The following is a 56,281-nucleotide window of genomic DNA, read 5'->3' as shown; positions in this document are numbered from 1 at the left end:
CTTTAATGGGATTATCTTTAGGAGTGGGAATGTTAGTAGATAACTCAATAGTTGTTTTAGATAATATCTTTAGACATTTAACTGAGCTAGGACAAGATAGAATGGAAGCATCGGAAAATGGAGCTACAGAAGTTATTATTCCAATAATAGCTTCAACAGCAACAACAATCGCTGTGTTTATTCCTATAGTTATAAGAGAGGGAAGAGCGAAAGAGATTTATAAAGATATGGCATATTCAATAACATTTTCTTTATTAGCATCGTTGATAATAGCTATAACTTTTGTACCAATGGTATCAAGTAGAATTTTAAAATCTAAAAATACAGTACATGAAGAAGGAAGAGTTTTAAAGTATATAAAAAAATATTATTCAAAGATATTATCAAATTCTTTAAAACATAAAGCGATAGTTATTATAAGTATGGTAGCTTTGTTTATAGGAGTTGTAGGATATGGAGCTAGAAATATTGGCGGAGAGTTTATGCCAACAACTGATGATGGAATATATAGTATTATAGCTGAACTTCCAAGTGGGATGGAGATTGAAAAAGCTAATAGAGTAGCAAAAGAGCTGGAATCTATTGTAGAAAAGGATTCTCAAACAAAAAAATTTATATCTTCAGTAGGGAAAGAAGCAGTCTCAATAATTGTAGATATAGGACCTAAAAGTGATAGAGATAAAAAAGTGCAACAAATAATGGGAGAGACAAGAAAAAAGATATCACATATTCCAGATGTAAAATTAAATTTAGTTCCTAGAATGGCTTTTGGAAGAGGAACAGGAAGAGATATAACTTTAATTTTAAAATCTGATGATCTAAATCAATTAGGTTATGTTTCAAAAGTAATTTCAGAAAAAATGGCAGCAAATCCAGGATTTACAGATATAAATAACTCTATGGTTAATGGAAATCCAGAAGTGAGAATACTTTTAGATAGAAAAAAAATGGAGTATTATGGAGTTAAAGTTAATGATTTAACACTTTCAGTAAGTTATCAAATCTTAGGTGGAGCTCCAATAAAGATAAAAACAGCAAATGAAGAAGTAGATGTAAGTTTAAGACTTGCTGAAGAGTTTAGAAATTCACCTGAAAAAATAAAGGAGATGAGAATAAAATCTCAAAATGGTGGAGTTGTAAAATTAAAAGATATAGCTACTTTTGAAATTGGTGAAGGAGCATATGGAATTGATAAAGAGGATAAAATTACAATGGTAACTATTGACGCGAATACTTCTAATGGTTTAGATTTAGTAACAGGTCAAAAGTATATAAAAGAGATTTTAGATGAGGTAGGACTACCAAAAACAATAACATATTCTTTTGGTGGAAGTGGAAGAAATATGGCAGAAGTAAATGAACAACTAAAGTTTGCATTTATGGTTGCAATGTTTTTAGTTTACTTTATATTAGCTGCTCAATTTGAATCATATATACTTCCAATAATAGTAATGGGAACTGTTCCGTTGTCAATAATAGGTGTCTATAGCGGATTATTAGTAACGGGACAAAAAACAAATACGATGGTTTTTGTTGGAATCATTATGCTAGCAGGAATAGTTGTAAATAACGCAATAGTTTTAATAGATTATATAAAGATTCTTTTAGAAAGAGAGTTACCTTTAGATCAGGCTATACTAGAAGCAGGAAAAACAAGATTAAGACCAATTTTTATGACAACAATGACAACAGTGTTTGGAATGGTTCCTTTATCTTTAGGAATAGGGCAAGGTAGTGAAATGTATAAGGGAATGGCCATAGCAGTTATATTTGGATTAATTTTCTCAACATTATTAACACTAATTTTAATTCCTGTACTCTTTTATGTTTATGAAGTAGGAAAAAAGAAAATTTCAAAGTATATCTAGTATATAGTTTCATAAAAATTGATTAGAGGGGTATGTTATGAAAAATAAATTTAGATATTTACTTTTAGGAATGTTTTCTATTTTTAGCTTTTTAATATCTAGTGCAGCAACAATTGAAAAGGATTTGACTTATAATAAGTATACTTTAAAAGATACTTATAAATATGGTAAAATTACAAGAGAATTTCAATGGGATAAAATATCTAGATATTTAGATCGATTAGATAGTTTTCAAGGAGAAAATATTAGATTTGGAACGTTAAAAAATTACAAAAATATAAATGGGTTACCACCAGTAGCAAGACAAATAGCTATGGAAAAATATAGTGATGGATCAAGACCTTCAGTAAAAGATAAATTTGGGAATAGAAGAAGTCAAGGAATACCACTATATATAGAGGGACAAATGGATAGACCAGAAAGATATGCTCCAGATGGTTCTTTAATCTCTATTTCATCAAGAGATTTAGAAAATTATAAAGTTAAAGTTGAGGATATAGATGGAGAATGGATAGTTCCAGCTAGATATGTAAAAGAGATACAAGCAAATAACTTTCCAAGAGTAGTAGTTGTAGATAGGAAAAATCAGAACATAGCAACTTTAGAAAAAGTTGGAGAGGTTTGGAAAGTAAGAAGTATGAATCCAGCATCTACTGGATTGGACAGACCACCATATCAATTACCAACACCTTTAGGTGTATTTGTAGTTCAAGGGAAAAAGTATAAAATGGAATATTTAAAAGATGGTAGTCATACAGAGATTGACGGTTATGCACCATATGCAAGTAGATTTTCAGGAGGAGGATATATTCATGGAGTTCCAGTTAATTTACCAAGAACGGAGATGATTGAATACAGTCCAACTTTAGGAACAACTCCAAGATCTCATATGTGTGTTAGAAATGCGACTTCTCATGCTAAGTATGTTTATGAATGGGCAGAGACAAATAAAGGATTAGTTATAGTAATTGAATAAAGGACATAAATAGAGTCAAGAATGTGAAATTCTTGACTTTTTTTATGTAAAATGATAGAATAAAATGGGTTTTATTAGGAAAAAAAGTATTAAGTGGAGGTTTTTGTGTTAGGGAAAAAGTATTTAATGTTAGCTCTTATTTTAGGTTCAATATCAACAACATCATTTGGTTTTACATTAAAGAATCCTACAAAAACAGAGTTAAAATCATCAAAAGTAGTGTTAGAAGATAATGAAAAAAGATTATATGAAGAGATTGGATTAAATGGAAAATTAAATTATGATGTTTTCAAAACAGCTTTAAACGGGTATAACAAAATTGATGGAAGAAAAAAAGAGTTATTAACAATAATAGACTATTCAAAGCCATCAACAGAAAAGAGATTTTTTGTAATTGATATGGATAAGAAAGAACTACTTGTATATTCACATGTATCTCATGGTAAAAACAGTGGTGGAAACATAGCAACTTCATTTTCAAATAAAGTTAGTTCAAATAAAAGTTCTTTAGGATTTTTTTTAACTGAGAATACATACATGGGTGGAAATGGATATTCGTTAGTTCTAAATGGTTTAGAAAAAGGTATAAATGATAAGGCAAAAGATAGATATATAGTAATTCATGGAGCAGATTATGCAAATCCTAAAGTTGCTAAATCTCAAGGAAGATTAGGAAGAAGTTTAGGGTGTCCAGCATTACCAAGAGATATTTCTAAAAAAGCTATAGATATGATAAAAAATGGATCAGTTTTATTTGTATATGGTAATGATACAAATTATTTAGAGAGAAGTAACTATGTATAATATAATAATAAAAGCAGCTAAAATGATTTAGTTGCTTTTATTATTATAAAGGTTTTGATGCTTAATATGAATATCCATTTGTGGAAATGGAATAACAATATTAACTGAATCAAGTGAAGGTTTGATATTTTTTAAGATATCAAAGTATGTATCCCAATAAACCTCATTTTTAGTCCAAACTTTTAATGCTATATCAATTGAACTATTATTGTATTTTTCTATATTTATAAAAGGAGCAGGATTTTTTAAAATATTTTTATTATTTTTTATCAAATCATTTAAAACTTGAAAAACTTGATCAATATTTGTTTCATAAGCTACAGAAATTACAATTTTCATTCTTCGATTTGGTGTCTTTGAATAATTAATAACTTGATTATTTATAACGTTTCCATTTGGAATAGTTACGATATCACCACTAAAAGTAGTAATTGTAGTAGAAAAAACATCAATAGATGAAATAAGACCATAGTTACCAATAACTTCTACTTCATCATCAACAGAGTAGGTTTTAAAAATTAAAATTATTAACCCTCCAACAAAGTTGGAAAGATTATCTTTTAAGGCTAATCCTACACCTATTCCGATACTACCTAGAAAAGCTATTAGGGATGTATGTTGAAATCCCATTATAAGTAATGAAATAATAAGGAGTATAACTATTGAACCAGTATCAATAATTGAAGATAAAAAAGTTCTAAAAGATGAATCAATAGCTTTAAAAGCATGAGTTTGATAATATTTAGATAAAAAACTCTTGAAAATTTTCCGTCCAATTATAAAAAATAATAAAGCAATAGCAAATCTAAAAAGAAATATGATAAGACTATTGGTTAAATTTACTAAAAACTCTTCGTTTGTAAAAGTGTACATAACTTGTGCTAAAAATCCTTTGTAATGTTCTTCCATAAAATCACCTCTATAGTATTTAATTCTTAAAAAAAAATAAATTTCCTTTTAAAATAAAAAGAGTTGCTAAGAAATAAAAAATATGCTAAAATAACAAAAGTGTAAAAAAATAGGAGGGAACAATGTTAAGAAAAAGGCTAAAAAAGAAAAGAAAAATTACATCATTTTCATTTTTTTCATTTTTTAATTCTTTGTTCTTTTCTTTTAATTATTATATATTTATAAATAGGAATGGTAACTATATTATATAGTTGCTATTCCTATTTTTTTTAGAAAAAATAGGAGAGTGAAAATGAAAAAAAATAATTTAACAAAAAAAATATTTTATGCTTTAGTTTTAGGTGTTACTATGGGAGTTGCATTTCTTTTTTTAAGAGAAAATTTAATTGCTCAAGGAAAAGAAAGTGTTTGGAATACGATAAACTCAATTTTGTTCCAAGATATAACAAAAACAGAGGGAGCTAAATCTTTTGGAATTTTCTATATAATAGGGCAATTATTTATAAATGCGTTACAATTAGTTATTATACCAATGGTATTTACATCAATAATTATTGCTGTAACAAGCATTCAAGATTCAAAAAGTTTAAAAAGAATATCTTATAAAACTTTCTTGGGATTTGGATTAAGTTCTGTGTTAGCTCTTCTATATGCATCGATAGTAGGAATGATAGCTTATAAGGCTAATTTATTTTCAGTAGCAATAAATAAAGTTTCTGGAGCTGGAGGAGCAACATCATCAAATCCATTATTAATAATAATAAAAGCTATTCCACAAAATATAATAGCGGGATTATCAAATAATGGAAATGTTTTAGTGGCAGTATTTTTAGGAATTTCTGTAGGATTAGTTTTAAATACTATGAATGATGAAAATTCAGTTGTAAAAAAAGGAATATTAGAGTTGAATAAAATATCACAGATATTCTTAACATTTATAATAAATAAATTTGCTCCAATAGCCATATTTTCATTATTAATGAGAACATTTGCAATTTATGGAATAGGATATTTACAAATTGCTAGCATATATTTTGTTTTAACAGCTATAACTTTAATTGTATTCCTTATATTAGGTTATTCATTTATCATATGGATTTCAACAGGATTAAATCCAATTCATTTTATGAAAAAAATATCTAATGTTGCAATGTTCGCTTTTTCAACATCATCATCAGCGGCATCATTACCATTGAATACTAAAACAACAATTGAAAAATTGGGAGTGGATGAAACAACGACGTCATTTGTATTACCAATGGGAATGACTGTAAATATGAATGGAACTGCAATAATGCAAGTTTTAGCCACTCTTTTTATCGCAGGAGTAGCAGGTTATGAAATTACAGTATTTAATTTAGCAACAATATCATTATTAGCGTTGTTAGCATCAATTGGAACACCGGCAGCACCAGGTAGTGGAGCTATAATTCTATTTACTATTTTAACAGGAATGGGATATAGTAATGAAATTGCGGTATCAGCTTATGCAATAATTTTAGGAATAAATAGACCATTAGAGATGTTATTAACATCACTTAATGTTGTAGGAGATAGTGCTGTAGCGGTATATGTTTCAAAAAGTGAAGGAAAATTAGATCATGATATATACCATTCTTTAGAAAATAAAGAAGAAAAAATTAAAATCTAAAAAATAAAAAAGTAGATACAAGAAAAGTATCTACTTTTTTTACAAAAAATAGAAAAGGAGTTATTTGCATAACTCCAAAAACAATGAACAATGTGAATTCAAGACAAAACTGAATTAAAATTCAACACTTGAATTATAATTCAAATTTTATAAAAAAGCAAGAATTATTTAATAATAAATTCAAATAATTTTTTAGCGGCCTTTTCAGGCCCTTCCTTTTCTAGTCCATGAATACCTAAACATGTTCTAATCTGTCCTACTAAAATTTTATCTTCAAACATTTTTTCAAAATATTTATTAATTAATATATCGGTTTCATTTTTTCTTTGTAGAGGACCAAATGGATTAGCAAAATATGATGTTACTTTTCCAATTTCATTGGTAGTTCCTTTAGCATTTCGTGCACCTTGAATAAATATAGGTTTAGCAATAGAAGAGGAATTAAAGAATTCTAAAACTTCTCCATCTTCGTAATTATTAGCATATAAAAACATATCAACTTTATATTTTTTTATAATATCAGAATGAGTGGATATTGGAATAACAATCCGAGAGTTTATTTTATCAGGATTCATAAAAATACTTCGATCAATTTCTTTGTAAGGATATCCAATATCTAAATCGTCAAGTCGTATAAAAGCTCCAATCTCTGTTCCAGAAGCAGTTAAAGTATTTTCATCAAGTTTTAAGACTCCCATATCGTCAAATATAATCTTCATTTCTTTGATATAAGATTCACTTAATTTTCTAAAGGCTTCTAAACTTTCAGATTTTCCAGCCCCACTATCTCCCATAATAATAACATTTTTTTCTAATCCATTTTTAAATGTTAAATTAACCATAGCACCGTGTACTGGAAGATACCCAGCATCAATCATTTTTAAATTATGAAGTGTTAAAATCATTTTTTTCATATACCCAAAATAATCAATACCTTCATTAAAATTCACATATCCAATCATAATATCATTTTGTAAATCTTTAAAAAATTCAGTTCTCATCTCTGTATGGAAGTCTTTAACACCGTACATATATATAATATCGGGTTTTTTATTAAGATATTCCTCTTTTTTAGCTAATTCAAAAAGATTACAAAGAGTAACGCCTTGAGCCATAAAATTCATATCAAAATATACAAAAGCTAATAATTCACCAACTTTAGCGGGAAAGCAAATCCAATTATCTAAATTTAAAGTTAAATTTTCAATAGGATTTTCTCTATTTTCACAAAAAATACCTTTTCGTGTATTTTTTCTAGGATAAGTTATAAAAGGTGGTTGTAATACTATTGATTCAGTGAAGGGAATTCTTTCTAAAAAAGAATATTCTTTAGGACATTTCCAAGGAGCGTTATTTAAGATAAGTCCCGCATTAACTCCTGCATTTAGTTGTCTATAAACTCTGTGATTTTCACCTAAAATATTTTGTTCAACTAATCTGTAAGTTTTTAAAATTAAATTTGTAAAACTATTCATAGAGTCAATAAAATTAATATTTTGTAATCCTAAGCTTGTATTTTTATTACGAATAATAGCATATCTTTCAAATTTTCTCCAATAAGAATATAGACCTTCAATAAATTCAAAAAGAATTGTTTCATTTAATAGAAGATTAGCATAAACTGGGTTTAATTTAGAAACCTCAGATTTATCTAAAACGATAAGAAGTTTAAAAAATTTAACTAGAGTTTCACTTATGTCATCTTCGCAACTTTTTTTTAAAAATTGATAAATGGATGTATTTTTAGTGTTAATTAAATATATATATTTAGAAAGAACCTTTTTAAATGCTAAACTTGATAAAAGATTTTCAGAAGTATCACAATATTTTGTTGAAAAATTTAAAATCGCACTATTTCTACCTATAAAAATTTCTTGATTCATAAAATCCTCCTAAGATATATTGGTTAGTTAAATTTTATGAAAAAAAACTCAATAAGTCAAGAAAAAATAAAAAAATATTTTTAAAAATAAATAAAATAAAAATAATTTAACAAAAATGAAATATATTAAAAAACTATACTTTTTTATAAATATAATATATAATAATAACAAATCCTATATATGTTTCAAATATGGTGAAACGTCTCTACAAGTTACCGTAAATAACTTACTATGGGCTTATTTTAAAGTTGAAAACTTTCAATTTTTATTTAAGTTCATATAAATTATGGATTAAATCAATATTGGAGGTTTTTATTTTTATGAAAAATATTTTTAAGTTTTTATTAATTGTTTTTATTGTGTTTACATGGCAAAAAACTGAGAGTTTTGCTAATATAAAAGTTGGATTAGTATTATCAACAGGAGGATTAGGAGATAAATCTTTTAATGATTCAGCATATAGAGGGTTAGAAATGGCTAAAAAAGATTTAGGAATAGATTTTAAGTATGTTGAGCCAAAATCATCTTTAGAGGATGAAGAGTTTTTAAGAGAATATGCAGATGCAGAGTATGATTTTATAATAGGAGTAGGATTTCCTATGAAAGATGCTGTAGAAAATGTAGCGAGAGATTATCCTGAGATAAAATTTGCAATGATTGATAATACAACAAATGAAAAAAATATTAAAAATTTATTATTTAAAGAGAATGAAGGTTCTTTTTTAATGGGAGCTTTAGCAGCCATGATGAGTAAGAATCATGTAATTGGTTTTGTGGGAGGCATAGATATGCCTTTAATTAATAAATTTAAAAATGGTTATGAACAAGGTGCAAAGTATATAAATCCAAATATAAAAATTTTGAGTGCATATATTGGTGGAACAACAGCTTTTAATGATCCTTTAAAGGCAAATGAGATGGCAACTCTTCAGATAAAGCAAGGAGCAGATGTATTATACCATGCTGCTGGTGGAAGTGGTTTAGGTGTTTTAGAAGCAGCTAAAGATAATAACATATATGCTATAGGAGTTGACTCAGATCAAGATGATTTTATAAAAGGAACAGTGTTAACATCTATGATGAAAAATGTAGATATAGCAGTTTATAATACAGTTAAATCTATCTTGAATAACGAGTTTCAAGGAGGAGATTCTTATTACGGATTATCTGAAAATGGTGTAGGAACAACAGATTTTAGAAATACAAAAGAGATAATAGGTGACGAGAATTTAAAAAAATTAGAAGTTATAATAGAAAAAATAAAATTAAATGAAATAATAATAAAATAAAAAGTCGCAATTGCGACTTTTTTTATTGTATATTATTTATAACATTAACAGTAAACTCTTGACACCAAAGAGCTGTCTTAGGATTAAATTCTTCATTGTGTATCTCTGTATTTGATAAAACTCTTATAGCTAAAAAAGGAATATCATAAGCTTTCGCAATTTGGGCTACTGCAACTGACTCCATCTCTTCAGTTTGAGTTTTAAATGTTGTATTTAAATATTTAATTCTTTCAATTTCTCTGTTCCATTGATCAGCGGAACCGATAACACCTAAAGAGATTTTTCCATTAGAATAACTAGTTTTTTGAGCAATTTCAATTAAATTTGAGTTGCTTGAAAAATTTTTATATGTAACAAGATTATTATTAGAATCTCTAAGTCTTTGAACTACATCAAAAAATATCCCATCTCTTATATTTTCTGGAACGCCCTCTTCTTTTCGTTCAGTTCGAATAGCTCCAATGTTTATAATATCAGTTCCTAGGACTATATCTCCAGTATGTAAAGAAAAATCATGTCCACCAGAAGTTCCTTGATTAATTATAATTGTTGGTTTATATTTTTCAATACCAATAGTTGTAGCAGCTGCAGCATTAACTAAGCCAACTTCTGTTCTAGAAACAATAACTTCATGTTTTCCAAGGTTTCCTTTCCAAAATGTCCAAGAACCTATATGCTGTTTAGTTGGATTTTTTAGAGTTTTTATTAAATAATCAACCTCCATATCCATAGCACCTTGAATTAAAATAGTTTCTTTTGAAAAAGTGATTGAAGATAGTAGTAAAAAAGTTGTGATAAATTTTTTCATAGTTTTGTGTTGCCTCCTAAATAAAGTATACCCAAAACTCTACATAAATAGTTATTAACTTTTATATTAATAAGCCATAGTAATCAATTTAAGGTTGATTGTAGAGACTCCTCACCGTATTTGAGGTATATATGAGCTAAATAAATAATATCAAGAAATTCTTTTTTGTGCAAGATATTGTTAAAAAAATAACAAAAAAATTATAGTTAAAATAAAAATAAAAATATTTTTTCAAAAAAAGTTGACAATTATAAAAAAATAGTTTATTATTTGTCTTAATAAAAAAACAAAAGGAGGAAAAAAATGAACACTAAATTTAAAGTAAACTTTTTATTAGTACTGATAATAATAATAAGCTCTATGGTTTGGTGTTAGATGAGATTTTTCTTCTAAGTATTCAAGCCTTATTTTAGTATAAATTTAAGGCTTGAGCGATAAAAAAGTATTTTAAGGCTTGAGTCTATGTAGATTTCAAGCCTTTTTTATTATTTATAAAAATTTGGGAGGAGTTAATATGATTGAGACAGGAAGAATTTGGTTTAATGGAGAATTAAAAGAGCATGATGATGCAAAAGTACATGTATTATCACATGTACTACATTATGGGTCTGGATGCTTTGAAGGAATAAGATTATATAAATTAAAAAATGGGAAATCAGCAGTATTTAGATTAAAAGAACATATAGACAGATTATATGATTCTTGTAAAATTTATAAAATGGAAGTTCCTTATACTAAAGATGAATTTATAAAAGGTATTTTAGATACAATAAAGACAAATAAATTAGAAGCTGGGTATATTAGACCGCTAATTTTTAGAGGTTATAATCAGCTTGGAGTAAATCCAACATGTAATCCAGTAGAAGCTATAATAGCAGCTTGGAAGTGGGGGGCTTATTTAGGCGAGGAAGGACTGAAAAATGGAATAAAGGTATGTGTATCTTCATGGAGAAGACCTGCACCAAATACTTTACCAGCTTTAGCTAAAGCTTCTGGAAATTATTTAAGTTCTCAATTGATAAAAATGGAAGCATTGGACATGGGATTTGAAGAGGGATTAGCATTAGATTATCTTGGAAATATAAGTGAAGGAAGTGGAGAAAATATTTTTCTTGTAAAAAATGGAGAACTTCTAACACCACCAATGGCATCTTCATCTTTAGCAGGAATAACAAGAGATGTAGTAGTTAAAATAGCTAAAGATTTAGGATTAGTAGTAAAATATGAAACTTTACCTCGTGAATTTTTATATTTAGCTGATGAAATATTTCTAACAGGAACAGCAGCGGAGATAACACCAGTTAGTTCTGTAGATAATATAAAAGTTGGATGTGGAAGTAGAGGTGAGATGACAAAGAAAATTCAAGAGGAGTTTTTTAAAATAGTTGAGGGTGAAAATGAAAAGTATCGAGAGTGGTTAACTATAGTTGAGTAAAAAGGAGGATGAAATTATGAAAAGTTATTTTATTGGTGTAGTTATTTTAATTGTTGCATATTTAACATATGGAAAATATTTAGAAAAGAATTTTGGTATAGATAATAGAGAAACACCAGCTTTATTAAAAGCTGATGGAGTAGATTTTGTAGAAATGAATTGGATTAAAAGTTTTCTAGTTCAATTTTTAAATATAGCAGGTTTAGGGCCGATTACTGGAGCCGTAGCAGGAGCTATGTGGGGCAGCTCAGCTTTTTTATGGATTGTATTTGGAACTATTTTTGCAGGAGCAGTTCATGATTATTATACGGGAATGATTTCTATGAGAAATAATGGTGAAAATATGCAGGAGTTAATTGGAAAATATTTGGGAAATAGAGCAAAGCTTTTTACTAAATATTTTTTAATTATATTATTAATTATAGTTGGAGTTGCTTTTATTACAGGTCCAGCAGAGATTTTACAATCATTTACAGGAATTAACAAAGAGATTTGGTTAACTTTGATTGTAGGGTATTATATAGTAGCTACACTTCTACCTATTGATAAAATTATAGGAAGAGTATATCCTTTGTTTGGAGGAGCTTTAGTTTTAATGATGTTTTTATTAATTGGAGCAATGCTAATAAAAGGAGTAAAAATACCAGAAGTAACTTTAGAAAATATGCATCCTAAAAAATTACCAATATTTCCTTATATGTTTGTTGTTATTTCATGTGGAGCAATCTCTGGATTTCATTCGACACAATCTGTCTTAGTAGCAAGATGTTTAAAAAATGAGAAAGATGGAAGAAAATCATTTATGGCAGCTATGTATTTAGAGGGCTTTGTAGCTTTGACATGGGCAGCTATATCTTTAGGATTTTTTAATGGAGTAGAAGGGTTAGCAGGAAGTGGAGGGGGAATGGTAGCTGTTAGCAAAATGATCACTGGACTTTTAGGAAAATATGGACTGGTGTTTACACTGTTTGGACTAATTGCTTTACCAATCACAACAGGAGATACAGCTTTTCGAAGTGCAAGAGTTACAATTGCTGAAGTTTTAAATTATAATCAAAGCTCATTGAAAAATAGATTAATAGTAGCTATTCCATTATTTTTATTAGCTGGTTTTTTATCACAATTTGGATTTAATACTCTTTGGAGATATGTTGCATCTACAAATCAATTGCTAGCAACACTAGGTTTATGGACATGCACATATTATTTTATAGAGAAAAAAAGAAATTATTGGGTGGCAGGAATACCAGCAGCTTTTATGAGCGCAATGATTACTTGTTATTTTTTAGTTGCACCAGAAGGATTAAAGTTAGATAATATGTACTTGGTATATAGTATAGGAATTTTAAATTTTATTTTGGCATTAATAGTTATTAGTTTAAAAAACGCTAAAGTAAACAAAGAATTAGATAAAATAATTATATAAAATAAAGCAGGAGATAATTTAAAAACTATCTCCTGCTTTATTTTTAAGAAATTGCTATTTTTATTTTTTTTGCGAGATTATAAACTTTATGCTTTGGTATACTACAAATAGCTATCCTAATACCACCTGGAATAATTATTGCAAAAATATTTTCATTTTTTAATTTTAATTCAATTTCTTTTTCTAAACCTTTTGAAAAGGGTATTGTTATGAAAAATCCACTTTTATAAGGTAAGATATTAAGATTAACAGCTGCAGCCTCACCTAAAAAGATTTCAGAACGTTCTTTAATCATATTTTTCATATAGCCTTGTTCTAATAAAAGTTGTCTGTATTTCTTTCTGTTTAAGACAATATTACTAAATAGAGTCATTCCTCCTTTTGAGATATTAGACCAAACACTTCTACAAGTATAAAGACTTGCATCTGTAAAATTATCTATAGTGTCTTTTGATGAAGAGATTGCTATTTGTGCTCCGACTCTTAGACCATAACAACAAAACGATTTTGACATACTAAATGTAATCATCATAAGAAGATTACTAGGAAGATTTTGATAAAACACACTTAAATCATTTTTTTTATTGTTAAAATCCATGTAGGCAATATCATTAATTAAAATAATATTGCAAAGAGTACATGCTTCTTTTAAAATATTCATAAGAGATTTTATTTCATAAGATGATAAAGTATATCCTGTGGGATTATGACAGGGATTATTAAGAACAACAACCAAATTCTTCTGAATTTTAGCTAATTCTATAACTGAATTTTTAAAATTAATTAAATCAAATTTCCCTTTTTTATTAAAAAGAGAGTAAGTTTGATATCCGCCACCAACTTCTTTACTCATAAGCTTATAAGAGCTCCACATATAGTTAGGAAGAAGAACCACTTCACCAGGATTTATATAATTTTTAAAAGTATTATATATAGCACCGCTACCACCAGGTGTTGCAATAACTTCACAAAAATTATTTTTAAGAATATTAATATGATTTTTACCAAAAATATATTGCTTAACAGCATCGATAAATAATTCTTCACCGTTTATACTTGAAGAATAATTGAAAAGATCTTTGTCTGATAAATTTTTATATTCGTTATTAACAATATCTAAAGTGTGCATCTCTTCATTATCATTATAAAAGATTCCTAAAGTTGCATTAATTACATTTTCTTTACCGTATATTTTAGATGCTAAATCAGCATTTTTAGCAATTTGAAAACCATTATCGAAAATTTTTTTACTTTTAGAATGTTCAGCCAACATAATAATCACCTCTTAAATTTCTTTTAATGTAATTTTAAATTAAAAAAATATATAAGTCAAGATAAATTAGAAAAATATTTTAAATAAAAATATAAATAAAAAAATATTTTCAAAAATAAACAAAAAATAAAGAGAAAGCGAACTCTCTCTTTATTTTTTAAAACTCTTCTAGTCTTCTTTCATACATATACTGTGTGAAAGTTAAATCATAAACTTGTAACATCTCTAGATAGTCTTCAAATAATCTTCTAACAAGTAATGGAATTTCATCAATAGGAATAATCAAGTTAGGTATTTCAAATGCAAGAGATTGAATAGATTCAGTTAAAATTCCACCCATATAAACTTGCATACAGTCTGTTAAAACATCATTTATTCTCTTTTTTAAACCAATAAATCCTAGAGGAGCAACTGGAATACCAGCACATGAACTAGGACATCCTGAGATTCTTATGTTCTTAGCTTCCTTAAATATAATTTTTCTATATTGTGGATAAAGATTAGCTAAATTATCTAATTCAACAGCAATTGAATCAGCTATAGAAACAGAATCTTGAACTCCAATCATGCAAACTGTAGATCCAACACAAGCTCTAATTTGGCCTCTTATTGAAAAAGATTCACTTACAATTTCAGGAATTTCATTATTTAAAAACTCATAAATATATGGTAAAGCTGACTTATGTACCATAGGAATAACTAGATTTTGGTTAATAGTAGCTCTAACAATAGGAGAATTTATGTTATCTAAAAGATTAGCTAATTTTTGAGCATGCTCTTTTGATAAATCTCCATTTTTTACATAAAGAACTAAAGAAACAATATCTTTAAATTTAGTTTCTTTTACACAGAAGTCAATCCATTGGTTATAGTTTTCATCAGTATTATTTATTTCAAATTTAGTTAAATTAGGAATAAAGTTAGCGTAATCAATAGGTTTAATAATACCATTTTCAACAGTTTCTTTATTAAAATATTCTAAGAAAAGTTTTCTAAATCCATCTATTCCAATTTTTTCAACTAAAAATCTAAGTCTAGCCTGCATTCTATTAACTCTATCACCACGATCATAAAAAAGCTCAATCATAGCTTTAACTGCTTTTAATAAATCTTCTTCAGGTAAGAATTCAAGTAAAATGTGTCCAATTTTACTTCCTCTTCCCATTCCACCACCAGCAAAAACCTTAAAGCCTTTTTTACCATTGATTTCTTTAGCTACAAATCCCATATCTTGTACAGCCATTACAAATTCATCATCTGAGCTATTAGAAAATCCAATTTTTAATTTTCTTCCAAAATCAAAGGCTTTATCAATAAAAAAAACTTCATTTTCAATCATTTTAGCATAAGGAATAACATCAAAATTACTTTTTTTGTCAACACCTGTATATGTAGAGACTAAAATACTTCTGAAAGTATTTCCACCACCACCTCTGAAATACATCTCTTTATTATTACAAAGCTCAATAGTAGATTTAACTTTATCAAAATCAACTTCATGTAGTTGATAATTTTGTCTTGTTGAAAGATGCAAAAAAGGGATGTTTTGTTTAAACATAATATCTACTAAATCTTTAAAGTTTTGTGTAGAAAGTTCTCCACCAACAGCTTTAAGTCTTAACATCATTTTTTTACCTTTTTGTTCGTAAATTCCAAATTTAGAACCTTTTTTCTTTAAATCAGGTGACTTAATGATATTATTAGTATAATCGATAATACCGTTTTCAAGTTCTAAATATTGATTTTCAATTTCGTTCAGTTTTTTTGTGATTCTTTCCATTTCTATCTCCTTTATTCGAACATATCCGATTTTAGTATTTTACAACTTTTTGAATATTAATTCAACTATTTTATAAAAATAGCTTTTAAGAAAAAAGCATTATAAAAATTACATATTATATTTTTTATGTTATAATGGATCATATCATATTAAAAACGGGAGGAAAAAATGAAAAAAGTATTATTTATGATTTTCTGTTTATCACAATTAGCTTTTGCATATAAGGCTAAATCAGAGGATTTGTCAAAGTATTCAATAGAGAACTATAATCCTCAAATTCAAAAAGCTATTAAAGATTCAGGAATAAAATATGATAAATTAGGGGAGATTTATGAAGCACCAAATCTAGGGTATTATAATTTTACAACAATCGAAAATAATGGAAAAGTAGTTGCATATGCAGGATTAACACATGTAAAATCTTATAATAAACATGAGGCATTAATAACAATTATTTCACCAGAAGGGAAACTTTTAGATTTTTATTTACCAGATGCAAATGAGAAACATCAAAATGTACATGATAAAGAGTGGATAAATAAATATAAAGGAAAAAATGCAGAGGAATTACCAATCGATTCTTTGGCAGGATCAACATTTCATGCAAATAGTGTAAATGGAGAGCTTAGAAATACTCTAAAAGCTTTTGAATCTAAAAAAGATACATTTAAAAAATAAAAAAAGCCCAAAAAGGGCTTTTTATTTTGAAAAATTTTCTCCTAATTTCCAACACTTGCCAACTTTTTCTCCTAATTTATAATAGGATTTAGTAGGCATTTCAAAAAGAATAGGTTTCAAAATATCATAATTAATATTTCCTTCAGAATCAAGAACTTCAGATTTAATATGAGTATGTCTGATTTTTAAAATATATTGATTATGTTCCTTTGTTTCATAATTATCAGTAACTTCACACTCCATAACAACAGGGGAAATATTTATCATAGGAACATTTCTTATTCCTATGGTGTAATCAAAAACATTTGATTTATCGACTTTTCTGCCGCTAACAATTCCAACGAAATCAGCAGCTTCAAGCATATCTTCTGTTACAATATTAACAGAAACAGCAAGCTTATCTTTAATAATTTCATTACTAAAATGATTTTTTTGTATACTTAATAAAATAGAGTCATTTCCAATTATACCAATATGGGCAATATTAATCCAATTGACTTTTTCATATTCATCAATCATACCAACAATAACGGTTGGAGTAGGATATAAAGCGACAATAGGTCCTAAATTTTTCCACATAAAAATCACCTCTTAAAATTAAATTATATAATGAAATACTAAAAAAATAAAAAAATCCTTTTATAATTTTATTTTTGTAATATATCTTTTGGTTTATATGTTTCAAAGAACTCTTTATTAGCGATTCTATATATCTCAGAATAATCAAGAGGAGAAACTAAAAAGTCATCTTTTTTAACAATCATTTTTTCTCCCCATGGAGCTAGAATAAAAAAATCATTATTATTTTTAATTTTAACAACTTTAATTTCACCAATTGGTTTAAAGAAACTCCAAGTTTTATTTTCTTTTTTTAAAAAAGTATATCTTTTTTCAAATTTATCTTTAGTTACAATATATTCCTCTTTAGCATCAGTTGTATTTTTAACAATATAGCTAGGAATTGTAACTTGATTTATTGTTTCTAATCCATCTTTAGTATATGTTTTTATAGTTTCACCTATTTTTCCTTCTCTAGCTAAAATGGGTTTGAATTTTTCAAAAACAATACTACTTGTTAAAGAAGGGATAAGTTGCTCTTTTAATTGTTCCTGAGTTATAAGTAATGAGTTGTTAGCATAAAGTAAATTGCTAAGTAAAAGTCCTGTAAGTATTAATTTTTTCATATATCCTCCAAATTATTTATTTTCATTTAAAAGTTCATTAATATAAGCTAGACGCTTTTTAGAGTCATCATCTAAACTTTTACTCATAGAAGTTAGTATAAATTCTAGTAATGCTTGAGTCGAAATAATTGAATTAAAGTAACTAATACCTCGTATATCTGTAAATACAGTTATATCTCCAGTATTGGCAACAGGTGATGTTGATTTATCAGTAACTATAATAATTTTTGCTTCAGCTTTTTTTGCAATTTCAATTAATAGTGGATAAGTTTTTGAATATTTAGGATGAGCAATTAAAAACAAGCAATCACCCTTTTGAATATCAACTATATTTTTTATAAGTTCAGAATTATTTTGATTATGTGTAATAACATTTTTTAATATAAAACCTAAACGTAGGCCGAAAAATGACGTGGCTCCAGAGACACTTTTAAAACCTATAATATATTTTTTATTAGAGTTAAAAAGTATATCAATTATTTTTGAAATTTTATCATAGGAATTTATATTTATTGTTTCTTCAATGTTTTTAAAGATTGAGTTCGTAAACGTTTCAATTAAATTATTTTTCTTTAAAAGTTCTTCGTTTAAACTTAATTTTTCAGATGGAGTAAGAATTTTATCACTTACTTGTTGCTTTAAACTATCTTTAAATTCTTTAAAGTTATTAAATCCTAGAGATTTAACAAATCTAATCACAGAAGTATCACTTATTTGTAATTCGTTTGCAATATCACTAGATGTTAAAAAATATATTCTATTTTCATTATGGAAAAAGAAATCTGCAATAATAGTTTCAGTTTTTGTTAAACTTTTATTTGCAACTCTTTTTTGTAAAGAATCAATCATAAGAATCTCCTTAAAAAATATTTATAATATAGCTTACCATATTTTTTTAAATATATAAATATGTAAAATCCTGAAAAAAAGACGAAGAAATAGAACATATGGTTCAAAAAAAACTTGACTATAAAAAAATATCGTAGTATATTTATGATTGTAAATAAACATTTTTTGTTTAAAATAATTTTTTAAAAACATTTTTGGAGGGTAAAATGAGTAAAAAAGAAAAAAGTGGAAGTAAAATGAGTTTTCCACATACGTATGTAATTATTTTTGGATTAATTATTTTTGCTGCGTTATTAACTTGGGTTGTTCCAGCAGGACATTTTCCAAGGATAAAGGATGTTGCAACAGGAAAAACTATTATTGTTGCAGATCAATTTGCTTTTATAGAAAATACACCAGTTAGTTTTTTAGATATTCCATTTAAAATTGTAGATGCACTAAATAAATCAAGTAGTATAATATTTTTAGTTTTAATAGTTGGAGGAGCATTTCATGTAATTATAAAAACAGGTATGTTCCAAGCATTAACAGCTAAAGTAACTAAAGTATTTTCGAATAAGGATGAGTTATTAATTCCAGCTTTTACAACAGTGTTTGCAGTAGCATGTATGAGTATGGGAGTTAATACATTTATTGGATTTGCACCAGTTGCAATAATTTTAGCAAGATCTATGGGGTATGATGCAATAGTAGGAATTTCTATGGTAGCTTTAGGAGGAGCAATTGGATTTAGTACAGGAACATTTAATCCTTTTACAACAGGTGTAGCTCAGGCCTTAGCAGGATTACCGATGTTTTCAGGATTAGGTTATAGAATTTTCTGTTTAGTTGTATTTTTAGTTGTAACAAATATTTATATATTAAATTATGCTAAAAAAATAAAGAAAAACCCAGAATTAAGTGTAGTTAGAGATTTAGAAAAATTAGAAAATAACATTGAAAATGGTGAAAATGTTATGCCAGAAATAGAGAACAGACACTATTTAGTATTGGCAATTGTAATTGGATTATTTGGATTATTAATCTACGGTGGAGCAGCATGGCATTGGGGATTAAATCAAAGTGCTGCACTATTTATATGGATGGCTATTCTAGGAGGATTAGCTTATGGATTTTCACCTAGTACAATTGCAAAAGAGTTTGTAAGCGGAGCAAAAGCATTAGTATTTGGTGCTTTAATAATAGGAATAGCAAGAACAATCTCTATAATATTAGATGATGGTAAAATTTTAGATACAGCTGTTTATTATTTAGGGAATATGTTGGCATCTTTACCACACGTATTACAGTCTATTGGAATGTTCTTAATGCAATTATTTATAAATGGTTTAGTTACTTCAGGAAGTGGACAAGCAGCTGTAACAATGCCAATAATGTTACCAGTAGCAGACATGATAGGAATGACAAGACAAACAGCCGTTTTAGCATTTAATTTCGGTGATGGATTTAGTAATTATGTTCTTCCAACATCGTCAGCATTGATGGGATTCTTAGCAATAGCTAATGTATCTTATGAAGATTGGATGAAATATATGGGAAAATTATTTTTAATATGGATAGTAACAGGATCAATACTTATAATAATCGCAAATTGGATAGGATATGGTCCATTTTAATTAAAGGAGAAAGTTATGAAGCAAGAGATTTTACAAAATGTTGAGGAGTTAAAAAGTAGTTTAATTGATTTAGGGGATTTTATTTTTGATAATCCAGAAATTGGACTAGAAGAATACAAAAGCTCAAAAAAGATAATTGATATTTTAAGAATGAATGATTTTAAAATAGAAACTGGAATAGGTGGATTTGAAACAGCTTTTAGAGCAGTTTATGAAGTTGGACAAAATGGACCATCTATTGGTTTATTATGTGAGTATGATGCTTTAGAGGGAATGGGACACGCGTGTGCTCATCATATGCAAGGACCAAGTATAGTTGGAGCTGCTTTAAGTATAAAAAATCAATTAAAAGATAAAAATTATAAAATTGTAGTTTATGGGACACCAGCCGAAGAGACACTAGGTGCAAAAGTAAAAATGTTAGAAAATGGTTGTTTTAATGATATAGATGTTGCTTTAATGATGCATGGTGCTCCAGATACAACAACAGATGTAAAATCACTAGCGCTTTCAAATTTTACAGTTAAATTTCATGGAGTTAGGTCTCATGCAGCTTTAGCTCCAGAAAAAGGTAGAAGTGCTTTAGATGGATTAATCCTTTTATTTCAAGGGATTGAATTTTTGAGAGAGCATGTAAGAGAAGATGTAAAAATGCATTATACAATAACAAATGCAGGAGGGCCTGCAAATGTTGTTCCTAAATATGCAGAAGCAAAGTTTAGTATAAGATCTTATGATAGAGCTTATTTAAATCATGTTATTGAAAGGTTCAAAAAAGTGGTACAAGGTGCATCTCTTATGACGGAAACTGATTATGAGATTATAGAAACAAAAAGGTTAAATAATAAAATCCCTGTTTTGAAGCTTAATCAAATCCTTATGGATAATGCCGAATTGGTTAATGCTCCTAGATTATCTCCCCCTAGAGAGAAAACAGGTTCTACAGATTTTGGAAACGTAATGTATCATGTGCCTGGATCTTGTATAAGAGTAGCCTTTGTACCTCAAGGAACCTCATCTCATTCAGATGAATTTTTGTGTGCAGGAAAAAGTGAAGAAGCTCATAATGCTATAATATTAGGAGCAAAAATTTTAGCTGGAACTGCATATGATTTAATCACTAATAAGGAATTATTTAATGAAGTTCTAAATGAGTTTAAAGTAAATAAAGAAAAAAGTGAAAAAATTTAAATTAAACTATTGAAAAATCACATTTAAAATACTATACTTATGAGGTGTAGATGGAGGTGTGATAAATGAAGATAGGTGTATTTTATAGTAGTGCTAGAGGAAAGAGTGAGTTTACAGCTACTTTGATAAAAGATTTATTAAAAGAAAATTGTGATATATACAAGATAGCAGATACAGAGATTATTGAAAATTTAAAAAAATATAAAGCTTTAATTTTTATAGTTCCAACTTATGGTTTTGGAGAACCCCATGAAGATTGGAAAGATGGAATTGAGGTTATTTCAAAAGTTAATTTTGAAAATAAATCAGTTGGAATTATAGGAAGAGGAAATCAAGGATTTTATGCAGCTACTTTTGTTAATGGAATGAAACCAGTATATGATGCCTTGGTTAAAAAAAATGCCAATATAGTTGGATTTACAGAAGTTGAAGAGTATGATTTTGTAAAAAGTAGCGCAATTGTTGATGGAAAATTTGTGGGCTTACCTTTAGATGAAATATTTATGCTTCAAGAAATAAAAAGTAAATTGGAAGCATGGATAACAAATAATTTTGGTGAAATATTAAATGAAAAATAAAGAAAAATATAGGGAGTTTATGGATACTTTTCAAATTCAAAGAGATTTTTTTAAATGTCATGAAATCCTAGAAGAAATTTGGATAGAAGAAACCAAATGTGAGACAAGAAAACATGTATCAATAAATCTCTTGTTAATAGCTGTGGGTTTATATCACTGGAGAAATAAAAATTATAAAGGTGCGATTCAAGTCTTGGAGAATTCGTTAAATAACTATGATGAAGTATCTAAAGATATAGAGAGATTAAATATAGATTCTAAATATTTAAAACAAAAAGTTTTAGGGGCTATAGAAAGTTTAAAAATAAAAAAAGAGTATGAGGAGATTTATCTTCCAATATATTAGTAAAAAAGAAAAACCAGAGAAATCTGGTTTTTTTTAATTGATATTTATTAAATTATCTAAATCATAACGAATAATATTTGAGAATTTATCTTCTAAAATATTTTTTAAGATATCTCTTTCGTCATCGTAAAAAGTAGAATTATTATATTCTCTCATTTTAAGAGTATAGTTTTCACTAAATTCAAAATATTTAGTATGTGGAGCTGAATTTTGACTGTAAATTTTATAATAACCACTAATAGTAATTTTTTTTCGAACAATAAAAAGCTTTTCTTTTTCTTTGATTTCCTCTTTTGTTTCTAGAGTTCTTGTGTACACATTAGAAAAATTAAAATCTATAAAATAATTTTTAAAATTAGGTTTTAAAAAAGAGTTAAAACCTCTAAAAATTATGTAATTACCAAGGTTTCTATTTATATTCATGTCAGAGGCATACATCAAAGAATTTGTAAGAAGATAATCAAGCTGAGAAAATCCTCTAAAAGATGATCCTACATAAAGATTTATAGTTACATCATTTTCTAAATTTGAAATAGTACTATTAATAATATAACTATTTATATATTTATTCATTTTTTTATAAAAATTTATATTTTGAATTTTTTGATTACGACTTATGTAGAGCTTTTCATCTTTTAAAACAAAGTCTTCAAAAATTTTAGTAATTTTAACTTTGGAATTATTAAAATCATTATAATCAATCTTTATAGTAGGAAATTTAGTATGTATCTTTTTAAACTCTTCAATAGTTAGAAGATATAAGTTAAGTGCGTTTATATCTTGTTTAGTAAAATATTTATTTTTTAAAATATTGTTTTTTGTATTTGTTATTTCAAAATATTGTTTTTGATACTGAGATATTCCAACTTGAGATTCAGAAGAATAGTCTAATCCAGATATAAGTTCTAAGGTTCCATCCGTTGTCGTTCCTCTAGAGTTATATATATTTATAGCATTAGAAATTTTATTATTACCAATAGATGTCATTATAGCACTACAGCCTAAAAGAAAACTTAAAATAAAACTGATACCAATATATTTAGTATAAGATAAATTTCTCATAAAAATCTCCTTTATTTTTAATATAAAAATGTATTTAGATTATAACATATATAAAACAAAAAAAATAATAGATAATTTTTCACAAGAATATTGAAGTTTAAATACAAATATGGTATTATTAAAATAAAAAAGTTTACTCATATATTTTGGTAATATGGTCCAAAAGTTTCTACGTCCTAACCTTAAATCAGGACGCTATGGGAAGAGCTTATACTATAATTTTTTAAAATATGTTAAATATTTTAAATTTAATTTTAAGTGTAAATTCTATCCCAGATAGAGTTTACACTTTTTTTATTTAAAAAATGGAGGTTTTTTGTGAAACAAATCTTAATAAAAAATGCATATGTAGTATCAATGAATGAGAAAAGAGAGATATATAATAATGGTTCAATTTTAATTGAAAACGATTTAATAAAGGCAATTGGAAAAGTTGATGAAAAATCAATTATAGATACTGCAGAAATTATAGATGCAAAAGGGAAAATTGTATTACCAGGTTTAATAAATACACATGTTCATCTATCTCAGCAACTAGGAAGAGGAATAGCTGATGATGTAGATCTTTTAACTTGGCTAAGAGAAAGAGTTTGGCCTTATGAGAGTAACTTTGATTATGAAAGTTCATTAATCTCTTCAACTGCTTGTTGTGTAGAAATGATAAAATCTGGAGTCACAACATTTTTAGAAGCAGGAGGTCAGTATGTAGAAGCAATGGCTGAGGCGGTAAAAAATACAGGAATAAGAGCAGCTTTATCAAAATCAGTTATGGATGAAGGGATTGGATTACCTACAAATTGGATAAAAACAGCGGATGAAGAGATTCAAGTACAAAAAGAACTATTTGATAAATATAATAATACAGCAGATGGAAGAATAAAAATTTGGTTTGGTTTAAGAACTATTTTTAATAACTCAGATGATTTAATAATTAAAACTAAAAAAATAGCAGATGAATTGAATACAGGAATTCATATGCATATAGCTGAAATAGCAGCAGAAAATGATTATGTGAAAACAAATAGAGGAAATTCAACTGTTGAACATCTTCATAAGTTAGGGGCATTAGGACCAAATTTATTAGCTGTTCACACAGTGTGGTTAACAGATAGAGAGATAGATTTATTTAGATTATATGATGTAAAGGTATCACATAATCCAGCAGCGGCAATGAAAGTTGTATTAGGATTTGCAAGAATACCAGAAATGCTTGAAAAAGGGCTAAGCGTATCTATTGGAACAGATGGTGCACCTTCAAACAATAGAATGGATATGATGAGAGAGATGTATTTAACTTCTTTAATTCATAAAGGAAGAACATTAAATCCAAAAGTTGTACCAGCAGAACAAGTATTAGAAATGGCTACTATAAATGGAGCTAAGTGCGCGTTATTAGAAAGAGAAATAGGAAGTCTAGAAGTAGGTAAAAAAGCAGATTTAATAATTTTAAATCCAAATACAATTCATTCTTTACCACTTCATGATCCAATAGCTAATATTGTTTATACAATGTCAAGTGAAAATGTTGAATCAACAATGTGTAATGGAAAATGGTTAATGAAAAATAGAGAAATTTTAGTTTTAAACGAGAGTAATTTAATAGAGCAAGTGAAAATAAAATCTGAGGAGATAAAAACTAAGGCAAAAATAGTTTTACCAAACAGATTTCCTGTAATAGATATAATATAGTTGGAGGATTGTAAAGTGGAAAAAATAGTAACAAAAAGAAATATTTCATTAGATATATTAGAAAAAGTTTTTAAAATTGAAGAAAGAGGAAGTTCAATAAAAACAGAAGTTTTAGGTGGTCTTACAACATTTTTAACAATGGCATATATAGTTTTCGTAAATCCTGCAATTCTTTCTGCAGCTGGGATGGATAAAGGTGCTCTTATAACAGTAACTTGTTTAGCAACAGCTATTGGAACAGGAATTGCTGCTTTATGGGCAAATGCTCCCTTTGCTTTAGCACCAGGTATGGGGTTAAATGCATTTTTCACTTATACATTAGTTTTAGGACAAGGAGTTTCTTGGGAAGACGCATTGGGTGTTGTATTCATATCAGGACTATTCTTTTTAATTATGACATTAGGTGGAATAAGAGAAAAAATAGCTAATGCTATTCCTAGTGTAGTTTCTACAGCAGCAACTTCAGGAATTGGGTTATTTATAGCTTTTATAGGTTTAAAAAACATGGGAATAATAGTTGCAAATGAGGCTACATTTGTAGGTTTAGGAGATTTTTCAATACCAACTGTATTAGGGATCTTAGGATTAGCAATTATGGCTATTTGTGAAATAAAAAAGGTAAGAGGCGGTATTTTAATAAGTATTGCAGCAACAACAGTTATAGGGATGTTTTTTGGAATCGTTGATATACCAAAAGCAATTATTTCAATGCCACCATCAATAAGTCCAATTTTTATGAAAATAAATATATTAGGGGCTTTAAAAATATCTTTAATAGGTTCAATATTTTCATTTATGTTTATAGATCTATTTGATTCCCTTGGATTTATGATGGCTTGTTACAAAAATATGGGATTAGTACAAGGGGATGAAGGTGCTAAAGGTTTAAAGAGGATGCTACAAGTTGATGTATCATCAACATTAATTGGAGCAGTTTTAGGGACGAGTACAGTAACTTCATTTGCAGAATCAGCAGCAGGAATATCTGCTGGAGCTAGAACAGGTTTAGCCTCTTTAGTAACAAGTGGATTATTTTTATTAGCTTTATTATTTACACCATTAGTTGGAATAGTACCAGGATATGCATCAGCTCCAGCGTTAGTATTGGTGGGAGTATTTATGTTTAAATCTATTGGAAATATAGATTTTACAGATATGAAACTAGCAATCCCTGCTTTTATAACAATTGTAATGATGCCTTTAACTTATAGCATTAGTATAGGTTTAAGTTTTGGATTTGTTGCATATATAATAACTCATATTGCAGCAGGAGAGATAAAAAAAATAAATGTAGCTTTATGGATAATAGGTGGATTATCAATTTTAAATTTAATAGTATAAATTTATGAAGAGAGGGAACTCTCTTCTTTTTTTATTAAATAAATTGAGAAAAATCAAAAGAAAATGTATAATATAAAAATTGAAAAAATTTATTGGAGGAAATGATGGATATATTATCACTTGTATTAATTTCTATAGGATTGGCTATGGATGCCTTTGCTGTATCACTAACTGAAGGATTAGCAATGAAAAAATTAAGAAAAAGAAATATTTTAAAAATCGCACTTGTATTTGGAGGATTTCAGGCTTTAATGCCGTATATAGGATGGAAGATAGGTGGTGTTTTTGCAGAAAAAATATCACAATATGATTATATAATAACAACAATATTATTATTATTTGTTGGTGGAAAAATGATTTTTGATGGTTGGAAAGAGCAAGAGTGTGAGGAAGAAGGAAAGTGTGATATGGCTTCAAACTTACTTTTATTAGGATTTGCAACAAGTATAGATGCTTTAGCTGTTGGTTTTTCCTTTTCATTAGTTCCAAATTTAAATATATATTACTCTATAGAAATAATAGGAATAATAACTTTCTTAATAGCTTCTTTAGGTGTCTATTTAGGGCATAAAGTAGGGCATTTAATAAGTTATAAAACAGAGTATCTAGGAGGAGGAATATTAGTTTTAATGGGACTTAAAGCTTTTATTAGTCATTTTCTATAAGGAGAAATTATGGAACAATTGTTTTTAATAAACTTTATATTTTTATTGGCAATTTTACCAATTTTTTATATTAGAAGAACTTTTTTTAGGAGAAATATTTTTTTAGGTAGATTTTTAGGAAACTATATTTTTATAGCTCATTATATATTTTTTTTATTAGTAATTTTAGGCGTAGTAAATTACTTTTATCGATTAAGCAAATTGAACATAGTAACTATAGCATTTATAGTACTTCCAATATTTTTTATATATGCGTACTATAATTTTTCAATGGCAAAAGTAATAAAAAGTGAGATAAAATTAGAAAGATATAAAAATGGTAAAAAATTGAGAATAGCGTTTATATCAGATGTACATTTATCAGCTCTAACTAATAAAGAGAATATAGAAAACTCATTAAAAAGAATGAATGAGGAAGAACCGGATATATTATTAATCGGAGGAGATTTAGTTGATTTTAGTTGTAAAGATATAAAAGCAAATTTTACAGCTAGTTTTAGAGAGATTGAACCTAAGTACGGAATGTACGCGATTTTAGGAAATCATGAATATCATGGAGGAATAGAGGAAAATATAAAATATATTGAAAATCTAGGAATAAAAATTTTGAGGGATAGTGTTTTAAAAGTTGAAGGAATAAATATTATTGGAAGAGATGATATAACAAATAAAAAAAGAAAAAAGATAGCATATTTGAAAAAAAAGATAGATACAGATTTACCAACAATTTTATTGGACCACAATCCAAATTCAATAGATGAGGCAATTACAAATAAAATTGATTTAGAGCTTTGTGGACATACTCATAGAGGACAATTTTTTCCTTATAACTTAATAGTGAAAAAGATGTATAAAAATTATCACGGATATAAAGTATTTGGAATAACTCATACAATAGTGAGTGCAGGATTTAGTTCTTGGTTAATACCATACAGAGTAAATAGTACTAGTGAAATAAATATTATCGATTTATATTATTAAATGTATGGTTTTTTAAACCATACAAATTTTTTTAAAAAAGTTGACTCATGATTCAAAATGTGATATAAATAACTTAAGAAAGATATTTTTACAAAACAGATTAAAAGGAAGTGTTGAAAATGACAAATGAAACAAAAAATTTCTATGATGCAATTATAATTGGAGGAGGACCTGCTGGAGTAAGTGCTGCAGTATATATTGCAAGTCGTGGATATAAACCTGTAATTTTAGAAAAAGAAGAAATTGGTGGAACAGTAGGTAAAGTTTCTTCAGTGACACACTACTTATCTGTGGATAATTGTGAAACAGGAGATTCTTTTAAAAACAAATTAGAAAGTCAATTAAAAGTTTATAATATAGAGGTATTAAAAGAAGATGTTATAGAAATAGATTTAGATAATTTATTAAAAAAAGTATCAACAAAGTCTGGAAATATTTATTTAGGTAAAACAATTATTCTTGCAAATGGAACAACACCAAGAAAATTAGGAATTTCAGGAGAAAATGAATTAAGAGGAAAGGGTGTTTGTTCAAATCCTTGGAAAGAAGGAAAAGAATATGCAGGGAAGGATATATTTGTAGTTGGTGGCGCAGATGGAGCTATAAAGGAAGCTATTTATTTAGCTCAATTTGCAAAAGAGTTATCAATTATTCATTTTGAAGATTCATTGGGAACAATAGCTGAATTTAAAAATAAATTAGAAAAACTAGAAAATGTAAAATTATATTTACATTCAAGATTAACAAAAATAAATGGTAAAGAAAAAATTGAAAGTTTAGAAATTACTGATGAGAAGACAAAAGAAGTAAAAGAGATAAAATGTGGAGGAGCAGGAGTGTTTGTTTATGCTGGTGCAACTCCTAATACAGAAAAATATAATAAATTAGAATTAGAAAATGGATTTATAAAAGTAAATTCTCAAATGAAAACAAATATAGATGGAGTATTTGCAGCAGGAGATATTTGTTGTAAAGATATAAGACAAGTTGCAACAGCTGTTTCAGATGGAACAATAGCAGGAATAAATGCAGCTAATTATTTGAAGACAGTATAAATGAAAAAGAGGACAGAAGTCCTCTTTTTTAATCGTTTTTCTCTTGATCTTCTTCGCCTCTGACTTCACTTGCTTCAGCTTCAACATTTGGATCTAATATATCTGGAGCAGGAGGAGTTTCTTTTTTTTCAGTAGAGCACACACATGTTTTAGGAAGTTCAACTTTAGGTTTGTTACAACATTTTGACATAAAAATCACCTCTTTAATTTCTTTAACATATTCTTCTTATTAGGTTTAAAATTTCCTTTAATAATGTTAAAATAAATTTATAATATTTTTATTAATAATATTTTGGAGGGATTTAGTGAAAAAATTATTATCAACAATTTTTTTTATTTCATCATTAGTATCTTATGCTGAAGGGTTTCAAATTATTACTTTGGGAAGTGACGGTGGAGTAATGGACGGAAGTATTTCTGGATATCTTATAAGAGATAAAAATGATGAAAATTTTATAGCTTTAGATGCAGGAACAGTACTTCCTGGAATAAAAAGTGGATTAGAAAAAGAGAGTTTTAAGAATATAACTATACCTCAAGATACAGAGTGGAGTGATATTGGATATATTTTTAGAGAGAAAATAAAAGGATATCTGATATCTCATGGACATTTAGATCATATATCAGGGTTAGTAATATCATCAACAGAAGACACTGCAAAGGATATTTATGGATTGAATAGTACAATTGAAACTTTAAAAAACAATGTATTTAATTGGAAACTTTGGCCAAATTTTTCAAATGAAGGTGAGGGATTTAAATTAAATCAGTATAAATATCAGGTATTAGAACCAAATAAAATTAAAGATCTAAATGGTACAAATTTAAAGGTTACTGCATTTCCATTAAGTCATAGCAATTATGAATCAACAATGTTTTTATTGGAAAATAACGATGAATATATAGTATATTATGGAGATGTAGGACCGGATAAAGTGGAAAAAAGTAATGGGTTAGAGGAGAGTTTTAAAGTTTTAGGACCTTTGATAAAAGATAAAAAACTGAAAGCGATAATGATAGAATCATCCTTTGATAACTCTAAAGATGATAAAGGTCTATTTGGGCATCTATCACCAAGATGGATAAATGAAGAGTTTAAGGTTTTAGAAAAATATTCAGGTAAGGGGACATTAAAGGGATTAAATGTGGTTATAACTCATATAAAGCCTAGTTTAAAAAAGAGCGAGAATACGAGAGAGAATATAAGAAAAGAACTATTAAATAATAATATACATGGTGTCAAATATTATTTTCCAACTCAAGGAGAATCATTAGAATTTTAAAAAAACTAGCCTTAAGGCTAGTTTTTTTATTTAAATAAAGAATGCAAATAAGCTTCCCATAAGAATTAAAATAGAAAAATTTAAAATAGAAAAAAGAATAAAAAACTTTCTTTTTTCTTCTGGAAATTCACTAATATAAAGTTTATATGAAATTAAACTAGCTAAAGAAGCAATCAAAGTTCCAAGACCACCGATATTAACTCCTAGTAAAAGAGGTTGCCATTTAGTTGTAAATTCAGATATTAAAATTGCAGCAGGAACATTACTTATAAATTGACTTAGAATAATCCCTGTGAAATAAACTTGCGTTGATTCAGATAATAAATTAAACATCCAGGATCTTATTAATTCAATATTTGATAAGTTTCCAACAAAAATGAAAAAGCTAATAAAAGTAGCTAAAAGAATCCAATCTATTTTTTGAAAAATATTTTCTTTTTTATAAGTTAAATACCCAATATTAAAAATTGTGATATAAATAATTGGAAGTTTAAAGAATATACTTAACAAAACGGAGATAAATATAGCTGTTGAAACAAAAACATTGATATTTTTTTTAAATATAGGAGTTTCAAGTTCAAAAATTAACTCCTCTTTAGGAGTAAAAAAATTAACAAGTAATAAAATAACAAGGCCAATGGTAGATATACCAAAAGTAATTTTAAAAAATTCAATTGGAGCTGGAGCAAATTTAGAATATAAATAGATATTTTGAGGACTCCCCATAGGCGTTAGTGCACTTCCTAAGTTGGCTGCAATAGTTTCTAAAATAACTATTTTTAAAGTTGAAAAATTAGATTTCTTTCCAATTATAATAGTTAATGGAATAAAAGTTATAAGAGCAACATCATTAGTTAGAAACATGCTAAAGAAAAAAACCAAAATAATTAATGCAGCACATATAATTCTTTGACTATTATATTTTTTTAAAAAGTTAATAGCTATAAAATCCAAAACATTTTCTTTTTTATAAAGTTCTACTACAACCATTAGGTTAAAAAGAATCATTAATACATGTGTATCAATATATGAAAACTTAGGAAGAATAATAAAACTTGTGATAATAGCAAAAAAAGTTGCTATTAAAAAAAGAGATTCTGATTTTAATTTACTAAAAAGATTAATAAGTAAGAATTTGTTTAAGTTCATAAAATACCTCTATTTTCTTTTATTTTAGTATTATTATAGTATTTTTAAAAAAATTCAGCAATTTATTTTATAAAATTTGAAAAAAAGTTTGACAATAAGGGATTAAATTTGCTATTATCATTTCAAATAAAAAAATAGGAGGAAATAAAATGACTATGAGAAGAGTTTTAAGGACACACAATAACTATAACAAAAAAATAGAATTTTTGTGTGCCAAGAAAGCAATCTCAGGTATTTTATTATAGTTTAATTTTTTTATTATTCTATAGATTTATATTATTTGAGCCAGTGTTTTAAAGCACTGGCTTTTTTTATACAAAAAAATATTTAGGAGGATATTATGAAAAAAATATTAGGAATTTTATTATTTATTTTAATGGGAGCAATTGTATTATCAAAAGAAGTTTTATATGTTGGAACAAATGCTGAGTTTGCACCTTTTGAGTATATGGAAAATGGGGAGATTATAGGATTTGATATTGATTTAATAAATAAAATTGGTGAAAAAATTGGAAAAGAGATAAAAATAAAGAATATAGCTTTTGATGGATTATTACCAGCACTTCAAACAAATAAAATAGATTTAATAATTGCAGGAATGACAGTAACAAAAGAAAGAGAGAAGTTTGTAAATTTTTCAAATGATTACTTTGTAGCTAATCAAGTTATTATAGTTCCAGAAAATGAAGGTACTATAATAAATATGGATTCATTAAAAAATAAAAAAGTAGGAGTGGTACTTGGATACACAGGGGACTTAATAATATCTAAAATTCAAGGAGTTAACAAAGTTCAGTACAATTCAGCACCATCTTCTATTATGGCTTTAAAAGGTGGAAATATTGATGCAATGATATTAGATTCAGCTCCAGCTCAAAGTTATGTGGCAAAAAATAAAGGTTTAAAAATAATAGAAATAGATAGTGAAGTTGAAAAATATGCAATAGCAGCAGAAAAAAATAATGAAAATCTTATTAAAAAAGTAAATAAAGCTTTGGAAGAGATAAAAGCAGAGGGTATTTATGATGAATTAATAATAAAACATTTTAATTAGGAGGAGAGAGATGAAGGAAAAGGTTATTTTAGCATATTCAGGAGGATTAGATACATCAGTTATAATTCCGTGGCTGAAGGAGAATTATGATTATGATGTTATTGCAGTGGCAGTAAACGTAGGACAAACAGAGGATTTTAAAGCAATTGAAGAAAAAGCATATTTAACAGGTGCAAGTAAATTTTATTTGGTAGATAAAGTTCATGAATTTGTAGAAGAATATATATTTCCAACATTAAAAGCAGGTGCTATTTATGAAAATAAATATTTGCTAGGAACATCAATGGCAAGACCAGTTATTGGAAAAGCTTTAGTTGAGGTGGCCCATATAGAAGGGGCGAAATATATAGCTCATGGAGCAACGGGTAAGGGAAATGATCAAGTAAGATTTGAATTAGCTATAAAAGCTTTGGATCCATCTTTGAAAATAATAGCTCCTTGGAGAATTTGGGATATTAAATCAAGAGAGGAAGAGATTGAATATCTAGAAAAAAATGGGATTACACTTCCATTTCATAAAAAATCTCCTTATAGTAGAGATGAGAATTTATTTCATGTAAGTCATGAAGGGTTTGACTTAGAATGTCCTTCAAAAGAGCCTAACTATGAGAATGTTTTACAATGGGTTAAGACTCTAGAAGTAGCAAATGAAAAATCTGAGTACATAAATATTGAATTTGTAAAAGGAGTTCCTGTTGCAATAAATGGAGAAAAAATGAGTGGAGTAGAAATTATAAAACAATTAAATAAAATTGGTGGAAATCATGGGATTGGTGTTTTAGATATGGTTGAAAATAGATTGGTTGGAATGAAATCAAGAGGAGTTTATGAAACTCCAGGAGGAACAATTTTATTTTTTGCTCATGAAGAATTAGAAAGATTGTGTTTAGATAAAGATACGTATCAAGAAAAAATAAAACTATCACATGATTTTTCAAAATTAGTCTATAATGGTCAATGGTTTACAACTTTAAGAAAAGCTATAACAGCTTTTGTAGATGTAACTCAAGAGTTCGTGACGGGGGAAGTAAAGCTAAAATTATATAAAGGAAATATTATTTTAGCAGGAACGACATCTCCATTTACATTATATTCAGAGGAGTATTCAACTTTTGAAAAAGATAGTGTTTATAATCAAAAAGATGCAGAAGGATTTATAAATCTTTTTGGATTACCGATTAAAATAGAAGCACTTTTAAGAAAAAACTTTTGACATTTGAAAAAAAATGTGATATTCTGCCTTAAATTAATATTTTGATAGAGGTTGCAAATTTTATTAGTAAATAAACTGAGATTAGTAGATCAAAGATGTTTGTTAAAAGGAAAATTTGCCGAAGTTTAAGTTTTTCTACTAAAAAATTTAAGCTGGGTACATAAAGAATATTTATGTAACTGTCACCAAATTGGTGTTGTGCTATCGTGGATTATTTTAAGCTAACATAGTTGAAATGAGAGTTTTAAGCGATGGTTATTTTTTTGACTATCGCTTTTTTTATTATTAAAATCATCTAAGGAGGAACTAATGAGAGTAGTAAAAAAATTTGGAGGAAGCTCAGTTGCAACAATAGAAAAAATAAAAGATATAGCTAAAGATATATCTAAAAACTATAAATATGGTGATGAAATTGTAATTGTAGTTTCAGCTATGGGAAAAACAACAGATGAGTTGATAAAATTAGCTAAAGAGATTTCAGAAACTCCAGATGTAAGAGAACTTGATTCATTATTATCAACAGGAGAGCAAAAATCAATCTCTCTTTTAAGTATGGCATTAAAAGAAATTGGATGTAAGGCTATCTCTTTAACTGGTGCTCAAGCAGGGATAAGAACAGGTGGAACACATACTAAAAATAAAATCGAAAGTATAAAAATTGATAGAATAGAAAAACATTTAAAAGATGGAAAAATTGTAATTGTTGCTGGATTTCAAGGAGTAAATGAAGAAGGCGATATAACAACATTGGGAAGAGGTGGATCTGATACGAGTGCTGTTGCCTTAGCTGCAGCATTAAAGTGTGATTGTGAGATATATACAGATGTTACAGGAATATATGGTGTAGACCCTAGAGTTTATAAAAATGCTAAAAAACTTGAAAAAATTTCATACGAGGAGATGATGGAGATGGCAAATTTAGGTGCAGGAGTAATGGAGACTAGAGCAGTTGAAATAGGGAAAAAATATGGCGTTAAGATTTACGTTGGACAAACTTTAGGAGTTGAAACAGGAACATATATATGTGATAATAGTGAAATAATTGAAAAAAAAGCTGTAACAGGAATATCTATAAATAAAAATGTTATAATGGTAAATTTAGAAAACTTTTTAGCAATTCCTAAAAATGTAGCAATCATTTTTAATAATTTAGCTAAGCATAGTGTTAATGTTGATATGATATCACAAAATGAAGTTGAAAACGTTAAGGGAAGTATAGGATTTACTTGTCCTTTGACAGATGAGCACTTTTTAAATAAATCATTAGAGGAGATTGCTAAGGAGATTCCAGATATAGAGGTTACAAAAAGAACAGGAGTTGTAAAAATATCTTTAGTAGGAATAGGAATGATAAGCAATTTTGGCGTAGCAGCAAAAGTTTTTGAAGTATTAGCAGAGATAGATTCAGCATTTTATCAATGCACTACATCAGAAATTTCAATCTCGTTAATTATAAAAGAATCTGATACAATAAAAGTAGTAGAAAAATTAGCAGAAGTATTTTCAATATAATGGAGGGACTAAAATGTATAATATAGCAATAGTAGGAGCAAGCGGATTGGTAGGTGGAACTTTTTTAAAAGTTTTAGAGGAGAGAGATTTGCCAATAAAAAATTTATATCTTTTTGCTTCGGCTCGTTCAGCTGGAAAAGAGGTTATTTTTAAAGGGAAAACTTTAGTGATAGAGGAGCTTACAGAAAATAGTTTTGATAGAGAGATAGATATAGCACTATTTTCAGCTGGAGGAGATATTAGTAAGAAATTTGCTCCGGTTGCAAGTGAAAAAGGTGTAATAGTAGTTGACAATAGTAGTGCTTGGAGAATGGACGAAAATGTTCCACTAGTAGTGCCAGAAGTAAATCCAGAGGATATATTTAAAAATAATGGTATAATAGCTAACCCAAATTGTTCAACGATTCAATCAGTTGTTCCATTAAAAGTAATAGATGAGCTATATGGTATAAAAAGAGTTGTATATTCAACATACCAAGCTGTATCGGGAAGTGGAATAAAAGGAATAGAGGATTTACAAAGAGGATTAAAAGGAGAAGAACCAAAAACATATCCTCATCCAATAGTTAATAATTGTTTACCACATATAGATTCTTTTTTAGAGAATGGATATACTAAAGAGGAAGAAAAAATGATAAATGAAACTCGTAAAATTTTAAATAAAAAAAATCTTCCAATAACTGCAACATGTGTTAGAGTACCAGTTTTAAATGGACATTCTATATCGATAAATGTTGAGTTAGAAAGAGAAGCGAACTTAGAAGAACTAAAAGCAAAATTTAGAGAAACAAAAGGCATTGTGCTTGAAGATGATGTGAAAAATAATAGATACCCATTAGCTACTGAAGCTAATGGAACGGATGAAGTTTATGTGGGGCGTTTAAGAAAAGATTTTAGCATAGAAAAAGGATTAAATTTATGGGTTGTAGCTGATAATATTAGAAAAGGAGCAGCAACAAATGCAGTGCAAATTGCAGAAATTTTAATGAAAAAATAACTAGAGGAGAAAATATGCTAAAAGTAAATCCAAATTTAGATAAAATTGAGATATCTGTTATAAGAAAGATAGCAGAAGCTTGTAGAGAATATGAAGGGGGTGAAAAGCCTCTGATTAATCTAACAATAGGAGAACCAGATTTACCACAACCTAAAATAATAATAGATGAAACTATTGGGTATATGAAAGATGCTAAATTAGGTTATCCACAGTTAGGTGGTATGATTGAGTTAAGAGAAGAGATTGGAAGATACTATAAAGAAAAATATAATTTAAATATAGAACCAGATGAAATAATTATAACTGTCGGCAGTACAGAAGGATTATCAACAGCAATAAAGACTATAATTATGCCAGGAGATGAGGTTCTAACTCCTTTACCTGTTTATCCAGGGTATGAGCCATTAATAACATTAGCTGGAGCTAAGTTAATAAAAATGGATACGTCAAGTGACAATTTTGAATTGACTGTTGATGTTTTAAAAAAATATGTGACTCCTCAGACGAAAGCTATTATTTTAAATTATCCATCAAACCCATCAGGTATAACTATATCTAGAAAAAATAGAGATGAGATATTAAAATTTGTTAAAGAGAATCATTTGTATATAATAAGCGATGAGGTTTATAGTGAAATTATATTTGAAGGTGAACATAATAGCTTTTTACAAGATGGATATAGAGAAAATGTTATTTTAATTAATGGTTTTTCAAAATCACATTCTTTAACTGGTTGGAGAATAGGATATATAATAGCAAGTAAAAAAATGAGAGAGTATTTGGTAAAGGTACATCAATATGCAGTAACATCAGCGAGTATAATTTCTCAAAAAGGAGCACTAATAGCTTTAAAAGAGTGTAAAGATATATCTTCACAAGTTGAAATTTATAAGAAAAGAGCTGAAAGTGTATATAAAAAGTTAAAAGAAAAACAAATATCTGTTATAAAACCAAAAGGAGCAATCTATATTTTTGTATCCTTAGATGGAATTACAAAATTAAACTCTTTAGATTTTGCTAAGAGTCTTTTAGAAGAGGAAAGAGTTGCAGTTGTTCCTGGAATAGCCTTTGGAATGGATAATTATATAAGAATTTCTTTAGTAAAAGATGAAGAAATTTTAAATGAAGCAATAGATAGATTTATTAATTTTGTAAATAAAAAAGATAGAGAATAAACTCTATCTTTTTTTATTAAAACTTAACTTTATTTACTTCATCAGCAAATTTTTTAGTAATAAGTTGAGGTCTAGTGATAGCACCACCAACAACAACAGCATAAGATCCTAATTCCATTGCTAATTTTGATTTCTCTGGAGTGTCAAAATTTCCCTCAGCAATTATAGGAGTTTTACATTTTGATATTAACTCTTTAAGAACATCAAAGTTATTTAAGTCTTTAGACTGTTCAGTGTATCCAACTAAAGTTGTTCCAATATAATCAAAACCTAATTTTTCTGCACGAACTCCCTCTTCAGTAGTAGAGATATCAGCCATAAATTTTTGGTTAGGATATTTAACTTTTAAAGACTTTAAAAGGTTTAAATCAGCATTTATAGTAGCATCAAGAGCAATGACATCAATATTAGTAGCAATAAGTGCTTCTAACTCTTTTTCAGTGGGAGTAATATAAGAAACCATATTCTCATAATCTTTTTTTATGATACCAATGATTGGTAAATCAACTACTTTTTTTATTTCAAGAATATCTTCTACTCCATTGGCTCTAATTCCAACAGCTCCTCCTATTTGAGCAGCAACAGCCATTCTGCCCATTATAAATGAACTGTGTAAAGGTTCGTTTTCTAGTGCTTGACATGATACAATAAGACCTCTTTTCATAAAATCCTCCTAGTTGTTATTTTCTATAATCTCATTTATTTTTTGTTTAATAGGATCAGCCATAGCTCCAAAAATAGCTTGAATTCCACCTTGTACTTCTAAAACCCCAGTTGCACCAAGACTTTTTAATTTAGCTTTGTCAACTTTAGATACATCTTTAACAGATACTCTAAGTCTTGTTATACAAGCATCAACATCATCAATATTTTCTTTTCCACCAAGAGCAGCTAAAACTTCTTTAGATGTTTCAAAAAGAGAATCTTTAGTTACTATTTTAATCTCTTCATCATCTCCCTCTCTACCAGGAGTTGCAATGTTGAAACGCTTAATTAAGAATACAAAAGAAAAATAATATAGAGCAAACCAAATCGCTCCAATTATTAAAACATACATCCAATTAGTCGCTTCATTTCCTTGTAGAACACCAAAAAGAGTAAAGTCTATTAAACCTCCAGAGAATGTATTTCCAATAGATATATTTAATAAATCAGCTACAAGAAAAGATAAACCATCAAAGAATGCATGAACTCCATACAACCAAGGAGCAACAAATAAAAACATAAATTCGATAGGTTCTGTAATTCCTGTGATAAAAGATGTAATTGCAGCACCTAAAAATAATCCACCAACAAGTTTTCTTTTATTTAGAGGTGTGCAATGGTACATAGCTAAACAAGCAGCTGGAAGACCAAACATCATAGTAGCAAAACGTCCAGCAAAAAATCTAGTTCCCTCAGTAAATAGACCAGTATGATTAGGATCAGCTAATTGAGCAAAGAAAATATTCTGAGCTCCAACAATAGTTTTTCCAGCAACTTGAGCAGTTCCACCAAGCTCAGTATACCAGAATAAAGGATAAATCATGTGATGTAATCCAACAGCTCCACTTAGTCTTAAAAGAAAACCATAAAGGAAAGTTCCAAAAATTCCTAAACTAGCAATCGATTTTCCAGCAGATGTTAGCCATCCTTGGAATGTTGGCCATGTTAAGAAAAATATTATACCGATTCCAATTGCTGCAAAAGAAGAAACAATAGGAACAAATCTTGATCCACCAAAGAAACCAAGAACAGCAGGTAGTTTAATATTGCTATATTTATTATGTAGGTAAGCTACTAAAGAACCTATAACAATAGCTCCAACAACACCTGTGTCGATAGAACCTACTTCAGGTTTAAATGCTGTAATTAATCCTTTAATAGAAGCATTCATAACTAAAAAAGCTACAGCACCAGCTAAACCAGCTGTTCCTTTATCTTTTTTAGCTAATCCAATAGCAAGTCCAATACACATAATAAGAGCTAGATTAGCAAAAATAACTTCTCCAGAAGCAGACATAACTTGTAAAATACCTTGTAGAATTGGTATATTTAAGAAAGGATAAGCATTGACAGTGTTTGCGTTTGAAAGAGCTCCTCCAATTCCTAAAAGCAATCCAGCAGCTGGTAAAATAGCTATTGGAAGCATGAATGATTTACCAATTTTTTGTAAATTTTTAAACATAGTAACCTCCTGTTGCATAAAATATTTTCATATAAATATGCATATATGAAAATAATTTTCATTAATTATAGTATGAATATATCACATAAATATTAAAATTACAACAAAAAAACAGCTTTTAAGCTGTTTATTTTAAAATTGCTTCAATTGTTAATTGCATTTTTTTTCTTAAATCCTTGTTAGATAAAAGAATTGTAGAGATTAGGTCAAAAAGATACATAGTTGAGAATTGAGTGTTAATAAAATCTCTTTTATGAATAAAATCTGAAGCACAAATCAAAATTAAATCGTTGGAAAATTTTTTAATGGAACTATTAGGAAAACTTGTAACTCCAATTGTATGGGCACCATTTTTTTGAGAAACTCTTAAAGAATCCACAATCTCTTTTGTTTCGCCAGAAATAGAAATTCCAATAACAAGATCATCAGCTGAAACAATAGCACTATTTATAATCATCATATGAGAATCAGTGATACTAGAAACGTTAAATCCCATTCTTAAAAGTCTTTGCATAAATTCATGTGCAGTAAGTCCAGAGCTTCCTACCCCATATATGTAAATTCTTTTAGCTTTTTTTATCTCTTCAACAACTTTTAAAATAAGTTTTTTATTGATTAATTGGTTTGTTTTTTCGATTACCTCTGTATAATAATTATGAACAGCTGAGAAAAGATCATTTTCTTTAGGAAGAGGGTTATTAAAAGTTGTATTTAACTTAATTTTCATTTGAACAAAACTATCACAATTAATTTTTTTAGAAAATCTAGTTATTGTAGAAGTAGATGCTCCTGTTGCTTTTGAAAGGTTAGTAATTGATATATTTTCAATATTATCTTTATGTTTGAGTATATAATTAGCGATATCTTTTTCTTTTTGGGAAAAACTGTTATACCTTTGTTTTATTTCATATACGATATCCAAAGTAAAACCTCCTAGAATATTTATATTATAACTATATCATAAATAAATTTATAAAAAAATAGTTATTTTCATGATATAATAGCCACTAGATAACGATTTCATTGGAGTGAAATATGGAAAAAAAAATAAGAGTGACTTTACCTAGAAAAATAGTTGAGATTTTAGAAAATGATATTGAGGAATTTTTTATAAAAAAAAATACGTTATTAAATTATATATATGCAGAAAAAATAAAGGAAAACCAAGAGAAAAAATTTATTTATCCTTATAAAGGAGAAACTTCAGTTATTCAATTTAATTTAAATAAAAAAAACTTAGAAGGATATTATAATTTTTTAGAGGAAAATAATATTCAAAATGAATCAGAGTTCTTTAGAGAAATTTTAATTGAATATGCTAGTTTAGGAAAGAAAAAGAGAGAATGTTTTTTATTTAAAGAGATAGTTGAAAGAATAAATTATTCAATAAAAGAGAAAAGAACAATCAAGATAGTTTTTCGAGATGAAAAAAATATTGAAGTTGAACCATATTTGATTGAAAGTTCTAAGCTAGAGGTTATGAATTATCTATTTTGTTATAATTTGAGAGAAGGAAAGTGGAAAAACTATAAGATTAAATATATAAAATCAATTTATATAAAAAATACATCTTTTAAGCTAAGAGATAAAGAGTTTATAGATAAAATGAAAGATAATTTTGATCCTTTTATATCTTTTGGACAATATATTAAGATTAAATTAACAACAGGTGGAAAAAAGATATTTAATGAAATAGAAACAAATAGACCACAAGTTATAAAAATTGATAAAGATGAGTATATATTAGAATGTTCACATGAAAAAGCAAAAAGATATTTTAGTTTTTTTTTAGATGAGGTTGAAATATTAGAACCACAAGATTTAAGAGAGTGGTTTAAAGAGAAGTATAGAAAAGCCTTAATTAAATATGAGTAATAAAAAATCCTCATCGAAGATAATTTCTTTAATGAGGATTTTTTATTATATATTTTTTAATTTTTCGGGATTATATCCTAAAATAACACCTTTATCTGATCTAATAATAGGAGTTTTAAAAAGAATAGGACTCTCTAGAAGCAAATCCATTGTATCATAAACCATATATTCTAGGTTTCTTTTTTTATACTCTTTTCCTTCAATATCTAAAAAGTCATTTAAATCATAGTATTTTAAGAAGTTTTCAAACTCTTTTTTTGAGGGAGCTTTTTCAAGTAAATCAATAAATTGAGTTTTAATTCCTCTTTCTTTAAAAAATCTTTGAACTTTTTTAGTTTCGTTACAGTTCTTTTTTCCAAAAATTTGTATTATCATAATTATACTTCAATATACCTCCATTTTCCTTGTCTAAATCTATACAAACACGCTAACCCACGATATGTTAAATCTACAATCATTACCATCCAAGCACCATTTAAACCAAAGTTAAATACATATAAGAATAGATATGTAAGTGGAATTCTAACTAAAAACATACCAATAGATGTAATCCAAAGAACAGATTTAGTATCTCCAGCTCCTCTTAAAGCACCACTTAAAACCATTGAAACTGCTAAAATAGGCTGAGCGATAGATACAATTCTAAGAGCAGAACTAGCCATGGGAACTATAGATTGTTCCTTTGTAAACATTGAAATTACAAATTTTGGAAAAATCATAAAAATAAATCCAAATGCAGTCATAACTCCCATAGCTAAAAACATGTTTAAATAGCCAGCTTTTTTCGCTTCTTGATACTGTTTTGCTCCTAAGTGCTGTCCAACAAGAGCAGTACCAGCAACAGAGAATCCAAGTCCTAAATTGAAAGAGAAAGACTCTGCAGTTAAAGCTATTTTATGTGCTGCATATTGAAGTGTTCCTAAGTTTATAACCATGGCTTCAAAAATAAGCATTCCAATTCTAAATATTCCTTGTTCTCCAGCAGAGGGTAATCCAACTTTTAAAAGCCGTCTACAAATCTCTTTATTTATTTTAAAATCTTTTTTACTTAATGCAATACAATAATTTTTTTTATATATTATTAAGAATGAAAATATTAAAGTAACTATTCCTCTAGATATTGTTGTAGCTACTCCAGCACCAAAAACTCCAAGATTTAAAACAAAGATAAAGATATAATTAAGTAATATATTTGAAAAAATACTAATTGTATTATTAATCATTGGAATTTTAGCTTTGTTAATAGATCTAAATCCATATGAAAAAATAATGTTAAAGCACAAAAAAGGAATTCCTAAAGAAACAACTTTTAAATAACTTAAAGCGTCTGTTATAGGTTGGTTTTTACTAATAATTCCAAGGATATTTTTACCGAAAATAATAAAGATAAAAGTAACGATGAAAGCTGCAGGAACTCCTAAGATTAAACTTTGACTCATCCCCTCTTTAGCTTCATTATAATTTTTAGCTCCAAATGCACGACTGACCATAGCTGTAGTTCCAACACTGATTGCGAAAAATATTGGAATAACAGTTAAAATTGGAGCAGTTCCTAAACCGACAGAAGCAATAGCTTCTGGACCTAATCGTCCAACCATAATTAAATCAAAAAATCCAAGTAGTGTTTGCACAAACATATCTACAATAGTAGGTAAAGCAATAGTAAAAATAGATAGAATTTCACTTCTATTTTCTCTCCAAAGAGAGCGAATTTGTTTCAAAATAATCCCTCCAAAAATTTATTTCTAAAGGGTATTATATATTAAAAAATTTAAAATTGATATATAAAATTTTCAGCTGGAAGTTTTTTTTGAATGATACCATTTTCGTATAACCAATTAACGTTATTTTCCCAAACTTTCTTAGTTTGAGTTAAAAATTTATTTTGAGGTGTTTCCATTATTGGTAGTAAAATTTCTAAACTTTCCTTTTCTACAGTTTCACTTAGTGGAAATTGATCAACAGCTTGTTTTGAAAGAAGAAGATTTAAAGATTCACTAGGATTGTTCTTAACATCTTCAAATCCTTTTTGCATAGCTTTTAGAACTTTTGTATAAGTATCTTTATTTTGGTTTAAAAGTTCATCATTAGCAACTAAAATAAGTTCGTATGCTTGAGGAATTCCAAAGTTATCAATTAAAAAATAGTTTATATCTATACCTTTCTCTTTAATGACAGGAACTTCATGATTAATCATATTTCCAATTGTAAAATCAACTTGATTTGTAATCATAGATGTTAGAAGTTCAAATCCGACATCAGTAATTTTAAGAGAGTTAGGATCTAAATTTTGAGAAATCATCATTGATTTTAAATACGTTTCAGAAAGAACTCCACCACTAGTACCTGCAATTTTATTTTGAAAATCTTTTGGAGAAGTTATATTTTTTTCTTTTAAAGATATAACTGTATTAATGGATCTTTGGAGTATTGCACCAAAAGATTTTATAGGAACGTTTTCATTAGCTCTTGCCATAATGACACTATTTAAATAAGAGATTCCTATATCAGCTTTTTTTGCAGCAGGCAAAGTTAAAGAATCACTAGGTGAAGAGGGGTAAATTATGTTTAATTTTATTCCTTCATCTTTAAAGTATCCTTTTTCAACAGCTGTGTAAAGAAAAGAGTGTACAGCATTAGGATACCAATCTAAAATTATAGAAACTTCTTTTAAATTATCCTCTTTTTTTGAATTGCAACTTAGTAATAAAGTAACAAGTATTAAAACAGTAAGTATTTTTTTCATTTACTCCTCCAATGTAATATTATATTTTCGAATATAGTTATAATTTGTACTAAAGTTATAGCAAGTAAAGATATAATAACTATAGGTGCAAAAACGCCAGCACCATCTAATTGAGACATCATTCTTTTACTAAAATATCCAAGACCAGATGTAGCGCCTAACCATTCTCCAATAGCTGCTCCAATTAAAACAAGAGGAATACTCATTTTAAGAGCTGAAAAAAAATTGGGAAGGGCTCTAGGTAATTTTAACTTTAAAAAAATTTGTGTTTTACTTGCTTTAAGACTTTTAAAATAATTAATCTCATCTTTCTCTACATTTTGTAAACCGTTATATATAGTTATTGTAACTGGGAAAAAAGATATAATTACAGCAACCACAACTTTACTCCAAATGGAGTAACCAAACCATAAGATAAAAATAGGAGCTAGAGCAGTAATAGGAATAGTTTGGCTAGTTATAATTAAAGGATGGATACAACTGTATACTATATGACTAAAATCCATAGAGATAGCTAAAAATAGACCTAATAAAATAGTTAATATTAAAGAAATCACTGCAATATTGAGTGTAGCTGGTAAATGTATAAAGAAAAGACCTTCTTTGAGAATCCAGATTTTTTTTAATATATTTAAAGGAGTAGGAAGAATATAACCTTTATTAATATATCTTCCTAGAACTTCCCATAGTATAAAAAATGAAAAAAGAGAGATTATAGAAAAATTAATTTTTTTCATAAAAGTTATCTCCTTTAATAATAGAAAGAATCTCTTTTCTCAGATGTATTTTTTTTTCAAGAGTTATATTTTCAGGAACTAAAAACTCTTTAAATTTAGAAAGAGGTTTTTTTGAACAAACAAAAATTCTATGAGATAGAAAGATTGCTTCATCAATATCATGAGTGATAAAAATCATGCTTTTTTTAAGTGTTGATATTAGATTTAAAAGCCAATTTTGTAAATCCTCTCTAGTTATAGCATCTAAAGCTGAAAAAGGTTCGTCTAAGAGAAGCAAGTCCCCACCACTCATTAATGTACGAATAAGCGAGATACGCTGTTTCATTCCTCCAGAAAGCTCTTTAGGATAACTATCTGAATATTCTAATAAATCAAAACGTTTTAGGAGAGAGATGGCTTTTTCTTTTTCTATCTTTTTATTTCCTTTTTTTATTTCAATTGGTAAAAGTATATTTTCTAAAATAGTTCTCCATGGTAAAAGAGTATTTGATTGTGGCATATAAGATATACTTTTTAACTGAACAGTGCCATTAAAATTTTTTTCAATTCCTGCTAATATTTTTATGAGTGTTGATTTTCCACACCCACTTCCACCTACTATACTAATTAGTTCATTATGTTTTATATTAAATGAAAGATTGTCTAAAATAAAGTTATGATTATCGTATTTAAAAGTTAAATTTTTTACTTCAAGCATATTCATGTTAAAAAGACCCCTTATAAGACATATCCCAAAATTTATACTCGTAAATACTACAATTAATAAAAATTGTTTTTAAATGTTCTTTTTCTTCTGCTGAAATATGTTGGCAATATTTTTCGACTAGCTCAATATTCCAATTAGTTAACTCTTTGTATCTAGAAGAAGAGTAACATTCAATCCATTCACCATAGAATTCATCGCTAGAACCATAGAGTTCTTTTAACTTCAAACCAATCATTTCATAACTCCACATACAAGAAAGAGCAGCAACAGCCACTTCTTTTATATCACCACAGTGAGCTACTGAGAGCATGTAACTAGTATATGAAGTATTATCAAGAGTTGGTTTTTCTGATGCAATATCTAGTTCAGTAATTCCTAATTTTTTCATATAAACTCTATGTATTCCCATTTCAGAATTTAGAATTCCATCTGTAAGTGCAGCAAATTTTTTCATATCACTTTCATTTTTACTTTTTATAACACCTAATGCAAAAAGTTTTGCATAATCAAGAAGGTAGATATAATCTTGGATAATATAGAATTTAAATTTATCTTTTTCTAGAGAACCCTCACCGATTCCTCTTACAAATGGATGGGTGTAGTAGCTATCCCAAATTTCTTTTGCACTTTTGTATAACTCTTTTGAAAACATAAAAAACCTCCTGTTAAAATTTATATAAATAAAAAAAGCTATCTTCCAAAAAATAGGAAAATAGCTTTATATACACAATTATAAAATAAAAGTGATAATTAACTACTTCCCTACGCTAGTATTAACTAGATCAGGTTCTAAGAGTAAGTCTCAGCCAAAGGGCACCCCTAGTAGTTTAAAATATTATTTAATTATTAGAATGGAAACTCATCTTCATCAAAAGATGATCCACCAAAGTCATCATTAGAAGATTGCTCAGCAACTTTAGGTGCTGAATAAGATGGCGTTGGAGCAAAATCAGATGGTGCAGATGCTTCTCCTCTTCCTTCAACAAATTCCATGCTTTCAACAAGTACGTCATAACTTGTTCTTTTTTCTCCGTTTACCTCATATCTATTCATTTGAAGTCTACCATTAACAGCAACTTTTCTACCTTTTCTTAAGTATTCACCGATAAGTTCAGCTGTTTTTCCAAAAGCAACACAGTTAATAAAGTCAGCTTCTCCTTTAGAAAAAGGTCTGTCAACTGCTAAACTAAATCTTGAGTATGCTTTTCCGCTTTGACCAAATTTAAGTTCAGGATCTCTAGTTAAACGTCCAATTAATACGACTAGATTCATAAATACCTCCTATATTTTAGTTTATACACAGAGATTATAACAGAAAAATAAAAAAAATAATATTTATTTATAAAATAATTTTTTTAACTAAGGTATTGAATATGGTATAATATTATGAAAAATGTAAATTGTAGAAAGGGGAAAAAAATGAAAAAAGCAGTTTTATTAGATGTGAGTGCAATAATGTATAGAGCTTTTTATGGAAATTTAAATTTTAGAACTAAAAATGAACCAACAGGAGCGGTATATGGATTTGTTAATACTCTTATGAGTATTATAAATCAATTAAATCCTGATTATATAGGAGCTGCTTTTGATGTAAAAAGAGCCACTTTAAAAAGAAGTGAAATATATAAAGAATATAAAGCTCAAAGAGATGCAGCGCCAGAGGATTTAGTAGCTCAAATACCTAGAATAGAGGAACTTTTAGATTGTTTTGGAATAAAAAAATTTAAGATAGATGGATATGAGGCAGATGATGTATTAGGAAGCTTGGCTAAAGAGTTAGGAGCTAAAGGTATTGAATCTTATATAATAACAGGGGATAAAGATTTATCTCAGATTTTAGATTCACATGTGAATATCGCTCTTTTAGGAAAAGGTGATGGTGGAGGACTGAAAATACTATCAACTGAAGAGGATGTTATTGAACAGCTTGGAGTAAAACCAAAAATGATTCCAGATTTATTTGGATTAATTGGAGATACAAGTGATGGAATTCCAGGTGTAAGAAAAATTGGTTCTAAAAAAGCTATCCCGATGCTAGAAAAATATGGAAATTTAGAAGGGATTTATGAGAATATAGATTCTTTGACTGAGCTTCCTGGAATAGGAAAATCTTTAGTAAATAATTTAATTGAAGATAGAGAGTTAGCTTTTATAAGTCGTGAGTTAGCAACTATTGAACTATTGAACTTAGGTGTGAAGGCAGATGAGTTAGAGTATAAAAAAGATGATAAAAAACTTTTAGAACTTTTTAAAACATTAGAATTTAAATCTCTAATAAAAAAAATGAATTTAGAAGATGGACAAAGTCAAGTTATAGCTCAACCAGCTTCACAAAATGGAATGCAACTAGGATTATTTAGTTTTCAAGGAACACCTGAAATACTTGAAGAAAAAGGATTCTTTGTATTAGAAGGAGTTAAAATAAAAGAAAAGTTAAATTCAGATAGTGAAATAGCTATTTATTGGGGAGAAAAAGGCGTAGCAGTATCTTTAAAAAATAAAGATTACTTTTTGCCGTTAAAAGATGAAGAGAGTAAAAATTCTTTTAAAGAAGTTTTAAATTCTAACAATAAATTTATATCATATGGCTTTAAAAACTTTTTGAGACATGGATATTTTGTAAAAAATATGGATTTTGATACAATGTTAGCTTATCATTTATTAACATCTCAAACTAGAGAAGAGATTGAGGTAATGTTAAGAAATGTTATAGAAGAGGATGTAGAAAAGTATAATGAAGTTTTTGGAAAAACAAAAATAGAGGATATATCTACTGAAGATTATGGAAGGTTTCTTACAAAAAGAACAAGGGGAATGCTTGTTGCTTATCCAGAGCTTGTAAAAGAGTTGGAAAATAATAATCTATACAATGTTTTAAAAGAAACAGAGATGCCTTTGATTAGAGTATTAGCTGATATGGAGATTGAAGGGATAAAAATATCACCAGAATACTTCTCTAAATATAGCTTAGAGCTAGAGAGCAGAATAGATGAGTTAACAAAAAAAATATATGAAGAAGCAGAAGGGGAATTTAATATCAATTCTCCAAAACAATTAGGTGAGGTTTTATTTATTAATTTAAATATTCCCCCAGTGAAAAAAACTAAAACAGGATTTTCAACTGACAGTGAGGTTTTAGAAAAATTAGCTGAACAAGGGTATGAAATAGCTAAATCTATTTTAGAGTTTAGAAAATTAAGTAAATTAAAATCAACTTATGTGGATCCTCTTCCAAGAATGGTTGATGAAAATAATAGATTACATACAACTTTTAATCAAACAGGTACAGCAACAGGAAGATTATCATCATCAGACCCAAATCTTCAAAATATTCCAGTGAGAACTGAAGAGGGAATGAAAATAAGAGCAGGATTTATAGCTAAGGATGGTTCTGTTTTATTGGGAATAGATTATTCTCAAATAGAATTAAGAGTTTTAGCTGAAATATCACAGGATACAAATTTAATAGAAGCGTACTCTGAGAATTTAGATTTACATAGTTTAACAGCTAGAAAAATCTTTGACTTATCAGAAGATGCTTTAGTGACAAGAGAGCAAAGAGATGCTGCTAAAACAGTAAACTTTAGTATAATATATGGTAAGACAGCTTTTGGATTATCTCAAGAATTAAAAATAACACCAAAAGAAGCTTCAGATTATATAACAAGATATTTTGAACAGTACCCAGCAGTTAAGCATTTAGAAAAAGAGATAATTGAATATGCTGAAGAACATGGATATGTTGAGACATATTTTAAGAGAAAAAGAATAATAGAAGGAATCAACTCAAAAAATAGAGTTATAAAAAATCAAGCAGAAAGAATGGCTGTAAATACAGTAATTCAAGGAACAGCTGCTGAAGTTTTAAAAAAGGTTATGATAAATTTATATGATTTATTAAAAGATAAAAAAGATATACATATGTTACTTCAAGTTCATGACGAATTGATATTTGAGGTGGAAAAAGAAAAGGTTTTAGAATATAAAGAAAAAATAGAAAAAATAATGAGAGAAAGTATTCAATTCTCTAAAGTTAAATTAGAAGTAAATAGCTCTATAGGACAGAATTGGGCTGAAACAAAGTAGGAGGAGATTGTGTCGTATACTTATAAAGTTAAAAATGAAATACTTCATCGTTGCGACTTGAATGAAGATGAAAAATACGCCGAGATAAGAGCGATACTCTTATTAAAACACGCTATTAATCAAAACAGCATAGAGCTGAAATTAGAAAATAAAGAGATAGCAGAGAGAATTTATTTTATGCTAAAAGAGTTAACAAACTTAAAGATTTTTATAAAATTTTCTAAAAGTAAAAAATTTGGAGAACATAATACTTATGTCATAAGTATTCCATCACAACCTGGAGTAAAAAAATTTATTGAAAATTTAGAAAAATATTCATCTAAAGTAGATGAGGTGAGTGAAGAGGTTGAAAAAGGATTTATAAGAGGAATGTTTTTAGGGTGTGGTTATATAAAATCACCAGAAAAAGAGTATGCTTTAGATTTTTTTGTTGATAGTGATGAATTAGCAGATGAATTATACAACCTCTTAGTGAAACTTGAAAAAAAAGTTTATAAAACAATAAAAAGAAATAAGCCACTTGTATATATGAGAAATGCAGAGGATATTATGGATATAATAGTTTTAATTGGTTCGATGAAAGAGTTTTATAACTATGAAGAAACAACGATGATAAAAGATTTAAAAAATAAAACTATTAGAGAGATGAATTGGGAAGTTGCCAATGAAACTAAAACTTTGGATACAGCTAGAAAACAGGTGAAAATGATAAACTATATTGGGTATAAAATTGGATTAAATGAATTGAGTCCAGTTTTAGAGGAAATAGCATTTTTAAGATTAGAAAATCCAGAGGCATCACTACAAGAGTTAGCAGAGATGATAGGAATATCTAAATCAGGAATTAGAAATAGATTTAGAAGATTAGAAGAAATACATAATGAACTTTTAGAAAAAGAAAGGGAAGCATAAGGGGAGTACAATGAAAATAATAGAGGATATTTTGCTAACTAAAGAAAACTTTGAAAATACATACGTAGCTATAGGTGCTTTTGATGGAATTCATATGGGACACAGGGAATTAATTTCTCAAGCTGTAAAAAAAGCAAAAGAAACCGGTGGTAAATCAGTTGTTTTTACTTTTTTAAATCATCCAATGGAAGTGACAAATAGAGTAAAAGCACCTAAATTAATTAGCTCTTTAGAAGAGAAAATTCATATAATAGAATCTTTAGGGGTAGATTATTTAATACTTCAACCATTTACTCAAGAGTTTTCTAATATGACTCCTCAGATATTTGTAGAAAGAGTTTTAGCAGAGTTGTTAAAAGCAAAAGAGATATATGTAGGATTTAACTTTTCTTTTGGAAAAGGGGGAAAAGGAACAGTTGAGAATTTAAGAAAATTGGGAAAACAACATAAAATTTTCGTTAATATAATAGAACCAGTAAAAATTAAAGAGCAGATTATAAGTTCAACATTTATAAGAGAAATGTTAGCAACGGGGAATTTAGATATAGCTAATAGATGCTTAGGACAACCATTTTTAATTATTGGTGAAGTTGTTCATGGAAGAAAGTTAGGAAGAATAATGGGGTTTCCTACGGCAAATTTAAAAATATTAAATAAGATATATCCTCCTTTTGGTATATATGGAGGAAGAGTTAAAATAGAAGGTGAACAAAATTGGTGGCATGCAGTCATTAATATAGGAAAAAATCCAACATTGAAACCTGATGAAAGAAGTATTGAGGTTCATATATTAGATTTTGATAAAGATATATATGGAAAAAGAATATATGTTTCTTTAATAGAGTTTTTAAGACAAGAAAAGAAATTTAATTCAATGGATGAATTAAAAGAAACAATAAAAAATGATGTTTTAAATTGGAAAGAAAAGGTAAGGGTAAAAGCAGATGGAGATTGTATTAAAAATAGATAACTTTGAAGGCCCTTTAGACCTTTTACTACATCTTATAGAAAAGAAGAAAATGAAAATATCTGAAATAAAAATATCTCAGATAATAGATGAATATCTTCAATTTATAGAGAAAGCACAAAGTGATAGTTTAAGTGTAAAGGTGGAGTTTTTAGAAATTGCATCGGAATTATTAGAGATAAAAGCAGTATCTATACTAAGTGTTGAAAAGGAAGAGGAAAAAGAAAAGGATCTAAAAAGAAGATTAGAAGATTATAAAGTATTTAAAGAAGTTGCACAAGTGATATCAAGTATTGAATGTGAATACAACATCTCTTATACTAGAAAAGAAGGAAGAAAAATAACTAAAAATATTCCTAAGGAGTTTGATTTAACTAGTCTAAAACTTCAAGATATGTTTAATAGTTATGTAAAATATTTGCCAAAAGATGAGGAGTATCTAGAAATTGAGGTTGAAAAAAGATATTCTTTAAAAGAGGAAATGGATAGAATAAAAGTTATTCTTTACTCTTCAGAAAAGGTTGTATTAGAACTTTTTAGACGAGCAGAAAATAGAACTCATTTAGTATATATATTTTTAGCAATTTTAGATTTATATAGAGATGGGGTTATATTAATAGAGGGTGAAGGTAACTTAAAGCTCTTTAGGAGGGATTAAGTGGAATACAATTATAAGATATACACACCAGAAAAATATGCTAGTAGCATGAGTAAAGTAGCTTTGAATAAATATTTAGAAAATAATTTGAAAGAGAATATACTAAATATAAAAGTAATAGATATATCATGTGGCTCTGGAAATCTTTTGTTAGCAATATTAGAGGAGTTGTTAAAAATTTCAAAGGAAATTTTTGGAGAATATAAATATAGTGAAAATTGGATAACAGGATTTGATGTAGATCTAAATGCATTAAAACTATTAGAAAAAAGAGCTGAGGCTCTTTTCTTTAAATATGGGGTCTTTGGAAAACTAAACCTGAAAGAGTGTGATTCATTATATGAAAAAATAGAAGAAAAATATGATATAGTAATAGGAAATCCACCATATTTAGGAGAAAAAAATCATAAAGAAATTTTTCATACAATAAAAGAAACTGATTTTGGGAAAAAATATTATAAACCAAAAATGGATTATTTCTATTTTTTTATAGATAAAGGTATTGATATATTAAAAGATAGTGGTATTTTAGTATATTTAACTACCAATTATTGGCTAAAAGCTGATAGTGCAGAAGGGATAAGAGAAAAAATGAAGTTTGAAGGTAGTTTCTTTAGATTGGAAAACTATAGTTATTCAATATTTAAAGATGCTATTGGGCAACACAATATAATTTTTTATTGGCAGAAAAATAGAGAAAACTTAGAGATATCTGTAAATGATGATGGTATCGAGTATTCTATTGAACAAGAAAATATTTTTACAGAGGAACACAGTAAAATTGCATTAATTCCCCCTTTTTGGAAAGAAAATATAAAGAAAATTAGAGAGAAAAGTAATGTTGTTTTAGGAGATCTTGTAAATATTAATCAGGGAATAGTGAGTGGAGCTGATAAAGTTTTTGTTTTTGATGAATACAAAGAGGAGTTCAAAAAATATTTAAAACCATTTTATAAAAATAGAGATATAGGTAAATATGAAATATCAAAAAAACCACCATTTTGGATTATGTATTTAAATGGCAAGTCTAAATTAGATGATGTAGTTACAAATTATTTATTGGATTATAAGAGTAAACTATCTATGCGAAGAGAGGTTATAAATAATAGGATAAATTGGTGGGAGTTACAATGGGCTAGAGATGAAGATATTTTTTTAAAACCTAAAATTATAGTTAGGCAAAGATGTAAAACTAATAACTTCGCTTATACAGAAAAAGAGTTCTATGGAAGTGCAGATATATATTATTTAACTGCGAAAACAGAAGAAGTTAATTTATACTATATTTTAGGTTATTTAAATTCTAAAATTTTCTTTTCGTGGTTTAATTATATAGGAAAGAAAAAAGGAAAGAATTTAGAGTTTTATTCAACTCCTTTAAAAGAATCTCCACTATATTATCCAACTATTCAAGATGAAATAAGATATATTGAAAATCTTGTAAAAAAACAACTTGAAAATTATAGTGAAAATATTCAAGATGAAATTGATAATTATTTTAGTAAGGTAATGAATATAAAAAAAATGAGTGAAGAGAATTAACTCTCCACTCATTTTTTTTTGATAATAAATATTATAAACCTTTTATGTCATTTGCTATAAATTGAGCTTTAGCACCAAATATAGCTTGAACTCCATTTTGTCCAACTTTTAAAACCCCAGAAGCTCCAAGTCTTTTTAATTCTGCATCATTTACAAGAGCAGTATCTTTAACTTCAAGTCTTAATCTAGTGATACAAGCATCAACAGAGATAACGTTTTCTTTTCCTCCTAAAGCAGCAAGAACTAGAGTAGCTAATTCACTACCTTCAGCTTTAGGTTGATCATCAACTTCAGCTCCAACTTCTCTTCCAGGAGTAGCTAAGTTGAATTTTCTGATAAAGAATCTGAATCCAAAGTAGTAAACTACAGAGAATCCTAAACCTACAACAATAACCATTGGCCAGTTAGTTTCAAACCCTTCAGTTCCAGGAAGAACACCAAACATAATGTAGTCAATAACTCCACCAGAGAATGTCATACCAATTCTAACACCAAACATATTCATTAACATAAATGATAATCCAGCGAAAATACAGTGAATTCCATATAGTATAGGAGCAACGAATAAGAAAGAGAACTCTAAAGGCTCAGTTATTCCTGTTAAGAAAGAAGTAAGAGCAGCAGAGAATAAAATTCCAGCAGCCATTTTTTTATTTTCAGTTCTTGCTTCATGATACATTGCAAGAGCAGCAGCAGGTAATCCAAACATCATGAATGGGAATTTACCAGTTAAGAATTTACCAGCTCCAGAGTAAGTAGCTGATGAGAATGAATGAACTCCATCTTTTAACATTGCAAACCAAATAGCTTGGTCTCCGTTAACTATTTGTCCAGCATTATTTGTATACTCTCCGAATTGATACCAGAAAGGAGCATAGAAAATATGGTGTAATCCAAATGGGATTAAAGCTCTTTCTGTAATTCCAAATAATAATGTAGAAATATTAGTGTTTGTTTCGTTAGCTAAATAAGATAATTGAGCAAGTCCTGCTTGAACAGGTTGCCAAATGTATGGCATAGCTAAACCAACTAAGAAAGCAAGAACCGCAGTCATAATAGGAACTAATCTTTTTCCTGCAAAGAAACCTAAGAAAGCTGGTAACTCTGTTTTATAGAATTTCTTGTAACAAATAGCAGCGATAATACCTGCAATAAGTCCTCCGAAAACTCCAGTTTGAAGAGTAGGTATTCCTAAAACCTCTGCGAAAGCAGGATTTCCAGCAGCAATACCGTTAGCAGCATCTGTAAGTGTTCCCATAGTAGTATTCATAATTAAAAGTGCAACAATAGCAGCAAGAGCAGCAATACCGTCTCCACCAACTAAACCAATAGCAGCTCCAACGGCAAATAAAAGTGGTAAATTACCAAATATTATTCCTCCAGCTTGTTCCATTAAAGGTATACCTAACTTATTTCCAGCAGCAAGGAATATACCAGCAGCTGGTAAAATCGCAACCGGTGTCATCAAAGCTTTACCGATTTTTTGAACTTCAGCAAATATTTTCATAAAACTCCTCCATAAGATTGATAATAAAGAATATTTAATTCACTAAAAGAATACATTTTATTTTGAAAAAAGTCAAGAAAATTATCAAAATAAATGAGCCTTTTTTTTACGCATTATTTGTGTTATAATTTAACAAAAGATTTTAAAAGGGAGTAAAAATATCTATGGAAACAGATAAAAAAAACAAAAAATATAAGATACTTGAACCCTTTTTTAAGAAGGAGAAAAAATTAAGAGAGATAGAAAAAGAGACTCAAATCTCTTATGCCACTTTAAAAAGATGGGTAAGTCAATATAAAGATTCAGGAGAAAAAGGTCTAGTAAAAAAAACTCGAGTAGATAAAAATACTTTTAAAAAGGTAAACGAAGATGTAATGGAACATTTAAAGACTTTATATAAAGAGTATCATGCACTGCCAGTAACTAAGTTATATGAAAAAGCTAAAAAAACTCTCAGTTCCTACAATAGTATGATAAGTTATCCTACTTTCTTTAGAATAATAAATAATTTAGATGAGAATATTAAACAAAATTCGATAAAATCTGTAAAAAAAGATAAAGTATATGAATATGCTATTATACAAAAAGCTATACCGATTCCTTTTTTTAACAATAAAAATAAAATTTTTTATTTGACTATTTTTTATAATAAAGAAAA

At 27.7% G+C, this 56,281-nt stretch carries 52 protein-coding genes and 5 riboswitches; of the genes, 30 read left to right on the top strand and 22 right to left on the bottom strand.

The window, feature by feature from the left end; genetic code table 11:
* From HMPREF0202_RS15245 to HMPREF0202_RS05190, 3 genes are all read left to right on the top strand, one after another.
* Positions 1–1,868: efflux RND transporter permease subunit (locus tag HMPREF0202_RS15245; protein ID WP_040406454.1), on the top strand; the 1,868-nt coding region annotated here is incomplete at its 5' end.
* A gap of 37 nt (positions 1,869–1,905) precedes the next feature.
* On the top strand, positions 1,906–2,844 hold the full coding sequence (locus tag HMPREF0202_RS05195; protein ID WP_023052204.1) for a L,D-transpeptidase: 939 nt from the start codon (positions 1,906–1,908) through the stop codon (positions 2,842–2,844).
* Positions 2,845–2,949: 105 nt separating this feature from the next.
* Complete coding sequence (locus HMPREF0202_RS05190) at positions 2,950–3,648, top strand: murein L,D-transpeptidase catalytic domain family protein (protein ID WP_245576448.1); 699 nt, start codon at positions 2,950–2,952, stop codon at positions 3,646–3,648.
* A 27-nt stretch (positions 3,649–3,675) separates the two neighbouring features.
* Here the strand turns inward: HMPREF0202_RS05190 and HMPREF0202_RS05185 are convergent, their stop codons facing one another.
* Positions 3,676–4,557, bottom strand: a complete 882-nt coding sequence (locus tag HMPREF0202_RS05185; RefSeq protein ID WP_023052202.1) for a mechanosensitive ion channel family protein — start codon at positions 4,555–4,557, stop codon at positions 3,676–3,678.
* A 292-nt stretch (positions 4,558–4,849) separates the two neighbouring features.
* On the opposite strand from HMPREF0202_RS05185, the gene HMPREF0202_RS05180 reads away from it, so the two are divergent.
* Positions 4,850–6,208: a dicarboxylate/amino acid:cation symporter gene (locus HMPREF0202_RS05180; RefSeq protein WP_023052200.1), complete on the top strand. Its 1,359-nt coding sequence runs from the start codon at positions 4,850–4,852 to the stop codon at positions 6,206–6,208.
* 164 nt (positions 6,209–6,372) lie between these two features.
* On the opposite strand, the gene HMPREF0202_RS05175 is transcribed toward HMPREF0202_RS05180, so the two are convergent.
* A complete protein-coding gene (locus tag HMPREF0202_RS05175) occupies positions 6,373–8,091 on the bottom strand; it encodes a phosphoenolpyruvate carboxykinase (ATP) (protein WP_023052199.1) in 1,719 nt (572 codons plus the stop codon).
* Between the two features lie 154 nt (positions 8,092–8,245).
* Positions 8,246–8,343: riboswitch (purine riboswitch) on the top strand.
* A gap of 68 nt (positions 8,344–8,411) precedes the next feature.
* Between HMPREF0202_RS05175 and HMPREF0202_RS05170 the strand changes: the two genes are divergently transcribed.
* Entirely contained in the window at positions 8,412–9,380 is a 969-nt protein-coding gene (locus HMPREF0202_RS05170) for a BMP family lipoprotein (RefSeq protein ID WP_023052198.1), read from the top strand.
* A gap of 22 nt (positions 9,381–9,402) precedes the next feature.
* On the opposite strand, the gene HMPREF0202_RS05165 is transcribed toward HMPREF0202_RS05170, so the two are convergent.
* Entirely contained in the window at positions 9,403–10,188 is a 786-nt protein-coding gene (locus tag HMPREF0202_RS05165) for a 5'-methylthioadenosine/S-adenosylhomocysteine nucleosidase (protein ID WP_023052197.1), read from the bottom strand.
* Between the two features lie 57 nt (positions 10,189–10,245).
* Positions 10,246–10,343: riboswitch (purine riboswitch) on the bottom strand.
* Positions 10,344–10,702: 359 nt separating this feature from the next.
* Between HMPREF0202_RS05165 and HMPREF0202_RS05160 the strand changes: the two genes are divergently transcribed.
* Positions 10,703–11,623 carry a branched-chain amino acid transaminase gene (locus tag HMPREF0202_RS05160; RefSeq protein ID WP_023052196.1) on the top strand — a complete coding sequence of 307 codons (921 nt, stop codon included), beginning with the start codon at positions 10,703–10,705 and terminating at the stop codon, positions 11,621–11,623.
* 16 nt (positions 11,624–11,639) lie between these two features.
* Positions 11,640–13,049 (top strand): carbon starvation CstA family protein, encoded by a 1,410-nt coding sequence (locus tag HMPREF0202_RS05155; protein ID WP_040406452.1) that lies wholly within the window; start codon positions 11,640–11,642, stop codon positions 13,047–13,049.
* 43 nt (positions 13,050–13,092) lie between these two features.
* Here the strand turns inward: HMPREF0202_RS05155 and HMPREF0202_RS05150 are convergent, their stop codons facing one another.
* A complete protein-coding gene (locus HMPREF0202_RS05150; protein WP_023052194.1) occupies positions 13,093–14,322 on the bottom strand; it encodes a pyridoxal phosphate-dependent aminotransferase in 1,230 nt (409 codons plus the stop codon).
* A gap of 157 nt (positions 14,323–14,479) precedes the next feature.
* A complete protein-coding gene (locus tag HMPREF0202_RS05145; protein ID WP_023052193.1) occupies positions 14,480–16,102 on the bottom strand; it encodes a nitrite/sulfite reductase in 1,623 nt (540 codons plus the stop codon).
* A 168-nt stretch (positions 16,103–16,270) separates the two neighbouring features.
* On the opposite strand from HMPREF0202_RS05145, the gene HMPREF0202_RS05140 reads away from it, so the two are divergent.
* A complete protein-coding gene (locus HMPREF0202_RS05140; RefSeq protein WP_023052192.1) occupies positions 16,271–16,780 on the top strand; it encodes a hypothetical protein in 510 nt (169 codons plus the stop codon).
* Positions 16,781–16,801: 21 nt separating this feature from the next.
* On the opposite strand, the gene HMPREF0202_RS05135 is transcribed toward HMPREF0202_RS05140, so the two are convergent.
* The 3 genes from HMPREF0202_RS05135 to HMPREF0202_RS05125 form a co-directional block, all read right to left on the bottom strand.
* Positions 16,802–17,359, bottom strand: a complete 558-nt coding sequence (locus tag HMPREF0202_RS05135; protein WP_023052191.1) for a flavin reductase family protein — start codon at positions 17,357–17,359, stop codon at positions 16,802–16,804.
* A gap of 68 nt (positions 17,360–17,427) precedes the next feature.
* A complete protein-coding gene (locus HMPREF0202_RS05130; RefSeq protein ID WP_023052190.1) occupies positions 17,428–17,964 on the bottom strand; it encodes a hypothetical protein in 537 nt (178 codons plus the stop codon).
* A gap of 12 nt (positions 17,965–17,976) precedes the next feature.
* Positions 17,977–18,813 (bottom strand): MurR/RpiR family transcriptional regulator, encoded by an 837-nt coding sequence (locus tag HMPREF0202_RS05125; protein WP_023052189.1) that lies wholly within the window; start codon positions 18,811–18,813, stop codon positions 17,977–17,979.
* 206 nt (positions 18,814–19,019) lie between these two features.
* Between HMPREF0202_RS05125 and HMPREF0202_RS05120 the strand changes: the two genes are divergently transcribed.
* The 4 genes from HMPREF0202_RS05120 to HMPREF0202_RS14675 all read left to right on the top strand — a co-directional run bounded on the left by HMPREF0202_RS05120 (position 19,020) and on the right by HMPREF0202_RS14675 (position 22,544).
* Complete coding sequence (locus HMPREF0202_RS05120) at positions 19,020–20,429, top strand: YfcC family protein (protein WP_023052188.1); 1,410 nt, start codon at positions 19,020–19,022, stop codon at positions 20,427–20,429.
* A gap of 15 nt (positions 20,430–20,444) precedes the next feature.
* The gene (locus tag HMPREF0202_RS05115; RefSeq protein WP_023052187.1) at positions 20,445–21,620 is read left to right on the top strand and encodes a M20 family metallopeptidase; all 1,176 of its coding nucleotides are present in this window, start codon (positions 20,445–20,447) and stop codon (positions 21,618–21,620) included.
* 65 nt (positions 21,621–21,685) lie between these two features.
* On the top strand, positions 21,686–22,198 hold the full coding sequence (locus HMPREF0202_RS05110; RefSeq protein ID WP_023052186.1) for a flavodoxin domain-containing protein: 513 nt from the start codon (positions 21,686–21,688) through the stop codon (positions 22,196–22,198).
* Positions 22,188–22,544 (top strand): DUF309 domain-containing protein, encoded by a 357-nt coding sequence (locus tag HMPREF0202_RS14675; protein WP_023052185.1) that lies wholly within the window; start codon positions 22,188–22,190, stop codon positions 22,542–22,544. Before HMPREF0202_RS05110 ends, HMPREF0202_RS14675 begins: the two co-directional genes overlap by 11 nt.
* Positions 22,545–22,577: 33 nt before the next feature.
* Here HMPREF0202_RS14675 and HMPREF0202_RS05100 read toward each other — a convergent pair whose 3' ends face one another.
* The gene (locus HMPREF0202_RS05100; protein WP_023052184.1) at positions 22,578–23,606 is read right to left on the bottom strand and encodes a hypothetical protein; all 1,029 of its coding nucleotides are present in this window, start codon (positions 23,604–23,606) and stop codon (positions 22,578–22,580) included.
* Between the two features lie 117 nt (positions 23,607–23,723).
* Positions 23,724–23,824: riboswitch (purine riboswitch) on the top strand.
* 100 nt (positions 23,825–23,924) lie between these two features.
* On the opposite strand from HMPREF0202_RS05100, the gene HMPREF0202_RS05095 reads away from it, so the two are divergent.
* The 5 genes from HMPREF0202_RS05095 (at position 23,925) to HMPREF0202_RS05075 (ending at position 29,337) form a co-directional block, all read left to right on the top strand.
* Positions 23,925–25,295, top strand: a complete 1,371-nt coding sequence (locus tag HMPREF0202_RS05095; protein ID WP_023052183.1) for an amidohydrolase — start codon at positions 23,925–23,927, stop codon at positions 25,293–25,295.
* Positions 25,296–25,310: 15 nt separating this feature from the next.
* Entirely contained in the window at positions 25,311–26,636 is a 1,326-nt protein-coding gene (locus HMPREF0202_RS05090; RefSeq protein ID WP_390621384.1) for an NCS2 family permease, read from the top strand.
* A gap of 104 nt (positions 26,637–26,740) precedes the next feature.
* The gene (locus HMPREF0202_RS05085) at positions 26,741–27,301 is read left to right on the top strand and encodes a manganese efflux pump MntP (RefSeq protein WP_040406450.1); all 561 of its coding nucleotides are present in this window, start codon (positions 26,741–26,743) and stop codon (positions 27,299–27,301) included.
* A gap of 9 nt (positions 27,302–27,310) precedes the next feature.
* The gene (locus HMPREF0202_RS05080) at positions 27,311–28,282 is read left to right on the top strand and encodes a metallophosphoesterase (RefSeq protein ID WP_023052180.1); all 972 of its coding nucleotides are present in this window, start codon (positions 27,311–27,313) and stop codon (positions 28,280–28,282) included.
* A 119-nt stretch (positions 28,283–28,401) separates the two neighbouring features.
* Complete coding sequence (locus tag HMPREF0202_RS05075; protein ID WP_023052179.1) at positions 28,402–29,337, top strand: NAD(P)/FAD-dependent oxidoreductase; 936 nt, start codon at positions 28,402–28,404, stop codon at positions 29,335–29,337.
* A gap of 28 nt (positions 29,338–29,365) precedes the next feature.
* Here HMPREF0202_RS05075 and HMPREF0202_RS15055 read toward each other — a convergent pair whose 3' ends face one another.
* Positions 29,366–29,527 carry a hypothetical protein gene (locus HMPREF0202_RS15055; protein WP_023052178.1) on the bottom strand — a complete coding sequence of 54 codons (162 nt, stop codon included), beginning with the start codon at positions 29,525–29,527 and terminating at the stop codon, positions 29,366–29,368.
* A gap of 115 nt (positions 29,528–29,642) precedes the next feature.
* Between HMPREF0202_RS15055 and HMPREF0202_RS05070 the strand changes: the two genes are divergently transcribed.
* Positions 29,643–30,620, top strand: a complete 978-nt coding sequence (locus tag HMPREF0202_RS05070) for an MBL fold metallo-hydrolase (RefSeq protein WP_023052177.1) — start codon at positions 29,643–29,645, stop codon at positions 30,618–30,620.
* 30 nt (positions 30,621–30,650) lie between these two features.
* Here HMPREF0202_RS05070 and HMPREF0202_RS05065 read toward each other — a convergent pair whose 3' ends face one another.
* Positions 30,651–31,769 carry an SLC13 family permease gene (locus HMPREF0202_RS05065; protein ID WP_023052176.1) on the bottom strand — a complete coding sequence of 373 codons (1,119 nt, stop codon included), beginning with the start codon at positions 31,767–31,769 and terminating at the stop codon, positions 30,651–30,653.
* 340 nt (positions 31,770–32,109) lie between these two features.
* Here HMPREF0202_RS05065 and HMPREF0202_RS05060 point away from each other — a divergent pair, with 340 nt between their 5' ends.
* From HMPREF0202_RS05060 to HMPREF0202_RS05040, 5 genes are all read left to right on the top strand, one after another.
* Entirely contained in the window at positions 32,110–32,823 is a 714-nt protein-coding gene (locus HMPREF0202_RS05060; RefSeq protein ID WP_023052175.1) for a basic amino acid ABC transporter substrate-binding protein, read from the top strand.
* 10 nt (positions 32,824–32,833) lie between these two features.
* A complete protein-coding gene (locus tag HMPREF0202_RS05055) occupies positions 32,834–34,036 on the top strand; it encodes an argininosuccinate synthase (protein WP_023052174.1) in 1,203 nt (400 codons plus the stop codon).
* Between the two features lie 37 nt (positions 34,037–34,073).
* Positions 34,074–34,248: riboswitch (Lysine riboswitch) on the top strand.
* 97 nt (positions 34,249–34,345) lie between these two features.
* Entirely contained in the window at positions 34,346–35,548 is a 1,203-nt protein-coding gene (locus HMPREF0202_RS05050) for an aspartate kinase (protein WP_023052173.1), read from the top strand.
* 13 nt (positions 35,549–35,561) lie between these two features.
* A complete protein-coding gene (locus HMPREF0202_RS05045) occupies positions 35,562–36,545 on the top strand; it encodes an aspartate-semialdehyde dehydrogenase (protein ID WP_023052172.1) in 984 nt (327 codons plus the stop codon).
* 14 nt (positions 36,546–36,559) lie between these two features.
* The gene (locus tag HMPREF0202_RS05040) at positions 36,560–37,720 is read left to right on the top strand and encodes a pyridoxal phosphate-dependent aminotransferase (RefSeq protein ID WP_023052171.1); all 1,161 of its coding nucleotides are present in this window, start codon (positions 36,560–36,562) and stop codon (positions 37,718–37,720) included.
* Between the two features lie 16 nt (positions 37,721–37,736).
* Here the strand turns inward: HMPREF0202_RS05040 and HMPREF0202_RS05035 are convergent, their stop codons facing one another.
* The 3 genes from HMPREF0202_RS05035 to HMPREF0202_RS05025 all read right to left on the bottom strand — a co-directional run bounded on the left by HMPREF0202_RS05035 (position 37,737) and on the right by HMPREF0202_RS05025 (position 40,809).
* A complete protein-coding gene (locus HMPREF0202_RS05035) occupies positions 37,737–38,384 on the bottom strand; it encodes an N-acetylmannosamine-6-phosphate 2-epimerase (RefSeq protein ID WP_023052170.1) in 648 nt (215 codons plus the stop codon).
* A gap of 9 nt (positions 38,385–38,393) precedes the next feature.
* The gene (locus HMPREF0202_RS05030) at positions 38,394–39,887 is read right to left on the bottom strand and encodes a PTS transporter subunit EIIC (RefSeq protein ID WP_040406447.1); all 1,494 of its coding nucleotides are present in this window, start codon (positions 39,885–39,887) and stop codon (positions 38,394–38,396) included.
* Between the two features lie 127 nt (positions 39,888–40,014).
* Positions 40,015–40,809, bottom strand: a complete 795-nt coding sequence (locus HMPREF0202_RS05025) for a MurR/RpiR family transcriptional regulator (RefSeq protein ID WP_023052168.1) — start codon at positions 40,807–40,809, stop codon at positions 40,015–40,017.
* A 113-nt stretch (positions 40,810–40,922) separates the two neighbouring features.
* Between HMPREF0202_RS05025 and HMPREF0202_RS05020 the strand changes: the two genes are divergently transcribed.
* The gene (locus HMPREF0202_RS05020) at positions 40,923–41,762 is read left to right on the top strand and encodes a WYL domain-containing protein (RefSeq protein ID WP_023052167.1); all 840 of its coding nucleotides are present in this window, start codon (positions 40,923–40,925) and stop codon (positions 41,760–41,762) included.
* Positions 41,763–41,807: 45 nt separating this feature from the next.
* Here the strand turns inward: HMPREF0202_RS05020 and HMPREF0202_RS05015 are convergent, their stop codons facing one another.
* The 7 genes from HMPREF0202_RS05015 to HMPREF0202_RS04985 form a co-directional block, all read right to left on the bottom strand.
* A complete protein-coding gene (locus HMPREF0202_RS05015; protein ID WP_023052166.1) occupies positions 41,808–42,137 on the bottom strand; it encodes an arsenate reductase family protein in 330 nt (109 codons plus the stop codon).
* A 2-nt stretch (positions 42,138–42,139) separates the two neighbouring features.
* Positions 42,140–43,483, bottom strand: a complete 1,344-nt coding sequence (locus HMPREF0202_RS05010) for an MATE family efflux transporter (RefSeq protein WP_023052165.1) — start codon at positions 43,481–43,483, stop codon at positions 42,140–42,142.
* Positions 43,484–43,533: 50 nt separating this feature from the next.
* Positions 43,534–44,508, bottom strand: coding sequence for an ABC transporter substrate-binding protein (locus HMPREF0202_RS05005; RefSeq protein WP_023052164.1), 975 nt, complete (start codon positions 44,506–44,508; stop codon positions 43,534–43,536).
* The gene (locus HMPREF0202_RS05000) at positions 44,505–45,245 is read right to left on the bottom strand and encodes an ABC transporter permease (protein ID WP_023052163.1); all 741 of its coding nucleotides are present in this window, start codon (positions 45,243–45,245) and stop codon (positions 44,505–44,507) included. Before HMPREF0202_RS05000 ends, HMPREF0202_RS05005 begins: the two co-directional genes overlap by 4 nt.
* Positions 45,232–45,948 carry an ABC transporter ATP-binding protein gene (locus HMPREF0202_RS04995; RefSeq protein ID WP_023052162.1) on the bottom strand — a complete coding sequence of 239 codons (717 nt, stop codon included), beginning with the start codon at positions 45,946–45,948 and terminating at the stop codon, positions 45,232–45,234. Before HMPREF0202_RS04995 ends, HMPREF0202_RS05000 begins: the two co-directional genes overlap by 14 nt.
* Position 45,949: 1 nt before the next feature.
* Positions 45,950–46,603 (bottom strand): thiaminase II, encoded by a 654-nt coding sequence (tenA, locus tag HMPREF0202_RS04990; RefSeq protein WP_023052161.1) that lies wholly within the window; start codon positions 46,601–46,603, stop codon positions 45,950–45,952.
* 90 nt (positions 46,604–46,693) lie between these two features.
* Positions 46,694–46,782, bottom strand: a riboswitch (TPP riboswitch).
* Between the two features lie 15 nt (positions 46,783–46,797).
* Entirely contained in the window at positions 46,798–47,223 is a 426-nt protein-coding gene (locus HMPREF0202_RS04985) for a single-stranded DNA-binding protein (RefSeq protein WP_023052160.1), read from the bottom strand.
* A gap of 147 nt (positions 47,224–47,370) precedes the next feature.
* On the opposite strand from HMPREF0202_RS04985, the gene polA reads away from it, so the two are divergent.
* The 5 genes from polA to HMPREF0202_RS04960 are packed head-to-tail and all read left to right on the top strand — an operon-like array spanning position 47,371 to position 54,116.
* Positions 47,371–50,037, top strand: a complete 2,667-nt coding sequence (gene polA, locus HMPREF0202_RS04980; RefSeq protein WP_040406444.1) for a DNA polymerase I — start codon at positions 47,371–47,373, stop codon at positions 50,035–50,037.
* Between the two features lie 9 nt (positions 50,038–50,046).
* Entirely contained in the window at positions 50,047–50,949 is a 903-nt protein-coding gene (gene whiA / locus HMPREF0202_RS04975; protein WP_023052158.1) for a DNA-binding protein WhiA, read from the top strand.
* Between the two features lie 10 nt (positions 50,950–50,959).
* Positions 50,960–51,919 carry a bifunctional riboflavin kinase/FAD synthetase gene (locus HMPREF0202_RS04970; protein ID WP_023052157.1) on the top strand — a complete coding sequence of 320 codons (960 nt, stop codon included), beginning with the start codon at positions 50,960–50,962 and terminating at the stop codon, positions 51,917–51,919.
* Positions 51,894–52,574 carry a segregation and condensation protein A gene (locus HMPREF0202_RS04965; protein ID WP_023052156.1) on the top strand — a complete coding sequence of 227 codons (681 nt, stop codon included), beginning with the start codon at positions 51,894–51,896 and terminating at the stop codon, positions 52,572–52,574. The genes HMPREF0202_RS04970 and HMPREF0202_RS04965 overlap by 26 nt, the downstream gene beginning before the upstream one ends.
* Positions 52,575–54,116 carry an Eco57I restriction-modification methylase domain-containing protein gene (locus HMPREF0202_RS04960; RefSeq protein WP_023052155.1) on the top strand — a complete coding sequence of 514 codons (1,542 nt, stop codon included), beginning with the start codon at positions 52,575–52,577 and terminating at the stop codon, positions 54,114–54,116.
* Between the two features lie 31 nt (positions 54,117–54,147).
* Here HMPREF0202_RS04960 and ptsG read toward each other — a convergent pair whose 3' ends face one another.
* Complete coding sequence (gene ptsG, locus HMPREF0202_RS04955) at positions 54,148–55,623, bottom strand: glucose-specific PTS transporter subunit IIBC (protein ID WP_023052154.1); 1,476 nt, start codon at positions 55,621–55,623, stop codon at positions 54,148–54,150.
* A 164-nt stretch (positions 55,624–55,787) separates the two neighbouring features.
* On the opposite strand from ptsG, the gene HMPREF0202_RS04950 reads away from it, so the two are divergent.
* Positions 55,788–56,281 (top strand): helix-turn-helix domain-containing protein (locus HMPREF0202_RS04950; RefSeq protein ID WP_023052153.1); only part of this gene is annotated, 494 nt, incomplete at its 3' end.

It is taken from the genome of Cetobacterium somerae ATCC BAA-474, from assembly GCF_000479045.1.
GTDB classification, from domain to species: domain Bacteria; phylum Fusobacteriota; class Fusobacteriia; order Fusobacteriales; family Fusobacteriaceae; genus Cetobacterium_A; species Cetobacterium_A somerae.
The sequence above is the reverse complement of the archived record's forward strand: the minus strand, read 5'-3'. Positions and strand labels throughout refer to the sequence as shown.

Bases quoted from the DNA above. Each gene is read 5' to 3' on its own strand.
- HMPREF0202_RS05065 (WP_023052176.1), bottom strand. From the start codon at position 31,769: ATGAACTTAAACAAATTCTTACTTATTAATCTTTTTAGTAAATTAAAA.
- ptsG (WP_023052154.1), bottom strand. From the start codon at position 55,623: ATGAAAATATTTGCTGAAGTTCAAAAAATCGGTAAAGCTTTGATGACA.
- HMPREF0202_RS05180 (WP_023052200.1), top strand. From the start codon at position 4,850: ATGAAAAAAAATAATTTAACAAAAAAAATATTTTATGCTTTAGTTTTA.
- HMPREF0202_RS05140 (WP_023052192.1), top strand. From the start codon at position 16,271: ATGAAAAAAGTATTATTTATGATTTTCTGTTTATCACAATTAGCTTTT.
- HMPREF0202_RS05150 (WP_023052194.1), bottom strand. From the start codon at position 14,322: ATGTTGGCTGAACATTCTAAAAGTAAAAAAATTTTCGATAATGGTTTT.
- HMPREF0202_RS05020 (WP_023052167.1), top strand. From the start codon at position 40,923: ATGGAAAAAAAAATAAGAGTGACTTTACCTAGAAAAATAGTTGAGATT.
- HMPREF0202_RS05145 (WP_023052193.1), bottom strand. From the start codon at position 16,102: ATGGAAAGAATCACAAAAAAACTGAACGAAATTGAAAATCAATATTTA.
- HMPREF0202_RS05110 (WP_023052186.1), top strand. From the start codon at position 21,686: ATGAAGATAGGTGTATTTTATAGTAGTGCTAGAGGAAAGAGTGAGTTT.
- HMPREF0202_RS05080 (WP_023052180.1), top strand. From the start codon at position 27,311: ATGGAACAATTGTTTTTAATAAACTTTATATTTTTATTGGCAATTTTA.
- HMPREF0202_RS05155 (WP_040406452.1), top strand. From the start codon at position 11,640: ATGAAAAGTTATTTTATTGGTGTAGTTATTTTAATTGTTGCATATTTA.
- HMPREF0202_RS14675 (WP_023052185.1), top strand. From the start codon at position 22,188: ATGAAAAATAAAGAAAAATATAGGGAGTTTATGGATACTTTTCAAATT.
- HMPREF0202_RS05175 (WP_023052199.1), bottom strand. From the start codon at position 8,091: ATGAATCAAGAAATTTTTATAGGTAGAAATAGTGCGATTTTAAATTTT.
- HMPREF0202_RS04995 (WP_023052162.1), bottom strand. From the start codon at position 45,948: ATGAATATGCTTGAAGTAAAAAATTTAACTTTTAAATACGATAATCAT.
- HMPREF0202_RS15055 (WP_023052178.1), bottom strand. From the start codon at position 29,527: ATGTCAAAATGTTGTAACAAACCTAAAGTTGAACTTCCTAAAACATGT.
- HMPREF0202_RS05005 (WP_023052164.1), bottom strand. From the start codon at position 44,508: ATGAAAAAAATACTTACTGTTTTAATACTTGTTACTTTATTACTAAGT.
- HMPREF0202_RS05015 (WP_023052166.1), bottom strand. From the start codon at position 42,137: ATGATAATACAAATTTTTGGAAAAAAGAACTGTAACGAAACTAAAAAA.
- HMPREF0202_RS05125 (WP_023052189.1), bottom strand. From the start codon at position 18,813: ATGATTGATTCTTTACAAAAAAGAGTTGCAAATAAAAGTTTAACAAAA.
- HMPREF0202_RS05040 (WP_023052171.1), top strand. From the start codon at position 36,560: ATGCTAAAAGTAAATCCAAATTTAGATAAAATTGAGATATCTGTTATA.
- HMPREF0202_RS05035 (WP_023052170.1), bottom strand. From the start codon at position 38,384: ATGAAAAGAGGTCTTATTGTATCATGTCAAGCACTAGAAAACGAACCT.
- HMPREF0202_RS05055 (WP_023052174.1), top strand. From the start codon at position 32,834: ATGAAGGAAAAGGTTATTTTAGCATATTCAGGAGGATTAGATACATCA.
- HMPREF0202_RS05185 (WP_023052202.1), bottom strand. From the start codon at position 4,557: ATGGAAGAACATTACAAAGGATTTTTAGCACAAGTTATGTACACTTTT.
- HMPREF0202_RS05100 (WP_023052184.1), bottom strand. From the start codon at position 23,606: ATGAGAAATTTATCTTATACTAAATATATTGGTATCAGTTTTATTTTA.
- HMPREF0202_RS05170 (WP_023052198.1), top strand. From the start codon at position 8,412: ATGAAAAATATTTTTAAGTTTTTATTAATTGTTTTTATTGTGTTTACA.
- HMPREF0202_RS05000 (WP_023052163.1), bottom strand. From the start codon at position 45,245: ATGAAAAAAATTAATTTTTCTATAATCTCTCTTTTTTCATTTTTTATA.
- HMPREF0202_RS05075 (WP_023052179.1), top strand. From the start codon at position 28,402: ATGACAAATGAAACAAAAAATTTCTATGATGCAATTATAATTGGAGGA.
- HMPREF0202_RS05135 (WP_023052191.1), bottom strand. From the start codon at position 17,359: ATGTGGAAAAATTTAGGACCTATTGTCGCTTTATATCCTACTCCAACC.
- HMPREF0202_RS05030 (WP_040406447.1), bottom strand. From the start codon at position 39,887: ATGTTTAAAAATTTACAAAAAATTGGTAAATCATTCATGCTTCCAATA.
- polA (WP_040406444.1), top strand. From the start codon at position 47,371: ATGAAAAAAGCAGTTTTATTAGATGTGAGTGCAATAATGTATAGAGCT.
- HMPREF0202_RS05160 (WP_023052196.1), top strand. From the start codon at position 10,703: ATGATTGAGACAGGAAGAATTTGGTTTAATGGAGAATTAAAAGAGCAT.
- HMPREF0202_RS05085 (WP_040406450.1), top strand. From the start codon at position 26,741: ATGGATATATTATCACTTGTATTAATTTCTATAGGATTGGCTATGGAT.
- HMPREF0202_RS05045 (WP_023052172.1), top strand. From the start codon at position 35,562: ATGTATAATATAGCAATAGTAGGAGCAAGCGGATTGGTAGGTGGAACT.
- HMPREF0202_RS05120 (WP_023052188.1), top strand. From the start codon at position 19,020: ATGAGTAAAAAAGAAAAAAGTGGAAGTAAAATGAGTTTTCCACATACG.
- HMPREF0202_RS04965 (WP_023052156.1), top strand. From the start codon at position 51,894: ATGGAGATTGTATTAAAAATAGATAACTTTGAAGGCCCTTTAGACCTT.
- HMPREF0202_RS04985 (WP_023052160.1), bottom strand. From the start codon at position 47,223: ATGAATCTAGTCGTATTAATTGGACGTTTAACTAGAGATCCTGAACTT.
- HMPREF0202_RS05165 (WP_023052197.1), bottom strand. From the start codon at position 10,188: ATGAAAAAATTTATCACAACTTTTTTACTACTATCTTCAATCACTTTT.
- HMPREF0202_RS05115 (WP_023052187.1), top strand. From the start codon at position 20,445: ATGAAGCAAGAGATTTTACAAAATGTTGAGGAGTTAAAAAGTAGTTTA.
- HMPREF0202_RS05130 (WP_023052190.1), bottom strand. From the start codon at position 17,964: ATGAAAAAATTAATACTTACAGGACTTTTACTTAGCAATTTACTTTAT.
- HMPREF0202_RS05050 (WP_023052173.1), top strand. From the start codon at position 34,346: ATGAGAGTAGTAAAAAAATTTGGAGGAAGCTCAGTTGCAACAATAGAA.
- HMPREF0202_RS05195 (WP_023052204.1), top strand. From the start codon at position 1,906: ATGAAAAATAAATTTAGATATTTACTTTTAGGAATGTTTTCTATTTTT.
- HMPREF0202_RS04970 (WP_023052157.1), top strand. From the start codon at position 50,960: ATGAAAATAATAGAGGATATTTTGCTAACTAAAGAAAACTTTGAAAAT.
- HMPREF0202_RS05060 (WP_023052175.1), top strand. From the start codon at position 32,110: ATGAAAAAAATATTAGGAATTTTATTATTTATTTTAATGGGAGCAATT.
- tenA (WP_023052161.1), bottom strand. From the start codon at position 46,603: ATGTTTTCAAAAGAGTTATACAAAAGTGCAAAAGAAATTTGGGATAGC.